This window comes from Brevibacillus sp. YAE8, assembly GCF_057543335.1.
Genome location: NZ_BAAIYG010000006.1, coordinates 115,344 through 172,729 on the forward strand (window position 1 = coordinate 115,344; position 57,386 = coordinate 172,729).

A 57,386-nucleotide genomic window follows, 5' to 3' on the forward strand; every position below is an offset into this window, starting at 1 on the left:
CGCTTTAATATCGAGCGCTTCTTCAAGCTGTACGCGCATTTCCTCGGACCACGGTTCCGCCCCGAAAATTCCGTATTTGACGCTGGTTTCCCGCGGGTTGATGCCTTGTTTTTTCATTTCCTCGACGATGTTGAGCACGTAGGAAGGCGTCGCTGCGATTCCGCGCGGCTGGAAGTCCTCGATCAGCGTGATCTGGCGGGAAGTGTTGCCGCCGGATACAGGAACCGCTACTGCGCCGAGATACTCGATGCCGTTATGCAGGCCAAGCCCTCCTGTGAACAGGCCGTAGCCGTACGCATTGTGGAAAATGTCCCCTGGCTGGCCGCCGGCACAGCAGATCGCGCGGGCCACGATTTCCGCCCAGTTTTCCAGGTCCTTTTTCGTGTAGCCGACAACGGTCGGTTTGCCTTTTGTCCCCGACGAGCCGTGGATGCGGGCGACTTCGTTCATGTCTACCGCAAACAGCTTGAATGGGTAGTTTTCCCGCAGGTCTGTCTTTTTCATGAACGGCAGCTTGCGGATGTCTTCGATGGACTGGATGTCTTCCGGTTTTACCCCTGCTTCGTCGAACGCTTTTTTATGAAACGGCACTCGTTCGTAGACGCGTGCGGCCGTTTCCTTCAAGCGCTCCAGTTGGAGTTGAGTCATTTTTTCTCTTGACAGCGTTTCCATTTCCGTATTAAAGATCATGCCGTTTCCCTCATTCCATTACGTTATGTCTTTGCATGCTTGCTGCTTATTCGCCCTTGAATACAGGTTTGCGCTTTTCGCGGAACGCTTCCAGCGCCTCCAGACGGTCTTTGGTTGGAATAATGACCTCGTAGCACATCGTTTCTACATCCAGCCCTGTTTGCAAATCGACGCTGCTGCCGCGGTCGATGGCGGCTTTTGCCTGATAGACGGCGAGCGGCGCGTTGTCGAGAATTTCATGGGCCAGTCCCATTGCCAGCGCATGCAATTCTTCCTGATCGCGGGCTGTCCCATTCACGATTCCTAAGCGGTTGGCTTCCGTCGCCTGAATGCGGCGTGCCGTCAAAATCAGCTCTTTCGCTTTGGCCGGACCGATCAGCCGGGACAAACGCTGCGTCCCCCCTGCCCCTGGAATGATGCCCAGGCTCACCTCAGTCAGCCCCATCTTGGCGTCTTCCAGTGCGTAGCGGAAGTCGCAGGCAAGCGCCAGCTCGAAGCCTCCGCCAAAGGCAAAGCCGTTAATCAGCGCAATCGTCGGCTGTGGCAGCCGCTCCAACGCGGTGAACACATCGCGAATTTTGCGGACGTTGCGCCGTACTTGCTGCTCGTTTAACGTGCGGCGTTCTTTCAAATCGGCCCCTGCGCAAAACGCCCGGCCTTCGCCTTTTATCAGCAGGACGCGGATGTCTTTTGACTCCAGCCGCACCTGCTCGATCAGGTCACCCAGACGTTCCAGCGTGTTGTAGTTCAGTGCATTCAGCTCATCCGGACGGTTCAGCGTGATGATCGCCACGTGGCCGTCTCGTTCAAAGCGAACGGTTTCCTCCATGCTCTGCGTCCTCCTTGTGCAGCCATTTCCTCCAGTGCGGTTAGCGGTTCGGGTTGACCCGCGCATACGTCCCTGTCGCAAAAGCAACCAGCTTCCCGTCGCAGGTCACGCGCGCTTCCATAATAATCAGGCTTTTTCCCTGCTTCAAAACGCGCGATTCGGCTTCCAGCCGCTCTCCGCGAGCAGGGTACAAATATTGAATCTTGCTCTCTACCGTGACGCATTGTTGCACACCGTCTACATGGGGAGCGGCTCCATGTCCCATCGCTACATCAGCCAGTGTCGCCGTTACGCCTCCATGCACGACGCCATCGATGCTATTGAACAGCTCAGGGCGAATTTTCAGCGCTACCTTGCAGCCCTGTTCATCTCGATGTACGACTTCTATGCCCAGGTAGTGGTTAAAACGATTGCGGATTTCCACTGTCATCTTCTCGCCCCCGTGTTAGTATCCTCGTGAAACAGTGAAAGGAGCCTGTGCTCCTCGCATTCGGCTTCCTTTCCCTGTCTGATTTTCGCATTTGGGTTATTTCGGTTCGTCAATCGCGACGAAGTATTCGTTTTTCCGATACGCCAGTGCGTCCAATGTCGCTACCAGGCCATGCTCGGTTTCTACACGGATGCGGTACCAGGCTGTCCGGTTGTTTTTCTTCTCCTCCGTGGCAGTTGCCACCAGTCGGTTTCCTTTCATGGCTGCGGCCAAAAATCCGATGTTCATAGACAACGCCACGGATGTTTTGCCGTAGGAATTACAGGCTGCTGCGAAAACAAAATCAGCCAGGGAGAAAATGATCGCGCCATGCGCTGTGCCGTGTGCGTTCAGCATGTGTTCGGCCACGGTCACTTCCGCTGTCGCCGTCCCTTCCCCAAGCTCGATCAGCTTGACGCCTAAAAATTGGGCAAATTGGTCTTGCTTCAGCTTTTCGCAAATTTCATCGTAGTGCTTGCGATGAAGCTCTCGCTCGTCGACAAATGTTTTCCCGCTCATCGATTAGACCACTTCAGCAAAATGCATGGACACCACTTGGCCGGCAAATCCACGCAAGTCTTTTCCTGCTGCACGTCCCTCTGGAGATGACAACGCTTCCAACAGAGCCTCTTTTGTTTCAAAGTACATTTCTGCGATCAGGTGCAGATCGGATTCGCCCATTGGCGTGCCGTAAACCTTGCTCACTTCCATCTTGACCAGGCCAGGCATTTTTTCTGCGAGTGCAGCGTGCACTTCGAAATAGTGCTTGTCAAAAGCCTCGATATCTTCAGGCTTGCGATAAATTGCCACCAATTTCACCATTACGATCCCTGCTTTCATCAGTTTATTTCGCAAAACATGTGACGAGATAATGATATAACGTTATTTTAACGCATGTTTATATTTTTATTATATAAAGCCTTTCCGACAGGTGCAAGTATTTTTCAAAAAGCAAGAAAACTCTGGTGCCGGAATCTTCTGGTGCAAAACCTGCTACTATCATCATGCTTATCTTTGTTTTGCTTCGATAGTACAAAAAAATGGCTGCCAGAAATGACTTCCGACAGCCGATCAGAAAACTTGGCTGCGCCAAGCCATGGGCGCAGCCTTAGTTGCCCCTATACGGGATAAGAACCTTATCCATTCTTATCTGTAAAAAAAGAGGACAGACATGGCGTCTGCCCTCTTTGTCGCGCCTGGCGTTCTAAATCCACACCCAGTAAACGAAGACGATTATCGCAACCAGAATAAAGAACAACCCGGCGAAAATGCTGACTCGTGCAAACTCATGGCCTTTTTGGTCCATGTGCATCCAAACAAACAGTTGGAAGAGCGCCTGAACGAAGGCCAGTACGACGATGAACGGTACGGTGAAACCTGCCGGAACCACTTCATACGCTACTGCAATAAATGCCAGTGCGGTCAATACGAGAGATCCGATGAAAGCCACTACGTGTCGTTTAGGACTGTCGTGTTTTACTTTCGGCTTGCGTACCTCTTCATTTTGAGCATGTGCTCCCATAGATTACCCCACCTTTCCACCGATCATACCCATAAGATATACAACGGTAAAGATGAACACCCACACTACGTCGATAAAGTGCCAATACAAGCAGGCCAGGTAGAACTTCGGAGCCGTTACTACCGTCAGACCTTTTTTCACTGCCGACAACTGCAACAGGATGATCCACAAAATCCCGAACGCTACGTGGCCCCCGTGGAAGCCAACCAGCGTATAGAACGCGGAACCGAATGCACTCGTCGAGATTTTGTGGCCTTCATGCACGTAATGCACGAACTCGTAAATCTCCAGCGCAAGGAACCCGAGGCCGAGCAGTACAGTGATGGTCAGCCATACCTGAATCATCTTCAGGTTTTTCTTGTGCAGGGCGAGCGTAGCCATAACACTTGTCATCGAGCTGGTAAGCAGGATCAGCGTTGCGGCTGCAACCAGCGGCATGTCGAACAGTTGCTGCGATGTAGGACCGCCGTTTACTTGATCGCGGAGCGCGATGAATGTTGCGAACAAGGAACCGAAAAGAACTGTCTCCCCGCCAAGGAAGAGCCAGAAGCCAAGAATCTTGTTCTTGCCTTCAAGGGTGGCTTTTTCCGGTTCATCAGGTAATACTGCGTTTGCATGATGTGTAGCCATTAAGCCTTAACCCCTTTCTCTTCGATTTCGTCCTCATGAATATGATAACCAGGATCGTCTTTTACAGAACGGGCGAACATGCTGGCGAATGTCACGAGCAAGCCGATAACCACGACAAAGTAGTTGTGGTACATGAAGCCGTAACCCGCAACAAACAAGCCTACAGACATCAGGAAAGGCAGGAACGATGGCGACGGCATGTGGATGTCACCAAGCGGTTCAGCAGGTGTCATGCCTTTGTTGCCAGCCATTTTCTCAATCCAGAATGCATCCAGACCGCGAACCAGCGGTGTTTGCGCAAAGTTGTACTCAGGCGGTGGCGACGGAATCGCCCACTCAAGCGAACGTCCATCCCACGGGTCTGCAGGAGCGCGTTTGCCTTTTGCGGAAACAACGACGTTAACCAGGAACAGGATGGTACCGATCGTCATACCGAATACCCCGATCGTACTGATGAAGTTCCCGACATCGAGATCCTGACCTTTCAGGAACGTGTAGACGCGGCGCGGCATCCCCATCAAGCCAAGGAAGTGCTGCGGGAAGAAGGTAAGATGGAAGCCGATGAAGAACGTCCAGAAGTTCCATTTACCAAGTGTTTCATTGAGCATTTTCCCGAACATCTTCGGCCACCAGTAGTACAGACCTGCGAACAGACCGAACACAAGACCCCCTACGATAACGTAGTGGAAGTGCGCTACTACGAAGTAACTGTCATGGTATTGGTAGTCAGCCGGCGGAACCGCGAGCATAACCCCTGTCATACCACCGATTGTAAACGTCGGGATGAAGCCTACTGCAAACAGGTTTGCGGTAGGGAAGCGGATTTGTCCGCCCCACATGGTCAAAAGCCAGTTGAAGATTTTGATACCCGTAGGCACCGCAATCAACATCGTTGCCAGACCGAACAGCGTATTGGCGATAGCGCCCAAACCGGTTGTAAACATGTGGTGAGCCCACACCATGAAGCCAAGGAAGCCGATCAGCGCGGTTGCGAATACCATGGAGCTGTAACCGAACAGGCGCTTTCTGGAGAAGGTGGAAATGACTTCAGAAATCACACCGAATGCCGGGAGAATCAGGATGTATACTTCGGGGTGACCGAAAATCCAGAACAAGTGCTGCCAAATGACAACATTACCACCAGCGTCCGGATTGAAAAAGTTACCGCCGAACAGACGGTCGAACATCAACAGAACCAGGCCTACTGTAATCGCAGGGAACGCGAACAGAATCAGGCCGGATGTTACAAAAGACGCCCAGGTGAACATTGGCATACGCATGAATGTCATACCTGGAGCACGCATGTTGATGATGGTAACCAGGAAGTTGATACCACCGATCAGCGTACCAAGACCGGCAATTTGCAGACCGAGAACGTAGAAGTCTACCCCGCGGCCGCTAAATTGGTTCAAAGCCAAAGTTGTATAAGATGTCCATCCGGCATCTGGCGCTCCACCAAGGAACCAACTGGTGTTCAAGAGCACTCCCCCGAAGAAGAAGAGCCAGAAACCGAGAGAGTTAACAAATGGGAATGCTACGTCGCGTGCGCCAATTTGCAGCGGAACGACCGCGTTCATCAGCGCGAAGATGACCGGCATGACTGCCAAGAAAATCATCGTGGTGCCGTGCATGGTAATCAGTTCGTTAAATGTCTTGGCACCAACCACTTGAGCTTCTGGATACATCAACTGCAAACGGATCAGCAGGGCTTCGAAACCGCCAGCCAGAAAGAAAATTCCGCCGGCAATCAAGTACAGGATCGCGATCTTCTTGTGATCCACTGTCGTGAGCCAATCCCACAGCCCTGAACGTTTTGGTGCGGGTGCGTGAGAAGCATGTGCAGACACAGGTTTACCTCCTTTTTAAGCGTAACTGCCTATGACGAATGTCATTTCATTACGGTAATTACTTCACGCTGAGTGTAGACATGTACTCTACAAGCGCTTTCACTTGTGCATCGTCGAGGTTGAGGTTAGGCATGTTGTTGCCCGGTTTCACCTTTTGCGGATCTTTCAGCCACTCTGCCACATTCTCAGGCGTATGGGCGAGAATACCTGCTACGCGCTCGCGATCCGCGAAGTTGGTCAGGTTTGGACCCAGTTTGCCGCCTTTGCCGGCAATGGCATGACAGCCGAGACAGCTTTTGTTGAAGATTTCTTGACCTTGTGCAGCACCTGGGGATGTTGCAGCTACCGGCTCTTTGGACTGAACGCCCTTCATGCCGTTTGCCCAGTTGTCAAATGCAGCCTGGTCCATTACTTCCACCTTGAAGTCCATCAAGGCATGGGACGCTCCACAGAGCTCCGCGCATTTACCGTAGAAAATGCCTGTCTTGTCTGCTTGCAGCCAAATCTTGTTTTCCTGGCCTGGGTTGGTGTCGATCTTGCCGCCCAATGCCGGAATCCAGAATGCGTGCATTACGTCAGCAGAGGTCACATGGAACTGAACCTTTTTGCCAACTGGCAGAACGAGGTCTTGTGCGGTTGCTACTCCCAGATCAGGGTACTCGAACTCCCACCAGAACTGGTGAGCGATTACCTTCACTTGAAGCGCTTCCTCTTTTGGATATTCCTTGTGCAGAGCGAAACCGGTCGTAACGGTTGGAATCGCCATGACAATCAGGAGCAGGAAAGGAATAACCGTCCAAAGAATCTCAAGTGCATGATTGCCTTCGACCTGTTTTGGAACGCCTTGCTGTCCCGGGCGCTTACGATATCGAATAAGGACGTACGTAAAGATCAGCATAACGACAATGAAGACGCCGATCATGATAGCGGAGGACAGCTTCATCAGGTCATACTGCATCGCAGCCACCGGGCCGGAAGGCTTGAGCGCTGAGAGCTCATCTTTGCCACACCCGGTTAACACCAGCGCCAGCAGACCAAAAAGAGAAAGCTGACGCCAAAACTGTTGCCAACCCTTCATACCAATGAACCCCTCTTTCTTCGTGTTGGTAACGTTCTAGCCACGCTTACAACTAGAAGCTTACGTACTCTTTCATTTGCGTAAGAAATAGCTAGCTATACTTTCCCCAACTATCATACCCAATCAGGAAAAGGATTAGCAGTCATTTCTAAAACAAACAAAAAGAGTAAAGGCCAAGAAAGCAGACTTCTACCAGTGCGTGGTAACCATTTAAGTATACATAAATTTTCCTTAATCTAAAGGCTATTTGTTATGATTTTGTTAACAAATTTATGAACAAATTTGTGAACTTTCAAGAGAAATGTAACCAGTTCAGGGAAGTTAAAGGAGATTCGCATGCAAAAAAGACCAATAGCACTAATCACTGGAACCTCTAGCGGCTTTGGAATGAACGCTTCTGTGGCATTAGTCAAGGCCGGATTTTACGTAATCGCTTCCATGCGCGACCTGGAAAAAAGGGGCCCTCTTGACAAAATCGCAAACTTGCATATAGCAAGCGAACATATGGAAGTGATTTCCTTGGACGTCACTCGCCCCGCCGAAATTGAGCAGGCGATCACCAGCATCATCGAACGGCACGGCCGCATCGACCTGTTGCTCAACAATGCAGGCTGCGCCTACGGCGGCTTTGCCGAGGAAATCCCTCCCGAGCACTGGCGCAGCCAGTTTGCAGTCAACGTGTTCGGCCTGATCGACGTCACTCGCGCCGTGCTGCCGCACATGCGGCGACAACAAGCAGGAAGGATCATCAATCTGAGCAGCATCAGCGGCCGCTTCGGCTTCCCCGGCCTCTCGCCCTACGCCGCTTCCAAGCACGCAGTCGAAGGCTTCAGCGAGTCGTTGCGCCTGGAGATGCTGCCCTATCACGTTTATGTGAGCGTCATCGAGCCAGGCTCGTATCGCACTCCGATCTGGGAAAAGGCGTTGCAAACCCAGCAGCCTGTCCCAGACTCCGACTCCGCCTATGCCGGGCAAATGAAGCTGCTGCGCCAGCATGTGGAATCAATCATGCGGTCTGCCCCGGAGCCGGACGCCGTCATCTCCGCAATCGTCCGCGCCGCGACCAGCCCCGCTCCCCGCTTTCGCTATCCGGTCGGGCGAAGCACGGTGCTGATGCTCGCGGCAAAAACGCTGCTTCCCTGGCGCTGGATCGAGCGGCTGGTTGTCAAAAAGCTGTCGCCTTCCTCCCACCGCGCAGACTGAACGCCACCGCTTTTCTCGTAGACCCAAGCAACAGCAAAAAGGACAGCCTCCCGTCTTCTTTAGACGTCGGAGCTGTCCTTCATCATGCGCGGCTCTATTCATTTCCCGAACGGATGGCTCTAAGCAACCACGTATGCTGCAAATATTCGGCCACCCCGTAAAAGATCGCGACAAATCCCGCTCCTATCGGCGAAACCTGGGCCTCTGGCAAAAAGACGACGCTGCCGTAGACGATGAGAAAGCCGATGATGAAATCAATAGCGGTCGTAAGCCAAAGACTGCCGGGCGCGAGAATGGCCCTGTCCAGAAAAAAACCGGCGAGAGCGAGCACGAACCCCACTCCGACGGACTGGTACAAGTTCGCAAAATTCACCTCGGGAAAGAGCGCATCGGCCAAAACAACCAAGATCGGGCTTACAAGCAACTTCATCCAAAGACCGTCCACGTTTGTTCCCACTCCTTATGCTGGGGTCTTCTCAGTATGCCCCGCTTTTGGCCGACAATCCCCGCCATCCTCCCCCTTGTCAACGCAGCCAACTGCTAATGACATCGCTCATCGGCTTGAAAATCCATTCCATCACATACACAGGGTTGGCAAGCCGCCCGTATTGCGTGGCGGCGTACAGCCCGACACTGATGACAAGCATCGCGACGAAGACGGTCATTTCTTTTTTCTGCCTCTGGCGGATCAGTCTGGGCAGCTCATACAGGCAGACGATAATCGAGACGAGCACAACTGTCAGCGTAGACATTTATCCTCCTCCTCGCTCGGTCACTTTTCTTTGAAGGCGTTGCTGATCGTCCCCAACCGCCTGATTTTGACCTCCGCCTGGATATGCACCGGCAGCTTGGCAAATTCCTTGTCCCAGTTTTTCTCCAGTTGCTTCCACACTTTCGGGTATTTGCGGTGAATCGCATCGCCGAAGCCGAAAATGTCTACGCCTCTTTTTTTGGCGTAGGCGACAGCGCGCATTCCACTCTCGACCATCCCTTTTTCTGCGTCTTTTTCCACTTGCTCGATCGTCTCCATCTTCGTCAGATCAATATTGCACTGCACCTCGCCGATGTCATTTTCCAACTGGATCAGGACCGTGATTTCCGGCTTGCCGTTTTTCAGGCTGGCCTTGATCTTGGAATCGGCATTCATGACTTCCATCGTCATTCTTCCTCCGCCTTTGCACGGAAGGCTGCCCGCCGTACTTTTCACGTTTCCGGCAATGTAGTTGTACGCCTTGCTGTCCGCTTCGTTGAGCCAGCCGATCAGCTTGTCTCCGCGAAACGCCGCCAACGTGGAGTATTCCAGCAGCACGTTGGAATCAATCTGCTCCACATTGCTCCGCTTATCCCCCTCCACCGCCGGACCAGTCAAGCGAATGCCCGTCAGCACTGCCTGCTTACCGTTGTTCGTCAAATCCGCAATCAACTGATCCAGCGTCACCGCAACAGTCGGAGCCCATGCTTTGGAGGACGTTTCCAGCGAGGCGAACAGCTCGTTGGACGGGATTTGCTCAAGCGGCGTAATCACTTTCAAAATACTGCTCGCCGTCGTTCCGCGCGCCACAGCAATGTAAAAATCCGTGCGAAATTCATGGTCGCGCGACACAAAATCAAGCACGGGAGCAATTCCTTCCCGCGCCATCGCCTCGCCCAGTATCAGCATCCTTGTATGCGACATATAGATTTTGCGCGGAGAGACCGTCGTCATTTTTCGCAGCGCCTCAAAAACAGTAGGGGCATTCATGGAAAAAAGCGTGACAGGAGCCCTACCTGGCTTCCCTTTGTTGGCTGCTACTTCCCCCGGGTCCACCACCTGGACAGACACGGTATAGCCGTGCTCCGCCTTGTCGATTCCGATACCTACGCAGATAGCCAGATCGTTCAGTTCTTTGCGGTTCCAGCAACCGGCCAGGAGCATGACCAGCGCGATGCAGAGAAGCACTTTTATGCCTTTCATGGAAGTCCACTCCTTTGCTTTTCGTGTGCTACTTGCCGGGCGGGGGTGGCTTCATTTTCGTTGACTGGCGGCGCAGGTTGCGCTTGCTGATCGACTCAGGCCGCTTGTCCAAGGCCCAACGGGGAAGGCGCAGGATCGTATCCCGCTGCTCCTTGAATGAAAACGGAGCAAACGTGCTCATGTACGGAACGCCAAACGAACGCAGGCTGCACAAGTGCAGCACCAGAGCGAGCACCCCGACAATGATGCCGTAGATGCCGAAGGAGGCCGCCAGCACCATCAGCGGAAAGCGCAGGATGCGCACGGGAATCGACATGTTGATCGCCGGAAAAATAAAGCTGGAGATCGCCGTAATCGAAACGACGATAACCATCGCCGCAGACACGATACCCGCCTCTACTGCGGCCTGGCCGATTACCAGCGTCCCGACAATGGAGATTGCCTGCCCGACAGCGCGCGGCATGCGAATCCCCGCCTCCCGCAAAATCTCGAAGGCGATCTCCATCAATACCGCCTCCACGAAAGCCGGAAAAGGCACGCCCTCCCGTTGCGCCGCCAGACTGATGAGCAGTTGGGTCGGCAGCATCTCCTGATGAAAAGTGGTAATCGCGATATAGAGAGAAGGCGCGAGCAGCGCGATAAAAAAGCAAATAAATCGCAGCATCCGAATCAGCGTACTGAAATCAGCCCGCTGGTAGTAGTCTTCTGCGGAATGAAAAAACTCGACGAACAAAGAAGGCACGGTCAGCACAAACGGAGTTCCGTCCACCAGGATCGCGACCCTGCCCTCCAGCAAATTGGAGGCAACCACATCGGGGCGCTCAGAGTTGGAGATCGTCGGAAACGGCGTGTACGCTGCATCCTGGATCAGCTCCTCGATCATCCCGCTCTCCATGATGCCGTCCATATCAATCCGGTCCAGCCTGCTGCGGACTTCCTCCACAACGCCTTCCTCGACCAGACCTTTGATGTACACGACCGCGATTTCCGTCTTTGTCACTTCCCCGATTCTGCGCGTCTCGACCCACATCTTTTCACTGACGATTCGCCTGCGCAACAGCGTAACGTTCGTCCGCAGGTTCTCCGTGAAACCTTCGCGCGGACCGCGAATGACCGTTTGCGCCGTCGGCTCGGTCACCCCTCTGTCCTTCCATTCCTGCAAGCCGATCGCCATCGCCTGTTCATATCCGTCCAAGAATAGGATGGCGCACCCGGAGAGCATGGCCGTAAACATCTCGGGAAAATTGTCCACGTCACCGATATCGCCAACGGTCAAAACCGCATCTTTTAAAAAGGGGACGAGTTCTTCCTCGCGTTCCAGCTCCAGTTCTTTAAAGCGCGTCTTGTAAAGCAGGCTGTTGATTAAAACCCCCTGCACCATGTGGGTATCTACCATGCCATCCGTGTACACAACAGCAGCGCGTACAGGCTCGCGGCTGTCCAGAACCAGTTCGCGGATCACTATGTCATTGCTGTATCCTAGCGCCTCTTTTACATACCGAACATTCTCATCCAAGCTGGGGCCAATTTGAGCCATCTCATTGCTCCCTTACATTGGCAATTATTTATCCAGTTTTTCCACCCGTGCCCGTTACTAAACGAACGGAATGGAAAACTTGCCCCTGGCTGCAAAGAAAAAGACTTCCCCTGCTCGTCGCTTGCGAGAGGGAAAGTCTTGTTGATCGAGAAGCTTAGCCCGTTACAGGCTGGGCTGGATCGTCAAAGGAAGGGTCGTACCATTCTACCTTGTGCGTTTGCTGAATCTCGTTCAGCCAATTGTTGTAGTTTTCGCTGCGGTTTTTATCGGTCAAAACAGATTTGATCTGATCGCGCACCTTTTCAAATTCCGGCGCAGGCGAGCCCATCTGCTGTTTGTTCTCGTCGTAGTATTTCTTGATCTGTTCATCCGTAACCGGAAACGCCTTGTCGAGCAGCTTGTCGCGGGTCATCAGCACCGTCAGCTTCTCACGCAGCTTTTGCTCGGTCATGCCCATGCTCTGGAGGTAGTTTTTGAACGCTTCCTCGGAGCCGACCTGTTCTTTCATCGAGGCAATTTCCTTGTCCATTTCTTCCTTGGTCACCGTAACGTTTTGCGCCTTGGCTTCCTGTGAAATCAGCGACTGGGCGACCAACTCGTGTATCATCTGCTTGCCGTACATCGTCTTCATTTCGTCGTACAGTTGATATTGCGTAATCGAGGCATCACCAGCCTTGACCAGAACCGGGTCTTTCTCTGCCTCTCCTGCCTGGTAGACACCGAGCACAGCCAGTCCGGTCAGCAAAACGGCAACCGAAAGTATAGAAACGTCGAACTTCTTCACTTGGATATCCTCACTTTCTGTTATCTGCCCACCAAGTATAGTCAGGAGATACGGTAGAAAAATGGAATGAGGATTACACAACTTTTCCACATTCTTATATAATTATGTGCCAGCTTTTGCGGCTACATGAAAAATCGGGCAAAAAAAGAAGTGAGGACGGAGGCAATGACGGGACCCAAAACCGCCCATATTTGCAAAAAACGCTCCTGCCTCCTGCTTTTTTCTCCTTCGATGATCTGTGCCAGATTTTCCTTGTCCCGATTGTCGTTGTTCAATAGCTGCATGATGATATCTTTCTCTTTATTCGCTTTTTCTTCTCTCAACTTCAGTTCAGTCTGTAGCTTCGCAATCGCTTGCAGCAAATCAATGCGTACGTCTTCCAAGCGTTCCAGTCTGTGCTCGATTCTTTCCAACCACTTCGTAACGATCGTCATTTGTCCCTCAAGCTGATCGATTCTTTCTTCGAATTTGTCCAGTTTCTGGTAGATACGTTGCATATGCGCGTCCATGTCTCTTTGGTTGTCCTGTTTCCCCGGCGTCATAGGTCACACCTCCTCCGTCCCTTGTAATACCTTGTTTATGTCAGGCGCAAAGCCATTGCTTGTACGGTTATCCCTTCCCTTTGCTCCGGCGCGCAAAAAAGGCTGCGCGCTTAAGTTTTTCCAAATCTTTGCTGATGCGCTACAATAGAAGGATGACCGATTGCCATTCGTTATGGTGAGAAGGAGGAAACCATGACAGCCTTGCTGGAAGTAAACAACGTGACAGGGGGTTACTCCCCGAGCCACGCTGTCATCAAAAATATTTCGTTTGCGATTCACTCCCACGAGATCGTCGCGCTGATCGGGCTGAACGGCGCGGGGAAAAGCACAACCATCAAGCACATTCTCGGACTTTTGCAGCCGCTGGACGGCTCGATTCAGATTGCGGGCCAATCGTTTCAATCCGCGCCGGACAGCTATCGGCTCTCTTACGGCTACATTCCCGAATCTCCCATCTACTACGAGGAGCTGACGTTGTGGGAGCACATCGAGCTGATGGCGATGAGCCACGGCTTGGACAAAGAAGAGTTTGCCAAACGGGCCGAACTGCTGCTCAAGGAATTTCGCATGGAAGAGATGAAGAACCGCTTCCCCCAGCAGTTTTCCAAAGGGATGCGGCAAAAGCTCATGATTATGATGGCGCTGCTCGTACAGCCGCCGCTCTACATCGTGGACGAGCCGATTCTCGGCCTCGACCCGCTCGGCATCCGCGCCTTGCTGACGTGGCTGCAGCGCTGCAAGGAACAGGGCGCAGGCATTCTGATGTCCACGCACATTTTGGCTACTGCGGAAAAGTATTGCGACCGCTTCATCATTTTGCACAAAGGGGAAATCAAAGCCCAGGGCACGCTGGACGAGCTTCGCCAGTTCACAGGGTTGTCCAATCACTCCCTGGATGACATCTATTTGCAGATCGTAGAGGATGAAAAACAGTGAAGATAGATGCGGATCAATTGTTTCGGAAGAGACTGCATGCCTTTTCCACGGAATTTATCAGGTATGCGCAGTACATGGCTAATGGCGGCGTCCTGTTTATCGCCGTCTTTCTTACCGGATTGCTGTCCCTTTATTACCGCGGAATCATCGCGATGATTCCGCCCTGGTTCCCGTTGGCGCACGGCCTGGCGCTGGTCATTGCCCTTTTCGTCACGCGCAGCCCTCACCGCACCTTTTTGCTGGAAGCGGACCTGCTCTTTCTCACTCCGCACGAGACGCGGCTGGGCGGTTATTTTCGCAAAGCGCAAGTCTACAATTTCGCTGTCCAGAGCGTCGGACTGTTCGTGCTTTTGCTCCTGCTTTCGCCCGTGTACGCGGGCGTTGTCGGGGCAACTGGGGCGCAACTGTGGCTGTACTGGCTGGTTCCGTTTCTGTTGAAGGGCTGGAACGTTCACAGTAGCTGGATATTTTTGCGGCTGTCCGCGAAAAAAACGGAGCGGCTGTACACGCTCGCCCGATTCGGCTTGTCGTATCTCCTGCTCGCATGGGTGCTCAGCGCGGGGCAGTTTCTCAGCTTCAGTCACGTTCCTTTTGCCGGCGTGATCGGCGCGGCTCTGCTCGTCTGGCTGCATGTGCAAATGCGCAAGGTCCAGGCCGGGCTGCCGCTGCAATGGTACCGCCTGCTGGCGGTGGAAAATCGCTTGCGCCACCGCTTTTATCAAATCATGAACAACTTTCGGGATGTGCCCGCCTTGCAGCGCCAGGTAAAACCGCGTTTTTGGCTGACGGCCCTGACGCAGCTTGTGCCCTACAGCCAGGCGAATACAGCGCGGCATTTGTACGTCAAAACGTTCCTCCGCTCCGGCGAGCTGGCCGGGATGTACGGGCGGCTGGTCCTGATCGGCGCCGCGCTCATGCTGCTTCTGCCCAGCCTGCTGGCGAAGACGGTTGCGGCTGCCCTGTTGCTGCTGATGACAGCAAGCCAGCTCAACGGCCTCTGGCGGCAGCAGAGCAAGCGAAACAGCGAGCTTTTGCTCTTCCCTGTCCCCTCGCCTGTGCAACGGCGCGCGTTTGTCTGGATGCGCTCGATTTTGCTGCTGCTTCAAGTAGCTGTGCACGTCGCAGCGGGCATGTGGTAGCCCGCGCGAAGCGAGATGATCGCCTGCAAAAAAAAACAGCCTTTCGCCAGGACTTGGAGCCTGGGCGAAGGGCTGTTTTCGTATCGCAGCATGCCAGCGTTCGGTGGCTGGGCTTACAAGCGGAATGTGTCCACTTTTCTGCGCAGCTCCTGGATGCTTTCTGTGACCTCCTGAATTTCGACGACAAACTGGTCTACGTTGCTGCTGACTTCGTGAATGGTGGCCGATACTTCTTCGGTGGCGGCTGCCGTCTGCTCGGAAATGGCGGTGACGGTCAAGACCGATTCGTTCACCTTGTTTTGACCGTGCTTCATCGTTTCCACGCTGGACATGACGTTGGCAAGCGACGCCTTGAGCGTGTTTGTCATATTGGACAGCTCCGTAATTTCTTTTGCCACCGTATCGAGGCGCGCTGTTCCGGCGTTGTAGCGGTTCAAAGTCCCGTTCGTCTTTTCCGCCGCCTGCTTCACCTGGTCCTGGATGTCCTTGATGCTCTCCTGAATGACCAGCGTCGCCGCTCCCGTCTGCTCGGCCAGTTTGCGCACCTCGTCGGCGACTACCGCAAATCCGCGGCCCGCCTCCCCGGCGCGCGCGCTTTCGATGGCTGCGTTCAAGGCGAGCAGGTTGGTCTGTCCGGCGATTTGCTGGATCGTTTCAATCACGTCATTGATGCTGCGCGATTTTTCTTCGAGAATCGCCATTGTATTTTGCACTTCGTGGAACTGGTGGTTTGTTTCCGTTCCGTCGGCGAGAAACTCTTGCAGCACCTGATAGCTGCTCTGTCCGATGTCAGATACCTGGTTGGACACCGCGTCCATCGCTTCGATCGCGCGATTCAGCTCGGACAGCTCGCTCAAAAATTCCTGTACCGTTTGCACGGCTGTTTCCATCGCGGTAGCGGTCTGCTCATTGCCGGAAGCAATTTCCTGGCTCGTGATGACGATGTTCTGGTTTTGCTCGCGAACAGACGATGCGCCTTCGCGGATGGAGACAGCCATATTGTCAATGCTCTCCGTCGTCTCCTTGACGCCGCCGATGATCTGGCGCAGTTGCGTCGTCATCTCGCCGAATGCCACCACAATGCGGCCAATCTCATCATTTCTGTTCGCAACCGGAATTTGCGTCTCCGTCAGGTCCCCACCCGCAATGCGCGTGGACGCCTCCTGGACAACCCCCAGCGGACGCAACATTTTTTTCACCACAAAGTAAACGGAAACAAGCGCAATCACTGTGAGAACAACCATGGAGGCGATAATGCGCGGCATAATTTCAGCGAGAACCTGCTCGTTTATTTGCTCAACCTTTTCTGCTGCCGTGTCGACGCCAAGCACGGCGATGACTTTTCCGGATTGGTCCTGAATCGGCGCAAACGCACTGAGGTACGCTCCGTACACCGGATCGTGCACGATTGGCGTACTGCTGGTGCCACCCTGAAGCACTGGCGAAATGTCAGCGAACGTGGTCGAAGTTGTAGGCTGACCGATCGTGAAGTTTTCATCCCCCAATCCGTCCACCATGATCTTGACCTTTTCTCCATCGGCCTGGAGGATGTAGACGTAAAGTGCCCCGGTCTTCTCCACATAATCTTTCAGCGTATTTTGCAGGAACTGATAATCGTCATTTTTCTCGGGCTGGGCCAAAAATTTCGCCAGCTTTTCAGAGTCGATCCCTGCGGCAATATGCGTAGCGGTTCCAATGCTTGAGCGTGAAAGCGTACGTTCAACGGTAGTAGCGCTGTTTGAGTTAATCATGAAAATATTGACGGCCATCGTAATCACGACAATCACAGCCACGAGCGCAACTACACGACTAGCCAGGCTCTTGCTCATCCTTGCTCACTTCTCCTTTGCCTTATACGATAGATTGACAGATCATTCCCAGGAAGACACCTCTGCAAACAAAAAACGCCACAAAGGGCGCTTTTTGCCAAAACACTCCCTATTTATCTTATCGACAAAAGGCAGCCTAATTATTAACAAATTTGACTTCCGGCGTAGCCACGATCAGGAAGCGATGGTTGGGAATATCGACGTAACCGAGAGGCTCCATCCGCTTTTGCAGGTCCAACAGCGCTTCTGCGTATTGCTCCACGCTGAAATCGCGAATTTGCCATTCGATCGCCTTCAAATAGTACACAATCGCTCCTACGTCATAGAAACGGGTGAAGCTCATTTCTTCTTTTTGCAGCAAAATGGCAAAGCCTGCTTCCCGCAACTGCTCGGTGGCAAATGCCAGGTTCCAGTGCAAGTAATCCGGCGGGATCGGCGCCCCCAGCAAGCGGTTCAGCTCCAGATTATCCTGCCCGCCAACCTGCTGTGTGACAAAGGCTCCGCCGGGCGCAAGCAGCCGGAGAATCTCTTCGGGCAAATACGATTCGTGCCGATTAATGATAAGCTCGAACGATTGATCTTCAAAAGGAAGCTCATCCTCGCCATCCGCCTCGATCACCTGAATGCCCAGCGGCTCCAGGTTTGCCCGCGCTACCCCTACGTTTGGCGCATACCCTTCCGTGGCAAATGTCCGCGCAGGGTGCGGCTGCAGCAAAGCCAGCAGCTCTCCCCCGCCTGTGCCCATGTCGAGCATGGAGCCGATGCCGTTCATGTGCTGCTTGACCACGCTCGGATAGTTCCAGGACAAAGGAGCTTCCTGCATCCTCCCCGTCTCGGTCAGCCGCTGGAAATTCCATCCGGCAAACGGCGCTTCCACTTCGCGTCGCAAAGCTTCGATTTCTTTCTGTTTGTTCATTCTTGTTCTCCTCCTTTTTTGTAGACGGCAAGCTGTTTGCAAAAGCCCGTCCATTGAGGCGGAGAACGGCAGCGAAAAGAGCGTTGTTATGTTTCCACAAAATCAAAAGACATGCTGTCTGTTCCCCTTTCCTTTTTGTTATCCGTCCTGAGTCGGAGGGAAAATACTGCCCGGGTACGTTTGGTTGACTGCCGAACCTCTCTATCATGTAAGAATGGAAAGCTTACGGGAGGAATTATTCTATGGCAGATTTTGAAGTGCTCGCCGGGATCCATCAAGGCTTGTTTGTCGTTTTGGTTTTCACTGCGCTGATCCCTACGCTTAAAGCCAAGGCGCTCGTCTATCAGCCAACCAGACGGGCGCTGGCAAAAAAGGCACGCTGGACACTGTTTTTTGTCTGGCTGTCCGTACTCGCATTCGCCGGACAACTGTTTGTCACTTGGGCGTTTTTTCAATCCTTTGGTTGGCTTTACATAAGGGATAAAGCGCTCGGCTTCCTGCCCCTGATGGTCGTCCCTTTACTCTCTGTTCTATTCATTTCGCTGCCCCGCTTGTGGCAACTGGCGGCAAAGCTGGACAAGTCCAAGGAGAAGCCGTCTTACATCGTGGATAATCCCGATCTGTCCTTGCTCTCCGAGGACGCCGCCGCTTCGGAAATGGCGGAACTGCTTCCAAGCGACAACGCACAGCCATCTGATCCTGAACTGGTCGATGCGGATTTGCGAAAAGTGGCGTCAGCCCCCGAACTGATCGTTCCGTTGCAGGCGTCTGTCCTCGGCAGCTTGACGGCCTGCTTCCTGCAATTTTTCTACCCCGCTGTCACCTTGGAGCCATCGATTCTCCTGCTCGCCTGGGGCGTGCTTGTAGCAGGCACCTCAGCACTCTGGATCATGCAATCGTGGCGGCAGCAGCGCTGTTTTCGCCCTGGAGAATGGAAGCCGCCTGCGCCGTTTTTGCGCTTTTTGCGCGGAACGGCAGTTCTGTTGCTCGTGTCGGCAGGAATCGTCTTCTGGGGCAATCAGGCGCTGCTTGCCAGCAAATTGCCTGAGCAGTTCAAAATGACAGATCATACGAACATCGACACCGGACACGGCACGGGGCTGTTTGCTCACGCGCAATCGGCCCATGCCGGGCACGACCGCGCTTCTTCCGCCATTCAGACGGTGAGCGTGGCGGACTTGACCGGACCGCGCGAAGGAGAAGCCGATCGGCAATTCAAGCTGACTGCCCAAAAAGCCACCGTGCGGCTGCCCTCCGGAAAAACGATGGAGGCGTGGACTTTTAACGGGCAATACCCGGGCCCAGAGCTGCGCATCAAGCAGGGCGAGCTGGTCGAGGTCGTGCTGGAAAACAAAGATATTGCCGATGGCGTCACCATTCACTGGCACGGCCTGAACGTCCCCAATGCCGAAGACGGCGTAGCCGGAGCGACACAGGACGCCGTGCTCCCCGGCGAAAAGCACGTCTATCGGTTCATAGCCGAACAAGCCGGGACGTTTTGGTATCACTCGCACCAGCAAGCATCGGTCCAGGTGCGAAAAGGACTGTTTGGCGCTTTGGTGATCGAGCCTGCGGCAAGCGCGCAAGGAGCGGACTCCAGCATTCGCGATCTCACGGTCATTCATCATAAGCCAAAAGGCGAAGGCGCGACGATCAACGGCGCTGACACGCTTGCGATGCAAACGGTTTCGCCTGGCACTCCGGTAAGACTTCGCTTTATCAACGCGGAAAACCTGCCTGTCACCTACCAGCTTTGCGGCAGCTCGTTTCAGGTTGTAGCCATTGACGGCAACGAAGTAAACGAGCCGAACCTGATCGCCAACCAGGCATTGGAGCTGGCGGCTGGCGGCAGATACGACCTGTACTTCACCATGCCGGACCGCCCTGTGTTGTTCGCGCAAGCCGGAAAAGGGAAGACGGGGGAAAAAGGGCTGCTGCTCAGCCCGGACGGCCGCGGAGAGTCGCCTGCCCTGCAAGACAATTTGCCGCTGTTCGATCCCGCCCGTTACGGTGCGCCGATGGCGTTGCCCTTTGACTCGAACTCGCCTTTTGATCGCGAATACCAGATGCTGTTTGACGTCGCCTTCGGGATGTACGACGGCCGCTTTGACGGCCTGTGGACCATCAACGGCCAGGTGTTCCCCTATACGCCCATGATGATGGTGTCCGAGGGCGATCTGGTGAAAATGACGTTCGTCAACCGCAGCTTCATGGATCACCCGATGCACTTGCACGGCCACCACATGCTAGTGCTCACGCGCAACGGCAAGCCCGTCACAGGAAGTCCATGGTGGACGGACACGCTCAATGTAGCCCCGGGCGAAACGTATGAAGTGGCTTTTCGCGCCGACAATCCCGGCCTGTGGATGGATCATTGCCACAACCAGGATCACGCCGCGCTTGGCATGAGCATGCACCTTTTGTACGAAGGGGTAACCTCCCCTTACGAAGCCGGTCACGCAACCCGCAATCATCCGGAATAATCGTTTGGAACAAAGGCAGCCTGGCATACAGCAGGCTGCCTTTGTTCTATGTTCTACCGCGTACAAAAGGCCTTGGCGACTTACGGCTTGCTCCGCCGCTTCTTGGCCGCGAGCAGCCTGTTCAGCGTGTCGTCTGCATCCTCGCTCTCTGCGCGAGCTTGCTGCTGTGTTCGCGCCGCTGCTTCCGGCCTGTTTTTCGCTGGCTCATGCACGGCTGCCCGTACTTGTGACGCAGGCTTGTCCTTGCCCTCCTGCTCCTGCACAGCGGCATCCGGCCGCAAGCGCGTCAGCACAGCGCGCTTGTCGGAAAGCCTGTCAAACACGGCTTGCTGTCCAGCCGCTGCTGCTGGTGCTGACCGCCTGCGCCACAGGTTCGCAAGCTTGGCCCACCACTGTTCCGGCAGTTGCAGGCGGCGCACGGCGATGTCTACTGGCAGCAGCAAGGCCGAAAGCATCAGTAGCCATTCGCTGATCGACTGGGTATCCCATTTCTCGGGAAGCTCCCCGCCAAATACTTCCTCCGGCTCGGCAATCTGCTTGCCGCCGCCCGCGAGCAGCCACGTGCGCAGCTCTTTTTCCCCGTCCGGCGTCATGCCGTACTCAGGCGAGTAAGAGACGGTCAGTCCTGTCGTTTGGCTCGCCAATACCCGTCCCTGCGCTTTTTCCGAAATCTGGATCATATACGTGCCAGGCTCTGCCGTCTCAAACTGGCCTTTCAGGACGCCGGGCGCAATCGGCTTCAGCTTGATGACTTCGCGCTGCATCTTCTGGTTGAGCACGACCGCCTCCAACTCTTGCGGCAGGCTCTCCCCGGCAGGCATCGTCACTTTGACGCTGCCTGTCGCTCCGTTGATGCTCGTTTGCGTCTTCCACTTTCCTTCGGCAACTTGCGGAAACGTCCAGGCGACCACTTCGTTCCAGAGCCGCCCGTTGCCGATCCAGTCCGGCGCCCATTTGCCTTCGAGATCGCTCGTCCAGGCAACAGAGCGGCCAAGCCCGTATTGCCAGCGGGTCAAAATCGGATCGTCATCCGCGCTCAGAAGTGATGTCTCCGCCGTCTGTTTCGCCGTCGTCGCCACGTACGCCCGCAGCGGCGGCAGCGCGTGCTGCAGGCTCGGCCACATCCCGGCTCCCGTCACCTCCGGTATTTGCGGCTTTTCCACAATAAACGTACGGCTGGCCAGCGCCGTTTCCTTGCTGAAAATTTTCGGAATCGACTCGGCATCGTTGGCAAAGTAGTAACGGCCATTTCCCGCCTGCGCAATCATTTCCAGAAGCTGCATGTCTGCGTCATCGCCAACCGCGACGGTGGACACCGTAATATTTTCGGACGTCATCTGCTGCAAAAGTCCCTGGTAATCGTCCTGCATGCCGGACTGTCCATCTGTCAGCAAAATGACGTGCTTGCGCTGCGTGTTCATTGTTTTTACCCGTTCGTACGCCAACTGCAGCGCCGGGTAAATATCCGTTCCGCCATCGGCGTAGATGCCGCCAATTTGCTGATGGATCGTCTCCTGCTTCGTGACGGCCTGGGGCTCAACCACTTCCCACGGACTGCCGTCAAAGGCGATCACCCCGATGTAGTCTTGCGGATTCATCATGGTCGTGGCGCGTATCGCCGCTTCCTTCGCCAGCTCCATTTTGTCGACGCCCTTCGCATCGGCGCTCATGCTGCCGGATTTGTCGATCACCAGCTCCAGCCCAAGCGAAGGAAGCTGTTCTTTTCCGCGCAAATCCATGTGCACGGGCAGCGCCTCCTCGATCGGCGTCTGGAACCAGCCGCCCATCCCGAAGCTGTCACTGCCCCCTGTCATGACCAGACCGATGCCCAGGTCGCGGACAGCCGTCCGCATTCGTTCCATGTCGGCATCGCTCACCTGTGTTGCAGACAAATCGGCCAAAACAATCGTCGCGTACTGCTTGTAGCCTTCCAGTTCCTTCGGCAGCATGGCAAGCTCGCGCAGTTCCACCTGCATGTTGCCCGCCTGCAGCGCCTCGATGAGATTTTTTGCCGCGCCCGGGTGGCCCTCGACGACGAGGACGACTGGAGCGCCTGCCACTTGTGTGTAGGCAGCCGCCTGGTTGTTCGCCTGGACGGTATCGCGGCGCGGCTCGATTTCGACGCGGTAGCGATGAAAGCCTTGCTCCATCGCCTTTTGCGAAAAGACGAAGCGATTGTGCCCTTTATCAATCTGAACCGTTTGCTCGCCTGCTGCGCGATTTCCTTCGTACAATCGCAGCGTCGCTTCGGTAGCGAGCGTACTGTCCACATCGACCGTGATCGCGTATTCCTCGCCAGCGTACAACCGCTGCGGAACCTGCACGGAGGACAGCACGACCTCGTCTCCTTGCGGCTGTTGCAAAGAGACAGCCTCTACGCCGATGCCGCGCTCCGCAGCCAGTCTCGTTTGCCTGGCTGCATCTCCGCTCGTCGCGATGCCATCCGTGAGCAGCACGACTTTGCCTCGGGTGTTGCTGCCGATCATGGCCGCAGCGAGCCGAATCCCTTCTGCGAGATCGGTCGCCTGGCGGTTTACTTCGACGCCGAGCGGCGCAAGTTCTGCGCGCGTCGTCAGCGGCTGATCGACCGCCGCTTCCGCTCCGACGGCAACGATGGCGTACTTGTCCTCCGGGCGCTTTTGCCCGATGGCCTCACGCAAAAAGGAGAGGACACGCGGATCGTCCTTCATCGAGGCGGAACGGTCCACGACAAACACAACCGTTTTCGCCTGAACAGGGGTGAGCAGTTGCGTACCTGCCAAAGCGAGGACGAGCAGCGCAAACAGGACGAAGCGAATCGCGGAAATGACGGCTTTGCGGCTTGCGGGCATCTGCTTTTGTTTCTGCCACCAGCTTGCGACGAGGTACGCCGCAGGCAGCAGAAGCAGCAGAAGCCATGGCTGTGTAAAGTTAATACCCACGCTGGTACACCCTCCATTCCACCAGCAGCACAAGCAGGACGAGCGCCGCCAGCCAGTACGTCAGCTCCTGCGTACCTGTCGCGCTTGCCGCTTGCTGCTCTCCTTCGCTCTGTCCGGCCGAAGCGCTGAAGACACTGAGCGTTTTTGGCGTAATATCCGATTCGGCATCGCTCATTCGCACGGAAAAATAGCGGCTGACCGTCCCCGTATCTGCCGTCTCGTCAATCCGGTACAGCCCGAGCTGCTCGGGCACTTGCATCGTCCAGACGTTCCCTTCCGCCGCGATCGGCTGCTGCTGTCCGTTTGGATAGGTCACGCGCCGCTCTATTGCGCCCGGTGTCAGCGGGATCGTGAGCACATCCCCGGGATGACTTGTGGCAATCGGCGTCGCCTGTGCAGGCGAGAGCCAGTTCACGACGTTTTGCATGAAGATGGGAAAAGCCGGACGCAGCGGAAAATCGGAATTGTGCAGGTCGAAGGCAATGACGGCGATTCTCCGGCCGTCCACCACGCCTGCCCGGACCAGCTCCACGTCGCCCGCACGAACTACTGCCCTCATCCCCGGCATTTCCCCCAGTACCGCCGCTTTGGCAATATGCACCTCGCGCCAGTCCACGTATTTGAGCAGCGGATCGTCTGCGGATACCGCTTGCGGTCCTTGATTCAACTCTTGTTCTCCCGCGAGCGGCAGCCAGTCCGTTTTCCTGTCGGGCGCAATGACGAGAATGTTTCCCGGCGGCAGCTTGTCCGGCACTTCGCCGTCAAATACCCACAGATCGCGTGCTTCCGCATTCGGCTCGGGAGCTTTCTGGACCGTTTCCACCTCCATGCTGCCAACCGTCTGCATGACCTGATGCAAAAAGCGGTTGCCCGCCGGGGTGTAGAGCACGGCTTTTCCTTTGCTCGCCGCAAAGGGCACGCTCCAGATCGCATTGTCTTCCATCAGACTATCCTGCTCCGGCTCGATCACGGCGCGATAGGCTGGCGACTTCGGCAGCTCCTTGAACGAAAAAGTCTTAGAGCCGGACGCTTCGATCGCAAAAGAGTCGGTGTCCAAAAGCTTGCCTTGGTCGTCAAAAACAGTCACGGTTCCCCGCGACTGCGCGCTGCCGTAGTTGTCCACGCGCAAAAGCGCCTCTGTGCCTTGTTGCCCAGGCTGCGTCACGAAGGCAGCAATGCCCGCATTTTCACGCGACCGTCCCATCTGCACGAACCGGAAGCTCGCGGACGAAGCCGGAAGCGCCTGAGGAACAAGCTTGTGCTCGGCATGTCCATCCCCGAGCCAGATGACCCCGCTTCCCGGCTCGTTCGCCGCGATGGCTCCCGCCAGCGAAAGCGCAGACAGCGGATCGGACGCCCCCAAATTGGCCGTCAGCTTCCCCAGCGCCGCCAGCAGCTCCTGTTGGTCTGCGCTCTTGGACACGAGCACATTCGGCTCGCTTCCCGCCGCGATCAAGGTCATCGTCTGCCCGCTGCCGAGCTTTTCTACCAGCGCCTTCGCCTCAGACACAGCCCGCGCCAGCCTCGTCTCTTCGCCTTCCTTTGCCAGCATGCTGCCTGACGTATCGACGACGAGCACGGTATGCTCGGCCGCAATCCCTTCCGTCGGCAGCGCCGGTCTGGTCAGCGCCAGCACCAGCAAACATGCCGCCAGAAGCTGCAAGATGAGCAGCAGGTTGCGCCGCAGCTTTTCCCACGGCCGCACCGCTTCCCAGTTTTGCAAGGTGCGCTGCCAGAGCAGCGTGCTCGGCACGACACGGTCCTCTACTTTTCGCTTGAGCAGGTAGAGGACGATGATGGCCGGGATTATCAGCGCGAACCACAAGTTGCCCAAACCCATCCACTGCATAGTTGTTCCTCTCCCTCCTCTCTAGCGAATCATGCCCGCCTGCCGAAATACGTGAAAGACGATGGATTCCAATGATTGCTCCGCCTCGATTCCTGTAAAGGCGATTCCTCTCCCATAGGCAAAGGCGGCCAGCTCCTGCCGATACTCCTGCAAGCTTTTCTGGTACTCGGCGAGCAGCAGTCCGGTCATGGACACTTCTTTTGCCTGACTCGTCTCTGCGTCGATCAGGCGCAGCTCTCCCGCGTAGGCAGGCTGCAGCTCTTCCTGGGAAAGCACCTGCACCAGCGTCACTTCCTGCCGTGCTGCCTGCAAGTAAGCCAGCCCTTCTGCGTATCCCGCCGGAAACAAAAAGTCGGACAGCACAATCGAAATCCCCGCTTGGCCCCGAACCGCGCCCGGCTGGCGGAGCGCGGCGTGCAGATCACCCGTGCCGCCTTCTTGGACCGATGATAAAAAATGCAGCAGCCTGTGCGCCTGGCCTTTGCCCTGCAACCCTTGCAAAGACGCGACGATGCGGCTGTCGAAGGCGTAGACGGAGACGTGATCGAGCTGGCACAGCGACAGGTAGCCCAGGGCCGCTGCAATCTGGACCGAGCGCGACAGCTTGCCCGGCTGACCGTAGCTCATCGAGCGGCTGCAATCAATGTACAGGTTCACGTGCAGCTCGGTTTCATCCAGGTACTTTTTCAAAAACAGCTTTCCGGAGCGCGCATACGCATTCCAATCCAACTGCCGCAAATCGTCGCCCGGCACGTACGCCCGAAAATCGGCAAATTCCATCGAGCTGCCGAGCTGTCTGGACCGCCTCTTTCCCGCGCGGTTGCCGCTGACGGCTTTTCTCGTCGCAAGCTGCAGCCGTTCCAGCCGGGCCAGCCACGACGGGTCAAGCAGGTGCTGACTCATGCTTTTTCCCTCGCCAGCGCAGTCAATATATCGCGGACGATCTGGTCGGCGCGCACGCCGCTCGCCTCGCCTTCAAAGTTGAGGAAAATCCGATGGCGCAGGGCCGGCAGCGCTACCGCCTCCACGTCCTCGTAGGCGAGATTGTAGCGTCCCGCCAAAAGCGCGCGCACTTTTGCCAAGGAGACGATCGCCTGCACGCCGCGCGGACCTGCTCCGTTTCTCACGTACTGGTTGACCGAGGCGACGGCCTGCTCCCCCGGATGGGTGGCGAGCAGCAGCTTGACGGCGTAATCGAGCACCGCGTCTGCCACCAAAACTTCGCGGGCCGCCTGCTGAATGTGGGCGATCTGCTCCCCCGAAGCCACCTTTTCCACCTGCACAGACTGTCCGGTCGTCGTCCGCGTCACGATCGTTTTCAACTCGTCTGCCGTCGGGTACGGCACGTCGATTTTCAGCAAAAAGCGGTCCATTTGCGCCTCCGGCAGCGGATAGGTCCCTTCCTGCTCCAGCGGGTTTTGCGTCGCCAAAACGAAGAACGGCGCAGGCAGCGGACGAGTGACGCCCCCTGCGGAGACGGTGCGCTCCTGCATCGCCTCAAGCAACGCGCTCTGCGTCTTGGGCGTCGCCCGGTTGATCTCGTCCGCGAGCACGACATGGGCGAAAATCGGCCCGTGCTGGAACTGGAACGACTGCTGCCCTGTCTCGTCTACCAAAAGAATGTTCGTTCCGGTAATATCGGTCGGCATCAGGTCAGGCGTAAACTGGATGCGCTGAAACGAAAGCTCGAAGGCTTGGGACAACGTTTTTACCAGAAGCGTTTTCCCCAACCCGGGAACGCCCTCCAACAGCGCGTGCCCGCCTGCGAAAACCGCCCACAAAAGCTGCTCGACGACGTCTTTTTGTCCCACCAGTACTTTTCCGATTTCCTGCCTGACTAGCTCTACCCGCTGCAGGCAATCCTCAATTGTTTGCTGTGCCACAGCCGCGCCCTCCTTTTTATGGCTCGATTTTGCTGAAATAGTCTTTGACGATGTCTTGATAATCGCCCGGAATACTGCCCTTTTCCATGCTTTCGCGGGCGAATTGCTCGTACTGGCCGTACACTTCCTCATACGGCAGCGTTCCTCCGGAGGTCACCTGCGTGTTGCCGCTTTGCTGCGACTGGGATGGCCCCGCGCCGAGCGGACCTCCTACTGTTTCGGTTGGACCACTGTCTGAGCCGATGCGGCTGTACGGGACGGTGACAAGCTCGTGTTTTCCTTCGCCGAGCCCGGCTCCCGCGCCTTTACGGTTTCCGTTGCCCAAGCCCGCCCCTTTCCCGGAACCATTGCCCGCGCCGTTGCCAGAGCCGTTTCCTTGCCCTGCTCCCTGGCTGCCGTTTGCAGGCGGGGGCGCCTGATTCGCGTTTGCTGCCGTGCCCGTGCCCGATGCTGTCGGGCTGCCGCCAGGTGTCGTGGCAGCCGGCACCGCCTGTCCTGCCCCGGCCGCTCCCGCCGCAGCGCCTCCCGCGCTCCCGCTATTGTCAGCGGCAGCCCCGGCGCTTGCCAGCGTCATCTGCGACTGATTGAGCGAGGCTGCCGCCTGTGCAGCGGCGAGCATCGCCTGCTGTGACTGCCTGGCTTCTGCCAGCGCTTGCTGCATGCTCGCTTCCAGCGCAGCCAGCGCTTGCGGGTCTTGTCCGGCGGCCAGCTCCCGGGCTGCCTGCGCCAGTTGTTTGGCGGCTTCCTCCAACTCCTGCGAGCTGGCTGCCTCCGCGTCTTTTTTTAGTTGCTCTGCCGCTTTTTCCAGCTCACGGGTCAACTCCGCCCGCTCCTGCTCACTCAGCGTCTCCATCGCTTTTGCCATCTGGGCAAGCGCAGCCGTCAACGCTTCGCGGTCGCCTTTTGCGAGAGCGTCCGCGAGCGACTTTGTCGACTGCTGGCTGCCCAGGCTGCGCTGCAAGCTCTGCAGCGACGCCGCCTTGCTCTGCTCCGCTGCCCGCAACTTTTCCAGTTGCTTTTCCGCCGCTCGCAGCGCGTTGAGCCGTTCGGCGGGATCATTTGCTTTTGCCACGGCTTTTTTCGCCTGTTCCAGCATTTCCTCAAGCCGCTTTTTTTGCGCTTCGCTCAAGCCTTCGCTCGCTTTCGCCTCCTGCTTGATCGCCTCGATTTCTTTTTCCACCTGGGCGATTGCCTGTTTTTCCAGGGCCATCTGGGCGAGGATGCCATCCTGCGGATTCGGCAAAATCGCCAGGAGCAAGCTCGCCAAAAGCAAGCCGCCCGTCGCGTACAGCTTTTTTTGCAAACCAGCCCAAATGCGAATGCTCTCGATAATGTGTGGCAAGTTTTTGCGCAAGTGCCGCAGGGCGTCTTCTCGTTGCATGACCGCGACAGAAGAAGTGCTTTCGCGATGCTCCCACGCTGTCTCGACCCGCTGTGCCAGGCCGTTTCCATCTGCCACCTGCGCGCTTTGCAAAAGCGTCGGTTTTTTTCGGAGCGCAACCAGCCCTCCCACGAGCAGCGCCAACGGAATCAGCGCCGCCACAAACCACTGGTAATACGGGATCGGCCAAAAACGGGCAACGAGGAGAAGCAGTGCGCTTCCCCCCGCTCCCCACAAGCCGTACTGTGTTACATGGTGCAGCAGCACCTGTTTTTGCAGTTGCCTGCGCACCGGCTCCAGCAGTGACTTCAGTTCATTGTCGGTTTTCGGCGTAAACATGGCTTACTACTCCTTTGCGGCCGCTTTGCGCACCCTGCCCCGCACGGGCTGGATGAAGTAAATCGCAAGCAGCAGGCATCCGAGAGTCAGCGCGCCATAGAAGAGGCAGTAGTACCAGAACGGATCAATGCTCGCCCAGAAGCTCTGCTGGTTGGCTATGCCCCGCAAGTCACGGACTGGCCCTTCATCAAAAATGTTCAGCATGGCAAGCACCGGATTGATGCTGTGCAACAGATCGGGCCAGATCGGCATAGGCGCAGAGGCGACCTGATTCATCCGGTTTTGATAGCGAATAAACTCGCGAATGATTTCCGCCAGCACACTGCTCCCGATGGCAATACCGAACGCCATGGCATAGGTGACAACCGTAGCGATTCCCGTGCGCTTGATGAGCGTCGACATGAGCACGCCGATGCTGCCGGCAGCAAACATGGTAATCGCATAAAAGCCGAATACTTTGACGAGTTGAAGCGGAGAGACACCCCCGTACAAAAACACGATGGCGTACAGCGGGATCGTGGCAAAGACAAGAAAGGTCATGAAACTGAGCGAGGCCAGCCATTTTCCCAAAATCAACCGCGTGGCGCTCACGTTTGTCGTCAACAGGATGTTCAGCGTCTGCCGCTCACGCTCTCCCGAGATCACACCCGCCGTCAGCCCCGGAACGACGAAGCCGATCATGCCAAGCTGCATCATCGACAGCAGCATGAACAACTCCCGCGTCTCGCCAGGGTTGTAGTAGCTGCCGCCGTTGGTCATGAAAAAGACCGCGAGCAGCGTCATACTTCCCATCACCAGCAAGTAAAAGAGAATGATCCACGGCGAGCGGTTCGTCCGCATCCGCATTTTCCACTCGTTGAACAGGACAGGGTTGCGCAATCGTCTCAGGACGTTCATGAGCCCACCCCTTTCGTAATTTCCAAAAAGATGTCTTCCAGATCGCCGACCGTTTCATTGAAAGCCGCCACCGGATAGCCTGCGACCGCAAGCTCCCGCAAAAGCTCCACCTGCTGCTCGTCGTTTCCCGCAAAGCTCGCGACCACCCAGCTCCCTTCCCGCGTCACGCTCGTAATGACAGGCATTTCGCGCAGGCGGGTCATCGCTTCCTCGAACTGTCCGGTCAGGCGGATGCGCAGCACTCGCTGCTCCTGCATTTTGGCGTAAATCTCGTCCACCCGGCCAAACGCCACCAGTGTCCCTTCCTCGATCACTCCGATGACGTCGCACATCTCGGCCAGCTCGGGCAAAATGTGCGAGCTGATAATGATCGTCTTGCCCATGTCGCGCAGCTCTTTCAAAATCTCCCGCAGCTCAATCCGCGCCCGCGGGTCCAGGCCGGAAGCAGGCTCATCCAAAATCAGCACTTCCGGGTTGTGCACAAGCGAACGGGCAAGCCCGAGCCGCTGCTTCATCCCCCGCGACAAAGAGTCGACGTAGGCATCCCGCTTGTGGCTGAGATTGACCAGATCGAGCAGTTGGGGAATGATCTGCTTTCGCTGCGCCGCCGGAATATCGTAGTTCGCTCCGTAAAAATCAAGGTACTCCTCTGCCGTCAAATTGTCGTAGACGCCGAAAAAGTCCGGCATGTAGCCGATCAGCTTGCGCACTTCCTTCGGGTGGCTCGTCACCTCGTAGCCGCCCACGTACGCCTTGCCGCTCGTCGGGGCAAGCAAGGTGGCCAAAATGGACATCGTCGTCGATTTTCCCGCCCCGTTCGGACCGACGAAGCCAAACACCGTGCCTTTTTCAATATCCATCGTCAAGTTCTTCAACGCCTGCATTTTCCCGTAGCTCTTGCACAAATTGCGGATTTGAATCACAGCGGGCTCACCTTCCCTTCCACACTGACGTTCGGAATGCCGATGTGGCGCTGATCGGGCAGTTGATGGGCAAACTTGATGCGCAGCATGCCGTCGGCCGAGACATAGTCAGCGGCCTTGTCGCCTGTCATGACATTGTTGTTGAACGCTTTTTCATACAGATCGTAGGCTTTTGTCTTCCAGTTGTACACTTCTTTGGCAAACGTCGTGTTGTCATCGGACCAGGTGTACAGGTACACGTTGGTAATCGCCAGCTTTTTGCCTTCCTGGCTCAGATTGATGTCAAATGTGATATCTCCTGCCTCGAGACGGTAGCCGTCGCCCTCATCCACTACCGGAACGGAGCTGCCTGCCAGCGTGACGTCAAATGTCCCTGTCGGGTAGTACACATGCCCGTCCTTGGACGGCTGCACCTTCAGCTCCGAAGTGACCAGGGCGATGCTGTCTGTCTTGGCGTTTTCTGGCTGCACGGCGGCATCGACAACCGGCTGGTTGGTCCAGCCCACGATTCTGACGATTTCAGACTGGTTGCCTCTGCGCCCGGTCATTTCCAGCATCTCGATCATGACCTGCTCGCGCGTCCGCTCGTTTTGGAAGGAGCGCATATGCGCAGGCAAGGCCTGCATGGCATACGACTGTCGATGCCCGAATCTCGCCTGTGCGGACGGCTGGAAAGGCAGATTGACCTCTGCGCTCGCCCCCGGAGCCAGCTCCGGTATTTCCTGCAGTTGGCTTCCCGAGAAAATCGTCAGGTCGCGCAGGGCGAATTTGGTCTTGTTCGTGACGGTTCCTTTCAACGTGCCTTCGCTGTAGGACAGATTCGACTCGAAGCTGCCCACATCCGAAATCGTTTGCTCTGTCGCCACCTTGCGCGTCGACCAGAACTCTACGTCGCGGAACTGCACTTCGGTTTGATCGCTTTGGGCGAACGCCCATATTTTCGGAATTTCGTTGGCCCGGTTTCGCTCCAGCACCGGCTGGGTTTGGCCTTGGCCTTTTACGGTCAGGCGGTAATCGCCACTGCTCGGGACAAAAAACGAGGTCACGCTGTTCACTTTTGCTTGTCCGTCGTTTTGCAACTGGACGAAGCCCGTCTGGTGAATCAGCACCCCTTCGCCGCGCTGCATGGCGCCAAACGAGAAAATTCCGATTCCCGTAAGCAGCGACAGCGACGGGACGACGACCCACATGTAGCTTTGCTTGCGCCATGCCCGCAAAATGAAAAACAGGATCGGCCCGGCAATCAGGGCGTACACGCCAAAAAACAGCGCAAACCAACTGACCTCGGGAATTTTCAGGGCCGGATTCATGTCGGCTGCGTCATGCAGCGGCCAGATACGGTCAAACGATGAAGACTTGTAGTCGTTAAGCGAGGAGCCAAACGCCTTGAGCAAAAGGTCTGACCAGAATCGGCCATTCCCCGCCCAGCTTGCGACAGGCTCTTCTGCCAGGTCGTAGGCGACGTACAGCACCTTGCCTTCCCCGACGCTGTGGACGGCAAACAGTGGAATCGCTCCTTCGCTGTACAACACTTTGCCTGCCTTCAAAGTACCGCTGCTGACGGTAAACGGTGCCGTCAAGCCGATCGGGTTCGTTTTCTCCGCCTTCATGCTGGCAAGCGTCTTCACACTCGTCACCTGGTTCACTTCTACAGGAGACAGGTCAGCCAGCGCCCCGGCTGTTTTCCGGTACTGGGCGCCCCCTGCCAGAACGAGCTTGCCGCCTGATTTGGTCCAGTCGCGTATCGCCTGAATCTGCTGTTCATTCAACGAGTCCAGCGCGAAGTTGTTCAGCACGAGCATGCTGAGCATTTGCATCTGCGCGCCGGATGTCGGAACATGCTCCGGCTTCATCGGCACTGTTTTGACGTCGTTGGGAAAAGTATCCTTTGGCAGCATCCCCAAAAAATTGGCCGTATCGGCACTTTGCGCCAGCACCCCGATCATCAGGGTGTCGTAGCTGTACCGTCTGCCGCTTACAGGGGCTTTCGCCACGATCTTGTCTTTTTCCATCAGCGCCACGTATGTACTGCTGTCAAGCTCCGAGCCGGGGACCATGATCGTCACCTGCTTGGTCGCGCCTTTGGCAATGGACACTGGCTGGTAATAGGCGACAGAATACTGGTTGTTTCCCCTGTTTCCTGTCGCCACCATCAGGTCGCCTTCCACATCGGTGCCTCCGTTTGTCGCGGTCACCACGACTGGCACCAGCCCCTCTTCCCTGTACACTCCGTCGATCCCCACGCTCACGCCCAACTGGATCGTTCCTTCTGCCAGGGCGATTGCTCCCGGGTGGGCGTGTCCCCACACCAGCAGCAGGAGGAGCGTATACGTGGAAAGAAGCCATCGTTTGCACTTCGCCGTTTTCATTCGCTCAAAACCTCCATGGTCTATTCGTTTGCAGCTCATTCGCCTTTTTACTACACGTATAGACGTTTGGGGCAGACAAAAAGCTACAGTTTATTTTGAAAAGGAGAGCGATTGCGTAAAGCCCGGCGCAAAAGCAAAAGGCCGCCAAACCGAAAACCACCTCACGCTAGGCGAGGTGGCTGGGGCAAACGGCTTCGGTTTCTTCGGTAACGTCATAGCTCGCGTCGTCAATCCGCGACGGGTCAAACATGTCGGCGATCGCCTGGTGCACGTGCGGCGGATATTCGGCGAGGCGGTGGCAAAGGTACAAGTACCACTCGGTTCCGTACGTCAAGTACAGCCGGACAGGCACGCCCCGTTTGCGCAAGTCCCGGGCCAGCTCGGGCCGCACGCCGTAGAGCAGCTCCGCCTCCACTTGCGGACACTGCCAATACCCGCGCTCGTTCAGCACGTCGACCAGCGCCTGGTCGTGCGTCGCCAGAGCGCATTCGTGACCAGCCTCCACACACATGTCCGCGAGCAGCAAATACCGCTCGTTCAGCTCGGAGGACCTCGCCAGCGCCAGCTCCGGCGGCTCCTGAAACGCGCCTTTGACCAGGCGGATTTTGCCCGGCAGATGCAGCAGGCGCTTCAGATCAGCCACGGAACGGTGCAGATGGGCCTGGAGCGTAATCCCGATATTGTCGTGCCGCTCCGTCAACCGCTCGTACATCTGCAAAATCGCCTCGGTCTTCGCTGACTCCTCCATGCTAATCATCAAATACTGCCCGTGCGCCTTGGCGCATTCCGCCATCTCCGCCACATGCTCAAACGCTGTCTTCGGCTGAAACAACAGCCCCAGATGCGACAGATCAAACGAGATGTTGGCCATAGTGTCCAGCCGGGAGCAGTCTGTGGCAAGTTGCAAAAATTCCTGCTTGGCGAGCTGCGCCTCTCCTCGGTCCATCGTATTTTCGCCGATGTGCTCGACGGAGAGCAAATAGCCGCTTTGCTTCAGCCTGGCCGCGACACGCATCGCGTCTTCGCGCGTCTCTCCCGTCACGTAGCGCTTTGCTGCGGCCAACAGCATCCGGTACAGCTTGGGCGTGTTCTGTACAAACTCTTTCATGCCCGCATCCCGGGCGATCGCTTTCAATACATGGGCGGTCATCTTTTCCTGATCGGTCAAGGCTCTCTCTCCTTTGGCTGGGGGATTTTCTTCTCTTCTCTCACCCTACCATGGTAAGCTTGTGTCGATCAGATCCAGTTTGCTGTTGTTTTGACAGAACCAGTTGTACAAGGAGGCCCGCTCGCCTTGCTGTGGATTGACATTGATCGGGACAAGCCGATTCCTTTGACCAGACAGCTTTATTCTGAATTTCGCGACAAAATACTGCGCGGCGAGTGGACCGCCGGCTTCAAGCTGCCTTCCACCCGCAAAATGGCGCAGGAGCTGCGCATATCCAGAAACGTCGTCATCGAAGCCTACGACCAGCTTTTTGCCGAAGGGTATATCGAGAGCAGGCAAGGCTCCGGCTACTTCGTTGCCCCCGGCATTTATCTGGAGCAGTTCGCTCGCGGCACAGACCTCCCGCAACCCTCGCCTGGCGATCAGTCGGAAGGACTCATTGATTTTCGTTCCGGTGTGCCTGACCTGGAACATTTTCCGCGCAGCCTGTGGGGCAAAACAGTCCAACGGGTCTGCCAGGACGCCCCTTTGTCGGCATTCGGCTACAATCGGCCGGAGGGCCGCGCCGAGCTGCGCGATGTGCTCAGCCGCTATCTGTATCGGACGCGCGGCGTGCAGTGCGCGCCGGAGCGAATCGTCATGACCTCCGGCGCTACCCAGGCGCTCATGCTGATCGCCAAAGTGTTGCTTGCGCCTGAAAGCCGCGTGCTCATTGAAGACCCGATCACGCAGGACATCCAGACGATTTTCGCGTCGACGGGAGCCAGGCTCTGTCCAGTTCCGGTCGACGCCTGCGGAATGGCTATGGACAAGCTGTCCGCTACGCCGGTCAACGCCGCCCCCAGCTTTGTGTTCGTGACGCCCTCCCACCAGTTTCCGCTCGGAACCACGCTGACGATCCAGCGCCGAATCCAGTTGATTCAGTACGCGCGCTCGGTCGATTGCTACATCGTCGAGGACGACTACGACAGCGAGTTCCGCTACGAGAGTCCGCCGATCAGCTCGATTCAGGGGCTTGCTCCCGAACGGGTCATCTACATCGGCTCCTTCAGCAAAATTTTGTCGCCCGGTCTGCGGCTCGGCTACCTCGTCCTGCCGGAAGCTCTGGTGGAGCGCTACCAAAAAGCGAAATGGCTGACCGACCTGCATACGCCTTCCATCGACCAGTTGGCGCTTGCCCGCTTCATCGAGGAAGGCCATCTGGAAAAGTACGTCACCCGGATGAAAAAGCTGTACAAAAAGCGCCGCCAATGTCTGACCGACGCCTTGCGCGACACGTTTGGCGATCAGGTCGCCATCTGGGGCGAGGCCGCCGGGCTGCATATCGTCGCTGCTTTTTCGCACGTCCGGTTCACGCCGGATGTTGTGGCTGCGCTGGAAGCAGCAGGCGTGCGCGTCTATCCGGTGGAGGAGCACACGATTGCAAAAGGCAGGCACGCGGACAAGATCGTGCTCGGGTACGGCAATGTTGGCGAGGAAAAAATTGCGGAAGGGGTCGCGCGGCTGGAAAAAGGGTTGGCGCTGCACGGCATGCATGGCTGAGCCGCCGTCTGTGCCTCGCAAGCCGACTTTCCTGTTTTCCTGTCAGCACGCGCACGACAAACAAGAGCCAAACTCCTTTATGTCAGGAGATTTGGCTCTTTTCTCTATCGTTTTTGCCTGCACTTACGCATTATCAAGAGATTACCAATGACGACGTCCGCAGCACTGAGGCGGACAATGCCGACAGTGATCGGGGCATCTCCGTCTGCGATTCCAGTCTTGCCCTCTGCCTCTGCCGTGATCCCGGCCTGGCGGGCGTTGTCCATCCCGCTGCGAAGGATAGTAGGAAGAGTGTCCATACGAAGAAGAAGAGTTCGATGACGTCCAGTTTGAGCTTGGATAATACATGCTGTCGCCTTCTTTCCTCATTGATTTTTGATGACTATATGTATATATGCAGGGGCGCATTCACCCGCATAGACTATTATCTTGCGCAAGGGAAAATCAGGTGTCTACCTATGTTTTCTATCACTTGCCATCTACCTATTGACGGGATGATGGTCTACAAAAAAATGGAAAAAACCGGAGCATCCCTTTACGGAATGTCCGGCTTTTGACGGTGTTCGTCGCGGTTTTCCTACGATTTCGCCCACAGCTCTCTGCGCGAGGTGGTGACAGAGGTAGCACCCGCCTGCAGAGCCCGATCCACGTCTTCCTTCGTACGGATGAAGCCGCCCGCAATGACCGGAATCTTTGTCCGCTCGGTAATCTCCTCGATCAGATGCGGAATAATCCCCGGCAGCACCTCGACGTAGTCGGGTTTTGTCCGCTCCAGTTGCGTCAGGCTGCTGTCCAGCGCCATCGTGTCGATGAGAAAAAGACGTTGGATGGAAATCAGCCCTTTTTTCTTCGCGGCCAAGATCACACTGTTTCTCGTCGTGATGATTCCGTCAGGCTTTACTTCCTGTGCAAGAAATTCCATCGCGTACTCATCCGACTTCAAACCGTCGATGAGATCGGCGTGAATCAGCAGCTTTTTCCCAAACGCCCGCGCGCGTTTGCCCAGCGGCTTGACTTGGGCGATATGGGCATTCAGCAAAATAATGCGCTCGTAGCACGTCTCCATCAGTTCATCAAATTCCTTCAGTGTTCGCGCAGCCGGAAGAATAGGCTGATTAATCTGGTTGGCCAATCAGGAGTCACCCCTATAGAAATGTTTTGGCAAGATGGTATTCCTCGGCAAAAGCTTTCCATTCACGGTCTTTGCGCTCTGCATCCCAATGCAGCTCTTTGGCAAGCTCATCCATTACCCGCGGATATACGGCTTCCAGCGAGTCTCGTTCAAAAAACAGTCGGCCGGTGCGGCGAATCAAAAAGTCGCTCGCGGTCATGACCATTTCTTCATCCAGTGCGTAATGCAGCTCGGCCAAAAGCAGTGCCTCTGCCGCCGTCTGCGTCTGGTCTTGCTCCATATATTCCAGACACTTCGTTACTATTTTTTCGCTGTTGCTGCCAAACTTTCCTACAAGCACGCGAATTTGTTCTTCGCCGATGCCCGCTGCGCGCAGCCGCTCCGCCTGCTTTTTCACATAGGCAGGGATCATGCTTGCAGAGGCGAAGTTGCCGCCAGCAAGCACGATCTTGTCCGTCTGGCAAGGCTTGAACGATCTGCCTTCTTCTTCTGCAAGCTGTTTGGCCACGACGTCGACGATGCGCTCCGCCATCTTGCGGAAGCCTGTCAGTTTGCCGCCCGCAATCGTAATCAGTCCGCTTTTCGAGTAAAAAATCTCATCCTTGCGCGACAGCTCGGACGGGGATTTGCCGTCCTCGTGAATGAGCGGCCGCAGCCCTGCCCAGCTTGAGCTGACATCCTGCTCGGTCAGCTTCACGGTCGGGAACATTTCGTTGGCGGCCCGCAGCACGTATTCCATATCTTCGCGAGTCACGGTCGGCCGCTCCAGCACGCCCTGGTAGTTCGTGTCGGTCGTGCCGATATACGTACTGTTATTCCGCGGAATCGCGAACAGCATGCGCCCGTCGGATACGTCGAAGTACACAGACTGCTTGAGCGGCAGCCGGTTGTACGGAACGACCAGGTGGACACCTTTTGTCAGATGGAGTCTTTTGCCGTACAGCGACTTGTCTTTTTCCCTGAGTTGATCCACCCAAGGACCTGCGGCGTTGACGATTTTTTTGGCGTGCATGGCGTACTCGGTGCCCGTGAGCAAGTCTTTCGCGCGAATCCCTGTCACTTTGCCGTTTTCATACAAAAACTCTGTCGCTTCCGTATAGTTCACGCACAAAGCGCCATGCGAGCGGGCTGTCTTCATGACCTCGATCGTCAGACGGGCATCGTCCGTCCGGTATTCGAAGTAGAGGCCGCCCCCCTTCAAAATATCCGTGCGCAGCAGCGGCTCTGCCTCCATCGTCTGCTTTTTGTTCAGCATGATGCGGCGTTCCTTGCGCTCGACTCCGGCCAGCACGTCGTAAATGTACAACCCGATGGAGGTAGCGAGCTTGCCGTACGTGCCTTTTTCCACAATCGGCAAAATCATTTTTTCCGGAATGACGATGTGCGGAGCGTTGCGGTACAAAATCGCCCGCTCCCTGCCGACTTCCCGCACGAGCTGCACGTCGCCCTGCTTCAAATAGCGCAGGCCTCCGTGGACGAGCTTCGTCGAGCGGCTGCTCGTGCCTGCGGCGAAGTCCTGCTTTTCCACCAGCCCTACACTCAAACCGCGCGAAGCAGCGTCCAGCGCGATGCCCGCTCCTGTCACACCGCCGCCGATAATCAAAAGATCAAAGCGCTTGCCCGCCATTTCTTCCAAACATGTCTGACGCGTTCTTGCTGACAATGTTCGTTGATTGTTCATTGTTGTGTTCATCCTTTCTTTTCTTTAAAGAAAAAACAAAAAACAGCCAATATCCAAAAGAAGCAACGAAAAATTGTCCATTGCCCTTTTGATACTGGCTGTCTCCACGGTCTCCACAGCAATTTATTAACTTATCTTTACTCTATTCCTATTTGCCGCAAAAATCAATGCCTAATCTTGTAACCCATCGTCGCCTGCACGGCCTGCTTCCAGCCTTCGTACAGCTCCTCGCGTTTTTGTTCCGGCATATTCGGCACAAACGAGCGCTCCACCACTTTGTTGTGGACGATGTCTTCCTTGCTGTTCCAGTAGCCGACCGCAAGTCCTGCGAGGTAGGCAGCTCCGAGCGCAGTCGTTTCATTGACGCGCGGACGCTCCACCTCTGTCGCCAGGATGTCGGACTGGAACTGCATCAGGAAGTTGTTGGCTACCGCTCCGCCGTCTACGGCCAGCTTTTGCAGCTTAATGCCGGAATCGGCCTCCATCGCCTCCAGCACGTCACGCGTCTGGTACGCGAGCGATTCCAACGCCGCCCGAATCAGATGGTCCTCTGTCGTGCCGCGAGTCAGGCCGAAAATCGCGCCGCGCGCCTCCATGTCCCAATACGGTGCGCCCAGCCCGACAAACGCCGGAACCATGTAAACGCCGTCTGTGCTGTCAACAGCCAGCGCATGCTTTTCCGAATCGGACGATTTCTCAATCAGCTTCAGACCGTCGCGCAGCCATTGAATCGCTGCTCCTGCCACGAAGATGCTGCCTTCCAGCGCGTACTCCACCTTGCCGTCTACACCCCAGGCAATCGTGGTCAGCAATCCGTTTTTCGAGGCTACTGCTTTTTCCCCTGTGTTCATCAGCATGAAGCATCCGGTTCCGTACGTGTTCTTCGCCGTACCCTCTGTGAAGCACGCCTGACCGAACAAAGCCGCCTGCTGGTCTCCGGCGATACCGGCAATCGGAATTTGCACCTGGAACAATTTTTCGTCCGTATATCCGTACAGCTCGCTGGATGGGCAGACGCGCGGCAGCATGCTTTTCGGAACTTGCAGCATGGACAACAATTCCTCGTCCCACTCCAACGTGTGGATGTTGAACAGCAACGTGCGCGAAGCATTGGAATAGTCTGTCACATGGACGCGGCCATTTGTCAGCTTCCAGATCAGCCACGTGTCAATCGTTCCGAACAGCAGGTCGCCTCGCTCCGCTTTTTCCCGTGCGCCTTCTACGTGGTCGAGCATCCATTTGACCTTCGTCCCGGAAAAATAGGCGTCGATCAAAAGACCTGTTTTCTCGCGGACGGTCTGTTCATAGCCTTGCTCTTTCAACTGGTTGCAAATGTCAATGGTCTGTCTGCTCTGCCAAACGATTGCATTGTAGATCGGCTTTCCGGTGTGGCGATCCCAGACAACGGTCGTCTCGCGCTGGTTGGTGATGCCAATACCCGCGATTTGCTCCGGCTTCACGTGGTTTTCCAGCAAAACCGCTTTCAGCACTTCCAGTTGGGACTCCCAAATTTCCTCGGCGTTGTGCTCTACCCAGCCTGGCTTGGGGTAAATTTGCGTAAATTCTTTTTGGGCCACCCCGATGATCGCGCCGGATTTATCGAATAAAATCGCACGGGAGCTTGTTGTTCCCTGGTCGAGCGAGAGCATGTATTTGTTGTCCATAGCGGCTGTTCCTCCTTATAATAGAAACATTGGATCTGATCTTTTTACTTGCGACAGGGACTTTTCCCTGCTTCTTTTTTTTGAGACGGAATCGGGCTTTCGCCGCCGCTTACGAATGCGATTGGGAATGCGCCCGATCTGCTGCCAGATTTTTGCCGCTCGCCTGGGCAGCATTTGTCTTTTTGCTCGCCATCCCGACTGCCATCGCGATGACCATGAATACGGCCAGGGCCACCACTCCGGTCAGGCTGTGGTCGGTAAACGTCCACTTGTAGAAAAAGGCACCGCACACCGCACCGATGATCGGCCCCACGACGGGAATCCAGGCGTAGCCCCAGTTGGAGTGGCCTTTTCCGTGAATCGGCAGGAGGGCGTGGGCGATTCGCGGCCCGAGGTCACGCGCCGGGTTGATCGCATAGCCCGTCGTTCCGCCGAGAGACAAGCCGATGGCGACAATCAGGAAGCCGACGACAAACGGATTCAATCCTTCTGCAAATTTATTCGCACCGATGGCCAGAAGACCAAGCACCAGGAAAAACGTACCTAAAATTTCACTGAACAAGTTGGCAACTGTATGTGGAATCGCTGGTCCGGTTGCGAATACCCCCAATTTTGCTGCCGGGTCGTCTGTCTCGCGCCAGTGCGGATAGTAAAAAATCCAGACAAACGTCGCACCCATAAATGCACCGACAAATTGCGCCAACACGTAGCCCGGCACCTGCTCCCACGCAAACTGCCCGATGCTCGCCAGCGCAATCGTGAGCGCAGGATTCAGATGCGCGCCGCTGATGCTGCCAACTGCGTATGCACCGCACGCTACGGCAAGCCCCCAGCCGAGTGTAATGACGATCCAGCCGCCATTTTGCGAGTATGCTTTTTTCAGGTTTTGGCCTGCGCATACCCCTGCCCCCAAAATAATCAGGATCATTGTCCCGACCAATTCTCCTACGTAAGCAGACATGTCCTTACCCCCTTTTTTGAAAAACGACCATGTAAACCAGCCGAAAAATCGCAATGAAACCGTTTTCTAAAGCGCTTACATTTCACCCAACTCCTTTTTGTTTTTTTGTGGAGAAAACAAAAAAGCCAATACTCGCAAAAACGCAGGGCGCTGCCCTCTTTTTGCAAATATTAGCTGATCTCCCAATCTCCACAGCACTATTAACTTATGTCCTACTATATAGTGGACACGTAAAATCTGTCAAGAATCCGTTTTCTTTCCTGTCGCAAACGGCTTTGCTCATGGCTGCCTTTCCGCTTCATTCTGCGGCTTAAAGCCTTTTTTCCCGCTGCTTGCCGCCCTGACCAACTCCGGCAGAAAAAACAGCGGGTAGATCAGCAAAAACAGGTTCGGCAGCCACCACGACCAGTCGAAGTCGGCTTTGAACGCCCAAAAGGCAATCGCCTGCAGGCCGGAGCAAAATGTGAGCACAAGTGAGACGAGTGCTATCGGCTTCCAGCGCTCACTCCCCCGCCGATAGCAGTAGAGGCTCGCGAAGCCCGTGAGCGATACAAGCATGTCGAGCGGAAAAAAGGACAGATTCCACGCCACCAGATTCGGATCGCGGTAGTCCTGGTACATGTACTCCGCAGGCAACAGCCGGAGAAACACAATCGCCCAATAGACGATGAACGCCACATCGGTCAGCCAGAAAAACACGAACAGCCTGGGCGCAGTTCTGCTCATTCGGCCGTCATTCCCGCGTCTTGCTGCGCTTTTGCAGGCTGCTGGGCATGGGCGCCGTCACCGAGATTCAGCAGGACGCAGCCCACGATAATCAGCGCGACCGCCACCACCTTTTTCACGGTAAACGCATCCTTGAAGACGATGACGCCGATCAAAGCGATCATCGCCGTTCCCAGCCCGGACCAGATCGCATACGCGGTGCCCACTTCCATTTCTTTCAGCGCCAGGCTCAGCGAGGAAAAGCACAGCACGTAAAACACAAACATCAACACAGTCGGAATCGGCCTGCTCAGCCCTTCCGACAGCTTCATCGAAGTTGTTCCCGCCACCTCCAGCAAAATCGCCAGCAGCAAATACACCCAACTCATTTTCCCGTTTCCCCTCTCGTCGCTGGCGCAGCCAATACGCCGCCGAGCAAAATATCAATCATCGCGTCCAGCGCCTCCCCGATCGTCATCTGATGCCGACCGGACAATTGCTGGTCAATCAGTTGATCGAGCGCTCCCGTGTACATCAAAATCAAAATCGGAAGCTGAACCGGGCGAAACACGCCAGCTTCGACGCCCTGCTCAAGCAGCACGCGGACATGCTCCCACTCTTCCTGGTAGACTTCCTCCACCATTTTCCACTGCGCGGGATAATAGCGCTTCAACTCGTACCAGACGCGCAAATCCGTCCGGGCAAAGCCGCTCGGCACCAATGCCAGCAGCTCGCGCATCTTTTCCGTCAAATCGAGGTGCGGATCATGCAAAATCCGGTCTTCGCTCGCCTTCAATTCCTCGATGCTGTCGGCAATGAGCCTGGCGATGAGCACCTCTTTGGAAGGAAAGCTCGCGTACAACGTTTTCGTGCTGATCCCCGCCCGCCGAGCCAAATCCGCCATCGTAAAGCGAATGCCTCGCGTCTCGATCTCCTGTTGGGCGCATTGCAAAATTCGCTCCTGCATTTCCGCGTGAACCCCCTCGCACTCGTAAAACAAGGAAAATATTTTGTTTTCTATATTTTCCTGTGGCTACAAATAGCATACTCACCTGCTCCCCTGATGTCAACTGCCCTCAAACCAGGCTTGGTGCAAAGCCGCAATTCCCGGCTCGATCTGGTCGAGCGCAATGCCGGAAAAGCCGAGAAAAAACTCCTTGGGCATCTCCGCCGGCGGCTTCAGCCACGTAAAAGCCGCAGACGATGCGCGAATCCCCGCCTGAATCGCCAGCCGCTTCAACTCTTCCTCCGGGCGCTCGCTGTACACGCGCAGCAAGACGTGAAAGCCCGCATCCGCCCCGATCACGGACGCCCGCTCGCCGAAATGCTTATGGACCGCCGCCAGCAAGGCGTCGTGCTTTTTGCGATACAGGCTGCGCATTTTGCGGACGTGCTTTTCCAGGTGGCCTTTTTGCATAAAAATCTCCATCGTCCGCTGATGCAGCCGCGACGCGGATTGTTCCAGCAACGTGTCGTGCAGCAGGGTGAAATACGCGTCCAGCAAGGAAGGCGGCAGCACCATGTACCAGATGCCGAGCGCCGGAGCCATCACCTGCGCGAAGCCGCCCATGTAAATGACATTGGTCTGCGGCAACAGCCCTTGCAGGGCGGGAATCGGCCTGCCGTGGTAGCGAAACTCGCCATCGTAGTCGTCCTCGACGATGTAGCCGCCGACGCTTTGCGCCCAGTCCAAAAGCTTCAACCGCTTGGATACAGGCATAATCATCCCGCGCGGAAATTGGTGCGAGGGCGACATGACGGCAAGGCGCACCCCTGATTCGTACAGCTCGTCTACGCAGATTCCGTCTGCTGCAAGCGAGATCGGCACCACTTCATACCCGTGCTGGCGAAACGTATTGGCATACAGCAAATAGCCCGGATTTTCCACCGCGATCCGCTGAAGCTGCGGCCGCAGCATCAGACAGATCAGCGACAGCAGCCCAAACTGGTCCGCGCCAATGACGATCTGGTCCGGCGTGCAGACGACGCCGCGGTACCTGCGCACGTAATCGGCAATTTGCTGGCGCAGTCCCGGCTCGCCCTGCGGATCGCCGTAAAAAAGCTCCTCCTGCCGCTCGCCGCCAAGCACCTGATTGTACAGCCGCCGCCAGAGCGTGTGCGGAAACAGCGAAAAATCGTTTTGCGACATGTGAAAATCGTATCGGTACTTGCGGTTGTCACGCAGGAGCGGTCTGCTCCATTCGGGCTGTTCGGACACCCCTTGCCCTTTTGGCGTAAGCTCGGGGTCAGGCAGCTTCTCCACGAAGTAGCCGCTGCGCGGCCTGCTTCGGATGAACCCTTCGGCCAAAAGCTGCTGGTACGCCATTTCCACAGGCGTCGTGCTCAAACCGAGAGCATCTGCCAGCTTGCGCACGGACGGCAGCCGCGTTTTTTCTGCCAGCCTGCCTGCAATGATTTCGTTTTTGAGGAACGTGTACAGTTGCACGTATTGCGGTTCGTTTCCGTTTTCGTCCCATTTGGGCGTCAAGAGCATCGGTCATCTGTCCTTTTGATTTTTGCAAAACTGTGCATTTTCAAGTATACACTTGTTCGCTATGCTGGTGAAAAATGAAATCTGACAGGGAGGACACAAACGATGTCTACTCATCGAGAGCACCATGCTCCCGTCCGTTTTTTGCAGGGAGAACGCGTCTATCTGCGCCCGCTCGGACAGGACGATGTCGACTTTTACTACCAATCGCTCTACCACCCGGAAACGCGCAAACTGACAGGAACGCAAAAGCACTACACCCGCGAGCAAATCGCGCAATATCTGGCAAGCAAAGCACAGGATTCGTCCAGCGTGCTGTTGGCAATCGCCTTGTGCGAAAACGATCAGCTGATCGGCGACGTGCAGATCGGCGGCATCGACACGTACAACCGCAACGCTTTCATCCGCATCGCCATCCATCAGCCTGCGTATCAGAGCAAAGGGTACGGCAGTGAAGCGCTGCTGTTGATGCTCGACTACGGCTTCGGCATTCTCAACCTGCACCGCATCGAGCTGAACGTGTTCGCTTACAATGAACGTGCGATACGCGCTTATGAAAAGCTCGGCTTCCAGCGGGAGGGAGTGCAGCGGCAGGCGCTTTATTACGATCATCGTTATCATGATTCGATTCTGATGTCGATGCTGGCTGGTGAGTATCGGGAGAAGTATGGGAAGTAGAAGGCAGGGGAGACGTCCAAGAAGTACGGGTTCCACTAGTGTTTTATAATCGGAAGCTTGGCTATATCAACGTTTCTGACAGACAAAAGGGGCGTCTCGAAGTCGAAATAGCGACTTTTGAGACAACCCCTTTTCTCGTTTGTATCTTAGTGGATTGTTGGATTTACAAGTGAAGTTTGTCCCCATTTCGTCCCCCATTCCTGGATTTGTTCGAGAAATGCTCTCCCCGTCTTAATACACCACTTTCTTGCAAGAGTTACAGCTATCTATATTTAGGACTATTTGTCAACTTTCCCCATCAGGTCCTCTTAAGCTTACTAGCCACTCGCCTGATACTTTTTTCACCATGAAAGTTTGTTCTTTTTCTCTTATGATTTTCTGGACGCTGTTTTTCAGACTAGTATAGCTTATTAATACTTTCACCTCGGTTTCCGTATCATTTATTGCAGTTGCTTCATCAATTTTAAAATCGACTATTCTCGAATCCGCAACCGAACGTAAAAAATCCTCGCGCTCTGGGTAATAGCTATCAGCGTTCTTATAAACATACTCATATGCTGGCTCGCCTTGTTTATTTTTGATTAGAGTTAAATAACGTTCAATTGTATTTTCCGGTGTATTGTACCAAAAAAAATAGTATGCAAGAGATGCAAGCAGTAAAGCAATGCCGGTAATTGAAAAAAATATTAAATTGATTTTTTTCATCATATTGGAATTTGATGTATTTTTTTGCGAACTCAAGGAAATCCACCTCTTCCATTTATTTAGAATATTGTAATATAATTCTAGTATACTATTTTATTTGAAAAGGAGATAGGATTAAATGAAATTTGTCAAAAAAGCAAAGATGGCTACTTTAACAACCCTATCCATACTTGCCCTTGTCATGCCTGTTGACGGTGCTCTTGCAAAAGGTGGAAAAGACCACAAAGAAGAAACAACCACCTCGAAAAGCATCGTAAAACCTATGATGTCAGAAATATATCAGTGGTCAGCTGATTTTGAGGTACGTAGTTACTTTCAAATTAAAAAAACGCTGGTGTTAGATTATAGAGAACGTGGATTGAAAGTTGAAGCCAACGCAACTACAACAGGCTTGTGGGATTCTTACGAAGTTCATGTCGAAGAATTCGATGAAGATACAGGAGATTGGTTCGTTGTTGACACCGTAGACTTAAGCGACGGAAGAGACACCGCCTATTTTGCTGATCTTGAGCAGGCTACTAAATATCGTATAAGTATTGAAGGATCTGTTGAAGGGACCGTATGGGTATATAAATTAGTCGATTAAATTATCGACTATCGCGCTGTATCGCGACGCATTAATTAGGCTACACATTCTACTTAAAAACTTTCGTGGAAGTTGAGTTGCCGAAATCCCCCCTTCTTGCTAGCCCTGATTGCCGGGGGCTACATTATTTCACGACTATATGCGACTATGGGTACACCGATATATCGTGTTCAAATATGAAAACTTGCTATGAAGAGCTTGCCGAGAGGTTAACAATCTGCTTTAAGAAATTGCGAGTTGCCCATCGTTGACTTGAAGCGGCTCGACAGCCAGACGTTGGAAGTCTCGTACCATTACTCCTGATTTTCGCACGAAACGGTCAAGGGGCTGTCTCAAAAGTCGATGTATCGACTTAGAGATGCCCCTTTTGAATTTCAAAAACCTTGACAAACCAATGTTGCCATTTTGGTGCCTCTGGCATATTGGGACTTTTTGGACAGCCCCATCTTTTTTCCCGTGCCCTACTCATCCGCCCAATCGAAAAACCCGGACAACAAACTCTCCTGCCCGGCACTACCCATAACCTTCGCTTCCAGCCGAACTATCCGCTTTTGATACGCCTGCGCCTCGGCCTTGGAACGGTTGCGCAAGAGCGTGCCCCGCTTTTTCCACTGCTCGTAGGCTTGCCGCGTATAGCGGAGCGCCTTTTCCGCGTCGCCGAGCTGGTGCTCGCACAGCTTGGCGGCCTCGATGTAAACCTCTTCGGGGACATAGCCGGACGATGCCATGCACGACTCCCAGACATGCAAAGCCTGCCGCCAGTCCTTCTGCTTTTTGTACAGGTGGCCGATGGCAAGCCTTGCCCGATTGCTCCAGGCATGGCCGCTGTCCGCTACGAAGCGGTAGCCTGCCAGCGCTGCTTCCTGGTCGCCCAGCGCGTCGTACCATCTGGCAATTTCAAAGCGTTCCTCCGGGGAGGCGGCCACGTCGGGCTGATCCGTCAGCAGCCGGGTCATATGGATGTAGAGCGTAATGAGTGAGAGGACGTCTGTCTCGTTATGCCGCAGCACCCCTGCGATCACGTCAGGGTCCTGCGAGTGCAAAAAATCGAAGTAGCGCACAGGCGCGAGGTAGCCGGGCAAATCGTCCTCGCGGAAAACGTCCAGCTTTTCCTGTTCGATGATTCCAAGGCGGCACGATTCCAGTTCGGCCTTCCACAGTCGGCGCGCACCGTGCAACAGGTCCAGGTGACCAAAGACAGGCAAGGCCGGAACCTGGTCGCGCACCAGCGTATGCCTTGTCCGCACCTGCGGCCAGTCGAACGACTTTCCGTTGAACGTTACGAGATGCGACGATTTTTCCGCCTGCGCGAGAAACGACTGGTACAAGGTCGCTTCCGCATGGGGGGCAGGCAAAAAATGCTGGCGCACGACAACCTCTTCTCCCTCCAGGCGGCTGTAGCCCAGCAGGAAAACAGCGTTGCCCGCTCCACCGGACAGCCCGGTCGTCTCCGTGTCAAAAAACAGCAACTCTTCTGCCTTCCTGCCCGCCGCCGACAGGGGATGCTCCCTGCCGGACGCCTCCCAGATGGCAATGGCCTCGTGCAGCTGGGCAAAGCTGTAGGCGCCGTGCCGCTGGCTGACGGGATAGCGCACCTCGCGGATCATGACGTGCTCGTCGTCCCAAAAGTAGGGGGCCGCCTGCAAGGACTGCCATCTGTCCGCAAAGGGAATGGGCGGTTTTTCGGGTTCGGACGGCATAGGCGCGGGCTGTTCCGACGGCTGTCCTGCCGAATGTCCGGCCGGCTGCTCGGCCTGCTCTCCTGCCGCGGCAGGCTCGTTCGCCACCTTGCCCGCGTCCAGCGACATGTGCCCCTTCATCCGTTGCAGCTTGGATTTAAGAGACATGGACGCTTCCCCCTTGGGCGATGCGCAGCAAGGTCATCGCCAGCTCCTTGCTGCCGTCGTCGGTCGCGCCGACGCACGACGGGCAGCCTGACGTGCACGGGCAGGAGCTGATGAGCCGCTCTGCCTGGGCGAGAATCGTCTCCATTTCCTTGTACACCTGCTCCGACAGGCCGATGCCGCCCGGATAGCGGTCGTACAGGAAAATCGTCGGCTCCTGCGAGTGGACGGCCTTGCGCTGGGGAATGACGTGCAGGTCCAGCGGGTCGCACATGACAAACAGCGGGGCCACGTGCTGGAGCACATGCGCGAGGCCGACCAGGCCGCGCTCCACGTCCTCTGTGCCGATCTCCTCCAGGAGCGAATCGGAAAAGCCGATCCAGGCCGCGTTCGTGTGCAGCTCCTCCTCTGGCAAATGAATCGGGCCGGAGCCGATGTTTTCGTGCGTCTCGAACTTGATCTTTTTGAAAATCGTCGCCATCGCGTGCACGGAAACTTCCCCGTAGGCGAAAGCGCTCTGCCCGTGGCGGCGGGTCTGGTCCTGCTCCAGCACCTTGAGCTGGACGGCGAGGTTCGCATCGGTGTAATAGTCGACCTGCACTTCCCGGACGTACGCCTTCTTTTCCTCGTAGTCGAGCTTCTCGACCTGGTACTGCGTCCCTTGGTGCAAGTAAATAGCTTCCTCGTGCAACAGCGTCATCGAGCTGAAGCGGTCCATTTCCCCGATGACCCGCTCGTTGCCCCGCTCGCTGATGTCGATGATAACCACGTTTTCCTGCGAGGCCGACCGCAGGCTGATGTTGTGGGCCGGGAACGAATCGTTCATCCAGAACCATTTGCCGCGCGAATAGTGCAGCACTTGCTCCTCGGTCAAAAACTCCAAGACTTCCGTAATTTCCGCACGGCCAAACGTGTCGCCTTCGCGAAACGGCAGCTCGTACGCCGCGCATTTCAGATGGTCGACCAAAATGATGAGGTTGTCGGGGTTGATCCGCGCCGTCTCCGGACTGCGGTCAAAAAAGTACTCCGGGTGGGCGATCACGTACTGATCCAGCGGCGTCGAGCTGCCGACCATGACGACGACCGACTCGCCCTGACGGCGGCCTGCCCGGCCCGCCTGCTGCCACGTGCTGGCGACAGAGCCGGGATACCCGGTAATGACGCACGCCTGCAACTGTCCGATGTCTACGCCCAGCTCCAACGCGTTCGTGCTGACTACGCCCATGATGTCGCCGCTCCGCAAGCCGCGCTCGATCTCCCTGCGCTGGCTCGGCAAATAGCCGCCGCGATATCCTTGAATCGTCTTCGGGCCGAGCTTGCGCTTAATCAGCTCCTGCAAGTACGTCAGCAAAATTTCCACGCGGACGCGGCTTCGCGCAAACAGGATCGTCTGAATGCTGTTGGTCAAAAACTGCTCGGTAATGTCCCGCGCCTCCAGCGTGGCGCTGCGCCGGATGTTGAGCTGGCGGTTGACCACAGGCGGGTTGTAGAAGACGAAATGCTTGACGCCGGACGGCGCTCCGTTGTTGTCGACCAGCTCTACCTGTTCCTCCGTCAGCGCTTCCGCCAGTTCGCGCGGGTTGGCGATCGTCGCCGAGGTGCAGATGAACTGCGGCGCGCTGCCGTAAAAGGCGCAAATCCGCTTGAGGCGGCGTATCACATTGGCGACGTGGCTGCCAAAGACGCCGCGGTATGTATGCAGCTCGTCGATGACGATGTATTTCAAATGCTCGAAAAACGAAACCCATTTGGTGTGGTGCGGCAAAATGGCGGAGTGCAGCATGTCCGGGTTGGTGATGACGATATTGCCCGCCTTGCGCACCATTTGCCGGATGTTGGCCGGAGTGTCGCCATCGTACGTTTCCGATTTGATCGACAGCCCCATTTCGGTAATCAGCTCGTGCAGCTCTGCTTTCTGGTCCTGCGCCAACGCCTTGGTCGGAAACAGGTAGAGCGCGCGCGCCTGCGTATCCTCTGCCAGCGTCTGGAGAATCGGCAGATGGTAGCACATGCTTTTCCCGGAGGCAGTCGGCGTGACCGCGACGATATGCTTGCCCGCTCGCACATGGCGAAAAGACGTTTCCTGGTGCGTGTACAAAGAGGCAATTCCTCTTCGCGTCAGCGCTTCCCGGATGCGCGCATCCATCTCCTGCGGAAACGGAACCGTTTTGGCCTCGCGGGCCGGAATGACCCGCCAGTGGGCGATATTGTCGCGAAAACGCTCGTCTGTTTTCAAATGCTCCAAAATACTTGCCATGTCTTTTTTCATCTTCACCAGGCTCACCTTCTTGCCCTTATTCTACGAATGGACGTTCGGGTTGTAAACCCCTTCGGACGTTTTGGCCAAAGCGACTTTTCCCGGGAGACAGGCCAGGTGAGACGATGGCTTGGCCCGTCCAAAAGAAAAAGCCGCCAGATAAGCCTGGCAGCTTCTTTTCTTGCCCCTTTATTTCTTCGCTTCGCCGAGAATTTCAAAGATCACTTCCGCATTGTGCGTATTGTCGATCAGGCCGGAAAATCTTTCTTTCCATGGACCGTACGCGTACACGTTGACGTCCTCGCCTGTGTGGCCGCCCGTTGTCCAGCCGGTGAAGGAGCGTTTGTCAAAAATCGCTTCGATTGCGTTGTCGATCTCGACTTGCTTCTTCGTTTCCGCCGCCTTTTTCACGGAAGCGATCTCCTCTGGCGTCAGTTGCAGGTCGATGTACTTTTTCAACGTTTCTTCCACGCTCGCGCCTTTGGCGATTCCCGCGGCGATGAAGTCAGGCGTGCGCTTCGCCGCCTTGATTGGCGCGACGAGGAAGTTGTACTCTTCCTTCGCCCCGACAGACAGCCCGCCCGTGGAGTGGTCCGCTGTCGCGACAACGAGCGTGTTTCCATCCTTTTTCGCGAAGTCAATGGCAGCCTTGAACGCCTTCTCGAAGTCTTCCATCTCGCTCATCGCCGCCACGATGTCGTTGTCGTGACCAGCCCAGTCGATCTGGCTGCCTTCCACCATCAAAAAGAAGCCTTCCTTGTTCTTGCTCAACCGCTCAATCGCGGCCTTTGTCATGTCTTCCAGGGACGGGGTTTTGTCCGTGCGGTCGATCATTTTGTCCATTCCGCCTGCTGCGAACAGACCGAGAATTTTGTCATTTTTGTCGCTCAGCAGTTCCTGCTTGCTCGTGACGTAGCTGTAGCCGTCTTTTTTGAATTCTTCCGTCAGATTGCGGTCCTTGCGCACGAAGTTGTTCAGGCCGCCGCCCAGCAAGACGTCGACGGAATGCTTGCCGTCAATGCGCAAGTCGTAGTAGTCGTCGGCAATCGCGTCCATGTTTTTGCGGCTCTCATCGTGCGCGCCGAACGAAGCCGGGGTCGCGTGCGTAATTTCCGAAGTAGCCACCAGGCCAGTCGATTTGCCGACTTTTTTGGCCCGCTCCAGCACTGTCTCTACCTCTGATTTGTCGTTGTCGACCGCAATCGCGTTGTTGTACGTCTTCACACCGGAAGACATGGCGGTCGCCGCAGAGGCGGAGTCGGTGATGTTTTGCTTTTCGTCTTCGGCATAGGTCATTTGCGCCCCGACCAAATATTTGTCAAACTCGGTCGGCTCCATGACAGGAGTCGCCGGGTCGTCTTTCATGTAACGGTAAGCCGTTGTATAGGACGTGCCCATGCCGTCGCCGATCAGGAAGATGATGTTTTTGACCTGGGCGTTGCCCGCTTTATTTTCTGCCGCCTTGACCAGACCGGAATTTCCGCCAAACAGCGCCGTCGTCAGGGCCAGGGAAGAGATGACAGCTACTGGGACAAGCTTTTTCGGGAATGTGCGAAACATTTTGTACCTCCTGCAAATAGGAATGTTCATAAGCATGTCACCAATCATACTCTTCTTCTGTTGAGCTCGGACGGGCTTTGTGTAAAGAAATGTAAGCGATTGGTAAAGGCGGCGTTAACAGACGGGCTGCGCCTGGTCTTGGCGAAAACGCCGCTGTTCGTCCACGAACTCGACGCTGTACGTTTGCGCCGCGCGCGGAACATCCAGCTCGATGCTGTCCGGCTGCACAAGTCTGTAGCCGCTTTTGGAATAGAGCGAGCCGGAAAACGCGTCCGACACTGCCTCCAGCCGGAAGTCTGCCTCGTTCTGCGGTTCCAGGCCCATTTGCCTTGCCAGCGCCTGGTAGGCATAAAAAGCGCCCTTCGTCGACCAGTAGTAGAGCGCCTGGTCGTCCATGAAGCCTTGTCCCGCAAAACCGGACATCGCCCGCAGGAACTGCCAGGCCACAGGCAGGCTCGCGCATTCGAAAAATACCCAGCCGATCAGTACGACCACAAGCGTGTAGATGTGGCCGACAGCGGCATGCGCCTTTTGCAGCAAGCCCAGGCAGCCATTTTTCCAAGATGATGAACTGCCATCTGCGCCAAAACTCCGAAATGCTTTTGGACATGTACGGATAGCGGAAGTTTTCCATAAAGTCAAAGCCGAACATTTTCCCCAGTCCGCGCGCCATGTCCGAGTAGCCGCTGAAGTCAAAGTAAATCTGGAAGGCAAAGGCCACAATGCCGAGCCAGGCGAGAAAAGTCGTCAGCTCGTCGGTCGGCGTCGCTTTCACATCGGACCACAACAGCCCGATGTTCTTGGCGAGCAGCACTTTTTTCGCCAGTCCTCTGACCAACAGCGCTGCCCCTTCGCCGAATGGCCCGATTGTCGCCATGCGGGCGACGAGCTGCCTCGCGATATCGCCGATTCTCTCCCTCGCTTTTTGGAAACGACTCGCAATGCAATCCTTGCCTACCTAAAGAGCGTACAGGGCCGAGATCAAGATCAGATGCAGAACGAATCGACACGGCGTAAAAAATGCATAAAAACGACCAGACAAAAAAAAGCGCAGAAACGTGTTCTGCGCTTGAATGCTATTCGTTTTTCGGAAGCTGGAAAAAAAGCTCGACGCCTTCTTCCATATTGCACACGCCGAACGGCACGTCATGCAATATTTTTTTGCAGATAGCCAGCTCGAGGCCGGTTCCTCCCGTGGAACGCTGGCGAGACGGCTCTCCGCGGTAAAAGTGGCCCTATATTTTTCTGTATTTTTCCGGATGCTCCTCGGGAATACGGGCGCCTTTGTTCTCGATGCTGACTCGTGCCATCTTGCCTTCGCCGCGGATGGAGACGACGATCGCTTCCAGCACCGCATAACCTTCGTTTTCGAAGTAATCCTTCATGATTTCCCGCAAAATCGGTTCGTCCTCGACTATCAGGATGTTTTTGTTCATGTCTGTTCTCCCCGTGTCATGTTTACCTGACATGGCTCAGTCTTTCTCTGCGATCAGCGCCGACAAGTGATGGATCAGCACGCGCTCTACCTTCGGCCCGTCCAGGCGCTTCGGCTCGAGATAGGCGTGCAGCGCAAGCCCGTCGACCAAGGCGTAAAGCCGCTCTGTCTCCAGCTCCTTGTCCGTGTTTGCAGGCAGCAGTCCGGACTGTTCGGCATAGTCCATGAGCTTTTGCAGGCCAGGGTAAATGCCGTCGTACTGCGCATCCAGACCGCCCGGCTTATGGCGAAAGTAGGCGGTAAAGGCGAACCAGACCTCCATTTCCGCCATCTTTTCCCGATTGGTAGGCACAAGTTCCAAAATCGTCTTGATAAACTTCTCTCGCGGCGGCAAATCAAGCGAAATAATCTCGCGGATGCGAGCCGTCGCCCTCTCCTTCACGAGCTTCATCGAATACGCCAGCAGCTCGTCCTGTGTGCTGAAATAATGCCGCAGCGCCCCTAGCGACAGCCCTGCCTCTGCCGCGATATTGCGAACCGTCGCTCCCTCCATTCCCCGCTCGCTGATGACCCGCCAGGTCGCTTCGGCTATTTGTTCTCTTCGTTTTTCATGATCGATTTGTTTTGGCATAGCTGTATTTTACCAAGCCCGAACGGGACGAGCAATTAAATAATACACTTGTATTAAATAAAAACAGATGATAAAATCTTTTTACAATACATCTGTATTAAAAAAGGAGAGCGTAAACGTGAACTGGATCGCGTGGATGATCGTTGCCTGTGAAATTGGTTTTTGGGTCGTGATTGCTCTGGGGTTGGCCGTGCGGTATGGCTTGGGAAAAGAGCGGCTGGGGCTTTTTATCCTGGCGCTGACTCCCCTGGTCGACCTTGTTTTGCTGGCCGTGACCAGCGTGGACTTGTACCGGGGCGCAACCGCGACCATGGCTCATGCGCTGGCTGCTGTCTATATCGGCGTGTCGATCGCTTTTGGCAAAGGCATGATTCGCTGGGCGGACGACAAGTTTTTGTACTATGTGAAAAAACAGCCACTGGCGAAAAAGCCGAAGCTGTACGGGATGGCTTACGCCAGGTCGTATGCCAAAGGCTGGTTCAAGCACGTTTTCGCCTACCTCATCGGGGCGGGACTGCTGCTCGCGATGATCTTTTTTGTCGGGGATGCCTCGCGGACCGGGGCTTTGGAGCAGGCGATGCTGCAATGGGCGGTTGTGCTCGGCATTGACCTTTTGATTACCGTCAGCTTTTTTGTCTGGCCCAGACGGAGCAAAAGCGCCAGCTCTTGACGGTATAACCGTCGACGTCCAGACAAAGCCAAAGCCAGGCTGGCACAAATACGATGATGCAGGAACAGCGAAACCAGTGTGAGCGCGGCACAGGGACGCTGTTCCTTTTTTGCATAAAAGCCAAGCCAGCGGCCATACACATGGTGAGTGGCTGCGCCAAAAGCAGACGAAACTTGTCGTAAAGATGAGGGAGGTTGGTCGGAAATGACCTCACACAAAAAGGGAGAGCGCATCCCGGAGCCGATGCGGGGAGACGGTACGGGGTGGGTCGATCTCGGGCCGCGCAACATCGAGCGGGATCGGCAAAATCCGAACATGCTCGTGCCGCCCGTCACCGATGCAGGCTTGCTGCCGAATTTGAAGTTTTCCTTCTCCGACGCCACGATGACGCTGAATCACGGCGGCTGGTCGCGCGAAGTCACCGTGCGCGAGCTGCCGGTTGCCACTACGCTCGCTGGCGTGAACATGGCTCTGACGCCAGGCGGTGTGCGCGAGCTGCACTGGCATCCGAACAACGACGAGTGGCAATACTACATTTCCGGCCAGGCTCGCATGACCGTTTTTGCCGGAAATGGAACAGCCCGCACGTTTGACTACCGGGCGGGCGATGTCGGCTATGTGCCCTTTGCGACAGGGCATTACATTCAAAATACGGGAAACGAGACAGTCTGGTTTTTGGAAATGTTCAAAAGCGACCGCTTCGTCGACGTCTCGCTCAACCAGTGGATGGCGCTCACGCCGCACGAGTTGGTCGCTTCCAATCTGAACGTAGGCCCGGAGTTGCTGGACGCCTTGCGCAAGCAAAAATGGCCCGTCGTCAAATACCCGGGGTACGGCTACGATCCGGACAGGGGGTGAGCCTCGCTTTAGACGGCCGGATTCGGCCGGATGTCCGGCCCGCTCACATATTCAGTACGCCCATGGATTGGATATGCTGCTTCGTCTCCTCTGTTCCGCATTCGTAAATGGCGCTGTATATTTGCTTCAGGCAGTTGTCGTATTGATCGTTTTCCTCGTCAAAATGATAAGGAATCGCGACGACATGCCCGCGCAAAAAGGTGCCAAACTCATACTCGGTCCTTTCCTCAAACAAGCTTTTCAGCGCGTGAACCTGGCGATCCGTCGCTTCAATCTCGAACTCGTACCCGGAGTCGCCCTGATTTTCCATGATCGTCCCTGCCTGAACAGATACGTAATACCTTTTTTTGTCCATTGTGTTACTCTCGCCTCCCCAACGCTAATATACGAGTACGGAGATCAGCAATATCGCGAGCAGCACCGCAAACGCCCCCAAGTAAAACAGCATCCCCACATTCCCGAGAACTTTGTGCTTGACGGTCGTCTGACTGATGTTGTTGTCCACTTCCTTCGTCTCCTGGCGTTTGGCGTAGCGGATGGTCAAAAACAGCCCTACCAAAAAAATCAGGCCAAAAATCGCATAGTAAATGCCTGGATAGTGGAGCATTTCCCTTCCCCGCTTCCTCTTCTGATGATTGTTTATAGTTTGCGAGAGTCCGGGTTTTTTATGCATGCGGGCGGGAAATGCCGTCTCAGTCTTACCGCATGAGCTGCTGCACGCCTTTTATCAGGCGCCAAATTTCCTCTTCTGTGTTGTACGGAGCGATTCCGGCGCGAATCCAGCCGCCGCTGTGCGCAATTCCGGCCAACTCCGCCAGGCGGGAGGCGTAAAAATCGCCGCTCGCGATAAAGACGCTGTGCTGCTCGGCCATTTGCAGGCATGCTTCTTCCGGCGCGAGCTTGTCCAGACGAAAGGCGACAGTCGGCGTTTTCGCCACGCCAGCGGCTGCCTGATAGAGCGTTACGCCTGCGATTTGTCGCAGCTCGTTGCGCATCAGCTCAGCCAGACGGTTTTCGTACTGCTCCAGGTTGGCAAAAGCGGAAACGAGCCGCTCGCGGCGATTGCTCCCTGTCCCGAGCGAGGCGATAAAGTCGATGGCGGGCGCGATTCCTGCAATGCCTTCATGGTTTTGCGTCCCCGTTTCCAGCTTGTCCGGGATATAAGTTGGGGCTTTGGCCTCCTTCTCGTTGCGTTTTTCCTCTGTTTTCGTCTGCGTGAGGCCGTCACTTGCGGCTTAGCTTTTGCAAGCGTCTGTACAGCGTAGCGACGCTGATGCCCAAAAACTCGGCGGCCTTGCGCTTGCCCTCGGTGCTTTTTCCGAAACGCTGCACCGCCTGCAAAATGAGCTGTTCCTCGTTTTTTTCCAGGGAAAGCTCTGCCGCCTGTGGCGCCGGAGTGGCAGAAGCAAGCGGTGCAGATGGCGTTGCCTGGCTCTGCGACTGTGTAGCCAGCCCTTCCTCGCTCGTCCGGCTTCCGCGAATGATCGCAGGCAGGCTGCTGATCGTCACGAGGTCGCCAATCTCCAGATTCACGATGTACTCCAGCGTGTTTTCCAGCTCGCGTATATTGCCGGGCCAATGGTAGTCGATCAGGCATTTCAGCGCCTGCGCCGAAAAGAGCTTCGGCTCTTTGCCGAGCTTGTCCGCGAACAGCTTCAAATAGTAGTGGATCAGGTCGTACAAGTCTTCTTTGCGCTCGCGCAATGGCGGGACGTACAGCGGAATGACGTGCAGCCGATAGTACAAATCTTCGCGAAACTGGCCGCTGACGATCATCGCGTCGAGGTCCTTGTGCGTCGCGGCAATCAGCCGGACATCGACCGGGATGCTTTCCGAGCCGCCCACCCGCTCGATGCGCCGCTCCTGCA

General features: G+C 55.7%; 54 protein-coding genes and 1 pseudogene (2 of these 55 cut by a window edge). 10 read left to right on the plus strand and 45 right to left on the minus strand.

Features of this window, described 5'->3' with window-relative positions:
* The 9 genes from paaK to coxB form a co-directional block, all read right to left on the minus strand.
* A protein-coding gene (paaK, locus tag AC27IT_RS11795) for a phenylacetate--CoA ligase PaaK (protein WP_221842465.1) crosses the window boundary here: on the minus strand, window positions 1-690 show its 5' portion. It extends 639 nt beyond the left edge of the window; 690 of the gene's 1,329 nt are visible here — the first part of the coding sequence; the start codon lies at window positions 688-690; its stop codon lies beyond the left edge, outside the window.
* 46 nt (window positions 691-736) lie between these two features.
* The gene (locus tag AC27IT_RS11800; protein ID WP_283858269.1) at window positions 737-1,519 is read right to left on the minus strand and encodes an enoyl-CoA hydratase-related protein; all 783 of its coding nucleotides are present in this window, start codon (window positions 1,517-1,519) and stop codon (window positions 737-739) included.
* 40 nt (window positions 1,520-1,559) lie between these two features.
* Window positions 1,560-1,949 (minus strand): PaaI family thioesterase, encoded by a 390-nt coding sequence (locus tag AC27IT_RS11805; RefSeq protein WP_005830712.1) that lies wholly within the window; start codon window positions 1,947-1,949, stop codon window positions 1,560-1,562.
* A 96-nt stretch (window positions 1,950-2,045) separates the two neighbouring features.
* Window positions 2,046-2,507 carry a hotdog fold thioesterase gene (locus tag AC27IT_RS11810; protein ID WP_007782943.1) on the minus strand — a complete coding sequence of 154 codons (462 nt, stop codon included), beginning with the start codon at window positions 2,505-2,507 and terminating at the stop codon, window positions 2,046-2,048.
* A gap of 3 nt (window positions 2,508-2,510) precedes the next feature.
* Window positions 2,511-2,810 (minus strand): EthD family reductase, encoded by a 300-nt coding sequence (locus AC27IT_RS11815; RefSeq protein WP_005830709.1) that lies wholly within the window; start codon window positions 2,808-2,810, stop codon window positions 2,511-2,513.
* Window positions 2,811-3,192: 382 nt separating this feature from the next.
* Entirely contained in the window at window positions 3,193-3,510 is a 318-nt protein-coding gene (locus AC27IT_RS11820; protein WP_005830707.1) for a cytochrome C oxidase subunit IV family protein, read from the minus strand.
* A 3-nt stretch (window positions 3,511-3,513) separates the two neighbouring features.
* Window positions 3,514-4,140: a cytochrome (ubi)quinol oxidase subunit III gene (locus tag AC27IT_RS11825; protein ID WP_005830705.1), complete on the minus strand. Its 627-nt coding sequence runs from the start codon at window positions 4,138-4,140 to the stop codon at window positions 3,514-3,516.
* Complete coding sequence (ctaD, locus tag AC27IT_RS11830; protein ID WP_238502977.1) at window positions 4,140-5,987, minus strand: cytochrome c oxidase subunit I; 1,848 nt, start codon at window positions 5,985-5,987, stop codon at window positions 4,140-4,142. The genes AC27IT_RS11825 and ctaD overlap by 1 nt, the downstream gene beginning before the upstream one ends.
* Before the next feature lie 58 nt (window positions 5,988-6,045).
* Window positions 6,046-7,065 (minus strand): cytochrome c oxidase subunit II, encoded by a 1,020-nt coding sequence (gene coxB / locus AC27IT_RS11835; RefSeq protein WP_005830702.1) that lies wholly within the window; start codon window positions 7,063-7,065, stop codon window positions 6,046-6,048.
* A 336-nt stretch (window positions 7,066-7,401) separates the two neighbouring features.
* Here coxB and AC27IT_RS11840 point away from each other — a divergent pair, with 336 nt between their 5' ends.
* Entirely contained in the window at window positions 7,402-8,268 is an 867-nt protein-coding gene (locus AC27IT_RS11840; RefSeq protein ID WP_007782948.1) for an SDR family oxidoreductase, read from the plus strand.
* Between the two features lie 94 nt (window positions 8,269-8,362).
* Here the strand turns inward: AC27IT_RS11840 and AC27IT_RS11845 are convergent, their stop codons facing one another.
* The 6 genes from AC27IT_RS11845 to AC27IT_RS11870 all read right to left on the minus strand — a co-directional run bounded on the left by AC27IT_RS11845 (window position 8,363) and on the right by AC27IT_RS11870 (window position 13,085).
* Entirely contained in the window at window positions 8,363-8,698 is a 336-nt protein-coding gene (locus AC27IT_RS11845) for a hypothetical protein (RefSeq protein WP_237716631.1), read from the minus strand.
* A 94-nt stretch (window positions 8,699-8,792) separates the two neighbouring features.
* A complete protein-coding gene (locus tag AC27IT_RS11850; RefSeq protein ID WP_005830697.1) occupies window positions 8,793-9,020 on the minus strand; it encodes a hypothetical protein in 228 nt (75 codons plus the stop codon).
* Window positions 9,021-9,040: 20 nt separating this feature from the next.
* Complete coding sequence (locus AC27IT_RS11855) at window positions 9,041-10,222, minus strand: Ger(x)C family spore germination protein (protein ID WP_431809660.1); 1,182 nt, start codon at window positions 10,220-10,222, stop codon at window positions 9,041-9,043.
* 28 nt (window positions 10,223-10,250) lie between these two features.
* The gene (locus AC27IT_RS11860; RefSeq protein ID WP_025848298.1) at window positions 10,251-11,759 is read right to left on the minus strand and encodes a spore germination protein; all 1,509 of its coding nucleotides are present in this window, start codon (window positions 11,757-11,759) and stop codon (window positions 10,251-10,253) included.
* 154 nt (window positions 11,760-11,913) lie between these two features.
* Window positions 11,914-12,543, minus strand: coding sequence for a SurA N-terminal domain-containing protein (locus AC27IT_RS11865; protein WP_429776980.1), 630 nt, complete (start codon window positions 12,541-12,543; stop codon window positions 11,914-11,916).
* A 122-nt stretch (window positions 12,544-12,665) separates the two neighbouring features.
* A complete protein-coding gene (locus tag AC27IT_RS11870; RefSeq protein WP_327944283.1) occupies window positions 12,666-13,085 on the minus strand; it encodes a hypothetical protein in 420 nt (139 codons plus the stop codon).
* 192 nt (window positions 13,086-13,277) lie between these two features.
* Between AC27IT_RS11870 and AC27IT_RS11875 the strand changes: the two genes are divergently transcribed.
* Both AC27IT_RS11875 and AC27IT_RS11880 read left to right on the plus strand, forming a co-directional pair.
* On the plus strand, window positions 13,278-14,021 hold the full coding sequence (locus tag AC27IT_RS11875) for an ABC transporter ATP-binding protein (RefSeq protein WP_005830689.1): 744 nt from the start codon (window positions 13,278-13,280) through the stop codon (window positions 14,019-14,021).
* On the plus strand, window positions 14,018-15,160 hold the full coding sequence (locus AC27IT_RS11880) for an ABC transporter permease (RefSeq protein WP_007782957.1): 1,143 nt from the start codon (window positions 14,018-14,020) through the stop codon (window positions 15,158-15,160). The genes AC27IT_RS11875 and AC27IT_RS11880 overlap by 4 nt, the downstream gene beginning before the upstream one ends.
* Window positions 15,161-15,273: 113 nt before the next feature.
* On the opposite strand, the gene AC27IT_RS11885 is transcribed toward AC27IT_RS11880, so the two are convergent.
* Together AC27IT_RS11885 and AC27IT_RS11890 are read right to left on the minus strand one after the other, a co-directional pair.
* Window positions 15,274-16,989, minus strand: a complete 1,716-nt coding sequence (locus tag AC27IT_RS11885) for a methyl-accepting chemotaxis protein (RefSeq protein ID WP_429776769.1) — start codon at window positions 16,987-16,989, stop codon at window positions 15,274-15,276.
* Between the two features lie 136 nt (window positions 16,990-17,125).
* Window positions 17,126-17,905 (minus strand): class I SAM-dependent methyltransferase, encoded by a 780-nt coding sequence (locus AC27IT_RS11890; RefSeq protein ID WP_025848294.1) that lies wholly within the window; start codon window positions 17,903-17,905, stop codon window positions 17,126-17,128.
* Window positions 17,906-18,147: 242 nt separating this feature from the next.
* Between AC27IT_RS11890 and AC27IT_RS11895 the strand changes: the two genes are divergently transcribed.
* Window positions 18,148-20,388 carry a multicopper oxidase family protein gene (locus AC27IT_RS11895; protein ID WP_487091814.1) on the plus strand — a complete coding sequence of 747 codons (2,241 nt, stop codon included), beginning with the start codon at window positions 18,148-18,150 and terminating at the stop codon, window positions 20,386-20,388.
* An 80-nt stretch (window positions 20,389-20,468) separates the two neighbouring features.
* Here the strand turns inward: AC27IT_RS11895 and AC27IT_RS11900 are convergent, their stop codons facing one another.
* The 9 genes from AC27IT_RS11900 to AC27IT_RS11940 form a co-directional block, all read right to left on the minus strand.
* On the minus strand, window positions 20,469-23,309 hold the full coding sequence (locus AC27IT_RS11900) for a VWA domain-containing protein (RefSeq protein ID WP_327944286.1): 2,841 nt from the start codon (window positions 23,307-23,309) through the stop codon (window positions 20,469-20,471).
* Window positions 23,299-25,158, minus strand: coding sequence for a vWA domain-containing protein (locus tag AC27IT_RS11905; protein WP_283858272.1), 1,860 nt, complete (start codon window positions 25,156-25,158; stop codon window positions 23,299-23,301). The genes AC27IT_RS11900 and AC27IT_RS11905 overlap by 11 nt, the downstream gene beginning before the upstream one ends.
* 21 nt (window positions 25,159-25,179) lie before the next feature.
* Entirely contained in the window at window positions 25,180-26,061 is an 882-nt protein-coding gene (locus tag AC27IT_RS11910; RefSeq protein WP_283858273.1) for a DUF58 domain-containing protein, read from the minus strand.
* On the minus strand, window positions 26,058-27,041 hold the full coding sequence (locus tag AC27IT_RS11915) for an AAA family ATPase (protein ID WP_007782969.1): 984 nt from the start codon (window positions 27,039-27,041) through the stop codon (window positions 26,058-26,060). Before AC27IT_RS11915 ends, AC27IT_RS11910 begins: the two co-directional genes overlap by 4 nt.
* 16 nt (window positions 27,042-27,057) lie before the next feature.
* On the minus strand, window positions 27,058-28,761 hold the full coding sequence (locus tag AC27IT_RS11920; RefSeq protein WP_429791077.1) for a hypothetical protein: 1,704 nt from the start codon (window positions 28,759-28,761) through the stop codon (window positions 27,058-27,060).
* Between the two features lie 6 nt (window positions 28,762-28,767).
* Complete coding sequence (locus tag AC27IT_RS11925) at window positions 28,768-29,658, minus strand: ABC transporter permease (protein ID WP_327945443.1); 891 nt, start codon at window positions 29,656-29,658, stop codon at window positions 28,768-28,770.
* Entirely contained in the window at window positions 29,655-30,581 is a 927-nt protein-coding gene (locus tag AC27IT_RS11930) for an ABC transporter ATP-binding protein (RefSeq protein WP_025848279.1), read from the minus strand. The genes AC27IT_RS11925 and AC27IT_RS11930 overlap by 4 nt, the downstream gene beginning before the upstream one ends.
* Window positions 30,578-32,950, minus strand: coding sequence for a DUF7408 domain-containing protein (locus AC27IT_RS11935; protein ID WP_340673769.1), 2,373 nt, complete (start codon window positions 32,948-32,950; stop codon window positions 30,578-30,580). Before AC27IT_RS11935 ends, AC27IT_RS11930 begins: the two co-directional genes overlap by 4 nt.
* A 166-nt stretch (window positions 32,951-33,116) precedes the next feature.
* A complete protein-coding gene (locus tag AC27IT_RS11940; protein ID WP_005830663.1) occupies window positions 33,117-34,118 on the minus strand; it encodes a proline dehydrogenase family protein in 1,002 nt (333 codons plus the stop codon).
* A 126-nt stretch (window positions 34,119-34,244) separates the two neighbouring features.
* Between AC27IT_RS11940 and pdxR (AC27IT_RS11945) the strand changes: the two genes are divergently transcribed.
* Window positions 34,245-35,660: a MocR-like pyridoxine biosynthesis transcription factor PdxR gene (gene pdxR, locus AC27IT_RS11945; RefSeq protein ID WP_283858277.1), complete on the plus strand. Its 1,416-nt coding sequence runs from the start codon at window positions 34,245-34,247 to the stop codon at window positions 35,658-35,660.
* Between the two features lie 577 nt (window positions 35,661-36,237).
* Here the strand turns inward: pdxR (AC27IT_RS11945) and AC27IT_RS11950 are convergent.
* From AC27IT_RS11950 to pdxR (AC27IT_RS11985), 8 genes are all read right to left on the minus strand, one after another.
* Complete coding sequence (locus AC27IT_RS11950; protein WP_283858278.1) at window positions 36,238-36,792, minus strand: glycerol-3-phosphate responsive antiterminator; 555 nt, start codon at window positions 36,790-36,792, stop codon at window positions 36,238-36,240.
* 13 nt (window positions 36,793-36,805) lie between these two features.
* Window positions 36,806-38,473, minus strand: coding sequence for a glycerol-3-phosphate dehydrogenase/oxidase (locus AC27IT_RS11955; protein WP_327945450.1), 1,668 nt, complete (start codon window positions 38,471-38,473; stop codon window positions 36,806-36,808).
* Between the two features lie 164 nt (window positions 38,474-38,637).
* Entirely contained in the window at window positions 38,638-40,137 is a 1,500-nt protein-coding gene (glpK, locus tag AC27IT_RS11960; RefSeq protein ID WP_122905667.1) for a glycerol kinase GlpK, read from the minus strand.
* 109 nt (window positions 40,138-40,246) lie between these two features.
* On the minus strand, window positions 40,247-41,098 hold the full coding sequence (locus AC27IT_RS11965; protein WP_026558023.1) for an MIP/aquaporin family protein: 852 nt from the start codon (window positions 41,096-41,098) through the stop codon (window positions 40,247-40,249).
* 279 nt (window positions 41,099-41,377) lie between these two features.
* On the minus strand, window positions 41,378-41,824 hold the full coding sequence (locus tag AC27IT_RS11970; protein ID WP_005830647.1) for a YvaD family protein: 447 nt from the start codon (window positions 41,822-41,824) through the stop codon (window positions 41,378-41,380).
* Window positions 41,821-42,192, minus strand: coding sequence for a DMT family transporter (locus tag AC27IT_RS11975; RefSeq protein WP_005830646.1), 372 nt, complete (start codon window positions 42,190-42,192; stop codon window positions 41,821-41,823). Before AC27IT_RS11975 ends, AC27IT_RS11970 begins: the two co-directional genes overlap by 4 nt.
* Entirely contained in the window at window positions 42,189-42,770 is a 582-nt protein-coding gene (locus tag AC27IT_RS11980; protein ID WP_007782995.1) for a TetR/AcrR family transcriptional regulator, read from the minus strand. The genes AC27IT_RS11975 and AC27IT_RS11980 overlap by 4 nt, the downstream gene beginning before the upstream one ends.
* 99 nt (window positions 42,771-42,869) lie before the next feature.
* Window positions 42,870-44,297, minus strand: coding sequence for a MocR-like pyridoxine biosynthesis transcription factor PdxR (pdxR, locus tag AC27IT_RS11985; RefSeq protein ID WP_026558025.1), 1,428 nt, complete (start codon window positions 44,295-44,297; stop codon window positions 42,870-42,872).
* A gap of 102 nt (window positions 44,298-44,399) precedes the next feature.
* Between pdxR (AC27IT_RS11985) and AC27IT_RS11990 the strand changes: the two genes are divergently transcribed.
* The gene (locus tag AC27IT_RS11990; RefSeq protein ID WP_007783000.1) at window positions 44,400-44,972 is read left to right on the plus strand and encodes a GNAT family N-acetyltransferase; all 573 of its coding nucleotides are present in this window, start codon (window positions 44,400-44,402) and stop codon (window positions 44,970-44,972) included.
* Between the two features lie 285 nt (window positions 44,973-45,257).
* Here the strand turns inward: AC27IT_RS11990 and AC27IT_RS11995 are convergent, their stop codons facing one another.
* Window positions 45,258-45,713, minus strand: coding sequence for a hypothetical protein (locus tag AC27IT_RS11995; protein WP_007783002.1), 456 nt, complete (start codon window positions 45,711-45,713; stop codon window positions 45,258-45,260).
* An 82-nt stretch (window positions 45,714-45,795) separates the two neighbouring features.
* Here AC27IT_RS11995 and AC27IT_RS12000 point away from each other — a divergent pair, with 82 nt between their 5' ends.
* Entirely contained in the window at window positions 45,796-46,263 is a 468-nt protein-coding gene (locus AC27IT_RS12000; protein WP_005829507.1) for a hypothetical protein, read from the plus strand.
* A 461-nt stretch (window positions 46,264-46,724) separates the two neighbouring features.
* Here the strand turns inward: AC27IT_RS12000 and AC27IT_RS12005 are convergent, their stop codons facing one another.
* The 4 genes from AC27IT_RS12005 to AC27IT_RS12020 form a co-directional block, all read right to left on the minus strand.
* Window positions 46,725-48,110, minus strand: coding sequence for a ribonuclease H-like domain-containing protein (locus AC27IT_RS12005; protein WP_005829505.1), 1,386 nt, complete (start codon window positions 48,108-48,110; stop codon window positions 46,725-46,727).
* Entirely contained in the window at window positions 48,100-50,382 is a 2,283-nt protein-coding gene (locus tag AC27IT_RS12010; protein WP_025844827.1) for a DEAD/DEAH box helicase, read from the minus strand. The genes AC27IT_RS12005 and AC27IT_RS12010 overlap by 11 nt, the downstream gene beginning before the upstream one ends.
* Window positions 50,383-50,553: 171 nt before the next feature.
* Window positions 50,554-51,924 (minus strand): alkaline phosphatase, encoded by a 1,371-nt coding sequence (locus AC27IT_RS12015; RefSeq protein ID WP_005829501.1) that lies wholly within the window; start codon window positions 51,922-51,924, stop codon window positions 50,554-50,556.
* Window positions 51,925-52,038: 114 nt separating this feature from the next.
* Window positions 52,039-52,464: a hypothetical protein gene (locus tag AC27IT_RS12020; protein WP_025844824.1), complete on the minus strand. Its 426-nt coding sequence runs from the start codon at window positions 52,462-52,464 to the stop codon at window positions 52,039-52,041.
* Here AC27IT_RS12020 and AC27IT_RS12025 point away from each other — a divergent pair.
* Entirely contained in the window at window positions 52,430-53,095 is a 666-nt protein-coding gene (locus AC27IT_RS12025) for a hypothetical protein (RefSeq protein ID WP_174435209.1), read from the plus strand. The genes AC27IT_RS12020 and AC27IT_RS12025 overlap by 35 nt on opposite strands.
* A gap of 166 nt (window positions 53,096-53,261) precedes the next feature.
* Here AC27IT_RS12025 and AC27IT_RS12030 read toward each other — a convergent pair.
* Window positions 53,262-53,360 (minus strand): annotated as a pseudogene (locus AC27IT_RS12030) (two component transcriptional regulator); the annotation flags it as partial.
* Between the two features lie 36 nt (window positions 53,361-53,396).
* Window positions 53,397-53,990 (minus strand): TetR/AcrR family transcriptional regulator, encoded by a 594-nt coding sequence (locus tag AC27IT_RS12035; RefSeq protein ID WP_005829495.1) that lies wholly within the window; start codon window positions 53,988-53,990, stop codon window positions 53,397-53,399.
* Between the two features lie 118 nt (window positions 53,991-54,108).
* Between AC27IT_RS12035 and AC27IT_RS12040 the strand changes: the two genes are divergently transcribed.
* Together AC27IT_RS12040 and AC27IT_RS12045 are read left to right on the plus strand one after the other, a co-directional pair.
* Window positions 54,109-54,660 (plus strand): hypothetical protein, encoded by a 552-nt coding sequence (locus tag AC27IT_RS12040; RefSeq protein WP_025844817.1) that lies wholly within the window; start codon window positions 54,109-54,111, stop codon window positions 54,658-54,660.
* Between the two features lie 204 nt (window positions 54,661-54,864).
* Window positions 54,865-55,518 (plus strand): cupin domain-containing protein, encoded by a 654-nt coding sequence (locus AC27IT_RS12045; protein ID WP_025844815.1) that lies wholly within the window; start codon window positions 54,865-54,867, stop codon window positions 55,516-55,518.
* A 43-nt stretch (window positions 55,519-55,561) separates the two neighbouring features.
* Here the strand turns inward: AC27IT_RS12045 and AC27IT_RS12050 are convergent, their stop codons facing one another.
* The 4 genes from AC27IT_RS12050 to AC27IT_RS12065 all read right to left on the minus strand — a co-directional run.
* A complete protein-coding gene (locus tag AC27IT_RS12050) occupies window positions 55,562-55,873 on the minus strand; it encodes a hypothetical protein (RefSeq protein WP_005829490.1) in 312 nt (103 codons plus the stop codon).
* Between the two features lie 24 nt (window positions 55,874-55,897).
* Entirely contained in the window at window positions 55,898-56,125 is a 228-nt protein-coding gene (locus AC27IT_RS12055; RefSeq protein WP_005829489.1) for a hypothetical protein, read from the minus strand.
* A 91-nt stretch (window positions 56,126-56,216) separates the two neighbouring features.
* Complete coding sequence (locus tag AC27IT_RS12060) at window positions 56,217-56,678, minus strand: aminotransferase class V-fold PLP-dependent enzyme (RefSeq protein WP_309479745.1); 462 nt, start codon at window positions 56,676-56,678, stop codon at window positions 56,217-56,219.
* A gap of 64 nt (window positions 56,679-56,742) precedes the next feature.
* Window positions 56,743-57,386, minus strand: the 3' end of a protein-coding gene (locus tag AC27IT_RS12065) for a sigma-54 interaction domain-containing protein (protein ID WP_025844813.1). The gene runs 766 nt beyond the window's last position; 644 of the gene's 1,410 nt are visible here — the last part of the coding sequence; its start codon lies beyond the right edge, outside the window — the gene reads right to left on this strand; it ends in the stop codon at window positions 56,743-56,745.

Bases quoted from the DNA above. Each gene is read 5' to 3' on its own strand.
- AC27IT_RS11800 (WP_283858269.1), bottom strand. From the start codon at position 1,519: ATGGAGGAAACCGTTCGCTTTGAACGAGACGGCCACGTGGCGATCATC.
- AC27IT_RS11805 (WP_005830712.1), bottom strand. From the start codon at position 1,949: ATGACAGTGGAAATCCGCAATCGTTTTAACCACTACCTGGGCATAGAA.
- AC27IT_RS11810 (WP_007782943.1), bottom strand. From the start codon at position 2,507: ATGAGCGGGAAAACATTTGTCGACGAGCGAGAGCTTCATCGCAAGCAC.
- AC27IT_RS11815 (WP_005830709.1), bottom strand. From the start codon at position 2,810: ATGGTGAAATTGGTGGCAATTTATCGCAAGCCTGAAGATATCGAGGCT.
- AC27IT_RS11820 (WP_005830707.1), bottom strand. From the start codon at position 3,510: ATGGGAGCACATGCTCAAAATGAAGAGGTACGCAAGCCGAAAGTAAAA.
- AC27IT_RS11825 (WP_005830705.1), bottom strand. From the start codon at position 4,140: ATGGCTACACATCATGCAAACGCAGTATTACCTGATGAACCGGAAAAA.
- coxB (WP_005830702.1), bottom strand. From the start codon at position 7,065: ATGAAGGGTTGGCAACAGTTTTGGCGTCAGCTTTCTCTTTTTGGTCTG.
- AC27IT_RS11840 (WP_007782948.1), top strand. From the start codon at position 7,402: ATGCAAAAAAGACCAATAGCACTAATCACTGGAACCTCTAGCGGCTTT.
- AC27IT_RS11845 (WP_237716631.1), bottom strand. From the start codon at position 8,698: ATGAAGTTGCTTGTAAGCCCGATCTTGGTTGTTTTGGCCGATGCGCTC.
- AC27IT_RS11850 (WP_005830697.1), bottom strand. From the start codon at position 9,020: ATGTCTACGCTGACAGTTGTGCTCGTCTCGATTATCGTCTGCCTGTAT.
- AC27IT_RS11855 (WP_431809660.1), bottom strand. From the start codon at position 10,222: ATGAAAGGCATAAAAGTGCTTCTCTGCATCGCGCTGGTCATGCTCCTG.
- AC27IT_RS11860 (WP_025848298.1), bottom strand. From the start codon at position 11,759: ATGGCTCAAATTGGCCCCAGCTTGGATGAGAATGTTCGGTATGTAAAA.
- AC27IT_RS11870 (WP_327944283.1), bottom strand. From the start codon at position 13,085: ATGACGCCGGGGAAACAGGACAACCAAAGAGACATGGACGCGCATATG.
- AC27IT_RS11875 (WP_005830689.1), top strand. From the start codon at position 13,278: ATGACAGCCTTGCTGGAAGTAAACAACGTGACAGGGGGTTACTCCCCG.
- AC27IT_RS11885 (WP_429776769.1), bottom strand. From the start codon at position 16,989: ATGAGCAAGAGCCTGGCTAGTCGTGTAGTTGCGCTCGTGGCTGTGATT.
- AC27IT_RS11890 (WP_025848294.1), bottom strand. From the start codon at position 17,905: ATGAACAAACAGAAAGAAATCGAAGCTTTGCGACGCGAAGTGGAAGCG.
- AC27IT_RS11895 (WP_487091814.1), top strand. From the start codon at position 18,148: ATGGCAGATTTTGAAGTGCTCGCCGGGATCCATCAAGGCTTGTTTGTC.
- AC27IT_RS11905 (WP_283858272.1), bottom strand. From the start codon at position 25,158: ATGCAGTGGATGGGTTTGGGCAACTTGTGGTTCGCGCTGATAATCCCG.
- AC27IT_RS11910 (WP_283858273.1), bottom strand. From the start codon at position 26,061: ATGAGTCAGCACCTGCTTGACCCGTCGTGGCTGGCCCGGCTGGAACGG.
- AC27IT_RS11920 (WP_429791077.1), bottom strand. From the start codon at position 28,761: ATGTTTACGCCGAAAACCGACAATGAACTGAAGTCACTGCTGGAGCCG.
- AC27IT_RS11925 (WP_327945443.1), bottom strand. From the start codon at position 29,658: ATGAACGTCCTGAGACGATTGCGCAACCCTGTCCTGTTCAACGAGTGG.
- AC27IT_RS11935 (WP_340673769.1), bottom strand. From the start codon at position 32,950: ATGAAAACGGCGAAGTGCAAACGATGGCTTCTTTCCACGTATACGCTC.
- AC27IT_RS11955 (WP_327945450.1), bottom strand. From the start codon at position 38,473: ATGAACAATCAACGAACATTGTCAGCAAGAACGCGTCAGACATGTTTG.
- glpK (WP_122905667.1), bottom strand. From the start codon at position 40,137: ATGGACAACAAATACATGCTCTCGCTCGACCAGGGAACAACAAGCTCC.
- AC27IT_RS11965 (WP_026558023.1), bottom strand. From the start codon at position 41,098: ATGTCTGCTTACGTAGGAGAATTGGTCGGGACAATGATCCTGATTATT.
- AC27IT_RS11970 (WP_005830647.1), bottom strand. From the start codon at position 41,824: ATGAGCAGAACTGCGCCCAGGCTGTTCGTGTTTTTCTGGCTGACCGAT.
- AC27IT_RS11975 (WP_005830646.1), bottom strand. From the start codon at position 42,192: ATGAGTTGGGTGTATTTGCTGCTGGCGATTTTGCTGGAGGTGGCGGGA.
- AC27IT_RS11980 (WP_007782995.1), bottom strand. From the start codon at position 42,770: ATGCAGGAGCGAATTTTGCAATGCGCCCAACAGGAGATCGAGACGCGA.
- pdxR (WP_026558025.1), bottom strand. From the start codon at position 44,297: ATGCTCTTGACGCCCAAATGGGACGAAAACGGAAACGAACCGCAATAC.
- AC27IT_RS11990 (WP_007783000.1), top strand. From the start codon at position 44,400: ATGTCTACTCATCGAGAGCACCATGCTCCCGTCCGTTTTTTGCAGGGA.
- AC27IT_RS12000 (WP_005829507.1), top strand. From the start codon at position 45,796: ATGAAATTTGTCAAAAAAGCAAAGATGGCTACTTTAACAACCCTATCC.
- AC27IT_RS12005 (WP_005829505.1), bottom strand. From the start codon at position 48,110: ATGTCTCTTAAATCCAAGCTGCAACGGATGAAGGGGCACATGTCGCTG.
- AC27IT_RS12015 (WP_005829501.1), bottom strand. From the start codon at position 51,924: ATGTTTCGCACATTCCCGAAAAAGCTTGTCCCAGTAGCTGTCATCTCT.
- AC27IT_RS12025 (WP_174435209.1), top strand. From the start codon at position 52,430: ATGTGGCCGACAGCGGCATGCGCCTTTTGCAGCAAGCCCAGGCAGCCA.
- AC27IT_RS12035 (WP_005829495.1), bottom strand. From the start codon at position 53,990: ATGCCAAAACAAATCGATCATGAAAAACGAAGAGAACAAATAGCCGAA.
- AC27IT_RS12045 (WP_025844815.1), top strand. From the start codon at position 54,865: ATGACCTCACACAAAAAGGGAGAGCGCATCCCGGAGCCGATGCGGGGA.
- AC27IT_RS12050 (WP_005829490.1), bottom strand. From the start codon at position 55,873: ATGGACAAAAAAAGGTATTACGTATCTGTTCAGGCAGGGACGATCATG.
- AC27IT_RS12055 (WP_005829489.1), bottom strand. From the start codon at position 56,125: ATGCTCCACTATCCAGGCATTTACTATGCGATTTTTGGCCTGATTTTT.